Origin of the sequence: Serratia aquatilis, assembly GCF_044865145.1 — a bacterium.
Taxonomy (GTDB): domain Bacteria; phylum Pseudomonadota; class Gammaproteobacteria; order Enterobacterales; family Enterobacteriaceae; genus Chania; species Chania aquatilis.
In genome coordinates this window covers 576,713-634,383 of record NZ_CP173186.1, presented here as the reverse complement: position 1 = coordinate 634,383, position 57,671 = coordinate 576,713, and the positions used below count along the sequence as shown (strand labels likewise).

Sequence of the window (57,671 nt, the reverse complement as noted above, 5' to 3'; positions counted from 1 at the left end):
AATCGGCAGCGTGCTGACGCTGGGCCATTCAGACTGGGCGACGGGTATATTTACCGGCAACCCGCATGAATTCTGGCTGCGGCTGACCCGCAAAGGTGACAGTCTGAGATTGCAGTACTCATCGGATGGCTATCACTGGCCGCTGCTACGTTTATGCTATTTTCCAGCGGGCGCTGCAAAAATCGGTGTAATGTGCTGCACACCTGAACGTAGCGGATTATCAGTGGATTTTCTGGATATTGCGTTGACCCCGCCGGCAAATAAAGCACTGCATGACCTAAGTTGATATTAGGCACAAGGGTTCTTGGTATGCATTCATACGCCAGGCCCATCTTCCCCATGTATGAAAAAAACCAGCCGTTGACAGGAGTAATAACTAGATTATTTCGGTTACTACAGAATTAAGTACATTTGCCATATTATGGCAAATGTACCGATATATTCATCATACTTCAAATTGCCTGTGTGTTGGCTGCGCCTCTTCACCCCAGTCACATAGTTATCTATGAACCTGGGGACTCACAAACTTGCCGCCTGCATGCAACTTGAATTATTTAGAGTATGTCTTATTACATACCTAATTTTTTACTTATTTTTTCAGTTAAGAAATTCTGCAGATTCGTCACTATCTGTTGGTTATCTGCTGAAACATCTCTCCATGACTGAACCTTGTTGCCAGATGATTCAAGGAAAGCCGTAACCGTCAGCTTACTGGCTTTACCATCCTGCTTTACTGATATTGTATATTTGTAGCGAACACTATTGCCGCCTAACAGACCGAACGCCACAACCTGAGTTGGACCTGCAACATAATCCGTTGTGATACGTCCAGCATCCTTACTTTCAGTCAGGACGGTAATTCTCAAGTCATCCAGGGTATCAAGAGCTGCCTGGAACACGCGCTCCTTAGGGAAAGGAAGCTGCGCTGCAGGTTGGTATCCAGCCGAGGCTTCCGGAAGTTCATTTCCCCCAGTTTGCTGAGTCATTGAACTGGCAGCGCCTTTCATTGACTCACACCCACTCAGTAGTCCTGTCAAAAGTAAAGCAACAACTATCTTTTTCATCATAAATCCCGTTAGTATTAAATATGCATCCCGCATAAAAGACACATCATGTGTCTGTAAAGTATTCCAAGATAATTCTCATGAATTACGACATTGAAACCTTCTGAATATATCATCATTTACCATTTAGGTTCTGTGCACAAAATCCCGCTTATTGAAATTAAATTATATAAGCTTCGCTGAATAATTTAAGAATTCCTCGGTCATTATTATGGGATTATTCTCACTTTTAACGAAAGTTAGGTAGATCATTAAAAGCAAAGAAACCACTTTATGTTTATATACTCTAAATAATTCGAGTTGCATGACAAAAACGCAATGCGTTTTTGAACAGCGCTTGCGCTGGCCCGTAGGGGCGAGGCCCGACATGGGCCGAGTAACGCAGCCAACAACCAAGCAATTTGAAGTATGAAGGGTATAAAAAGCTGTTAATAACATTTTAATTTAATACAATGCGTACTCTGGCATTCACTCATTGTATTAAAGGGAATTAAACAATGCAGATTCAGGATAATATTATTTTCGGTAATAAACTATCAATCTGCAGGTGGTGACTCCAATTAGGCTGTGTCCCTTAATTGCACGTGAGCGCCGCTGGCAATTGAGCGATACAGCCTGATATCGTATTTTACGACTCCCAACCTGAATGCGGATAAAAGGTGCCGATCAGGAGCTCGTATGTCAAAGTTATCTGCCCGTAATACCGATGGCCGTATCAATCTTGAGCAACAGCGTAAACGTGCCAAGGAACTTCTGCGTCGCCTCAAAGCAGGCTCTGAGCCGGAAAAATGCGCTCTCCTGCGCCGCCTCAATCCCTCCGATTCGGTTAGTCTTGCTGATGCACAATGGCTGATCGCCAAAGAGTTGGGATTCAGTAACTGGCCCAAGCTAAAGGCGCATGTGGAATCAATCGATTTTGCCGCACGTCATCCCAATTTTGCGGCTGATGATGAAGCCAGTGCCACTCACTGGCGCTGTGGCAACGATATCGAGCACAGCCTGCGCGTTGCCGGTTTCAGGGGGAATTTTCGGGTTATGACAGATCCCTTGTGCATGGCGCCCGTTCAGGATCTGCCCTATGAAAAATACAGAACGCTCAGGAGCCGTTTCATCAGTCAGGCTTTTCAGATGGAAATGGCAGATGTGGTGCGTCGGTTTGATGAGGAATACATCCATCTGCCTACTTTAGATACCACACCCCATGCGGTACTGTGGTGCGAGGCCGATCCTTATGACCAACTTTTCCTGATCCGCTTGCTGGCCAGCATTAAAAATTTGCCACGCAAACTAGAATTGATAGAAGTCGCGCAAGTACCTGGGGTCGAACGTTTTATCGGCATTGGACAACTGTCGCCGGACGTTCTGGCATGGCTGTGGCCACAGCGCCGCCCGATTGGTGAAGACGCCCTTAAACTGGCGCAACAGGCATGGTTAGCTTTGTGCAGTGGATCGCCAGTCAACCTGGCGCAGATTGCTCACAGCCAACACGCTTCCCTCCCTTTTTTGGCACCCGCGCTACTGAGGCAACTGCAGGAACTGCCTGATATTCGCCATGGCTTGTCGCTGACAGAGCGTTTGTCATTGCAGTATATCGCCGAAGCGGGGCCGGTCACTTGTGGCAGGGTATTCGCAGAACTGACCGCGAAACGCGAACCGTTACCCCATTTAGGCGATTTGATGTTCTACGCAGCCTTGAGGCCATTAATTGATGCAGAAAATCCGCTCATCACAGAGTCAGAAACCGATCTTGAAAGACCTTATCGCTCATTAACCCTGACTCCGTTAGGCCATCAGATCCTTCATGGTCAGGCTTACTGGCTTGATTATGCTTCACAGGAGAGATGGATTGGCGGTGTAGGTGTAAAACCGCGTCAGCCTCACTGGGCAATAAGTGAAGAATGCTATCCCGTGTGGCGTGGCTGACGCTTAAACCCGGGCGCAGAGGGATACCACTGCGCCCCCATTCTACTGCGCCTTTTGCTGGATCTCTTTCCACAGTTTCAGGGCCAATAGCACCAGAGCGCCTGCACCCAATACCAGCAATAGCCAAAGCAGCCCTTTCTTCCACTGGCTCGCTTCCTCGCCGGCATCCACCGCACTCAGCCGTTCGGCACCACCTAAAGTTACCTGGGCCTGAAGCCCAACCTGAGGCAGCGCATCAGCAGACACAGACTCACGCAATGCTGGCGGGATAAGAGTATCCAGCGGGATCGCCTGAGGCTGAGCGGTTTTATTTCCCCAAGCCAGCAGGAACGGGGAACTGCCCTGCGCATTGAAAACCAGCGTTTGTCTGTCACGTTCGGCAGTCACGGCTGGCAAATGCTCGCCCCATTGTTGATTAATCCCCTGCAAACGGATGCCTTGCACCAGTACGCCATTCAGCGGGATCGCTTCCGCTGTACGCCCATTCACCGAATATACCACCTGCTTGGCCAGAGGATGCCAAGGGTCATTGGCCGCACTGCGATACTCTATCTCCAGTGGTAACACGGTATTGTACTGTGTCGGGCTGATGCTGATAGCGTTCAACGGCTGGGGGCTCGGCAAGGTATATTCCGCTTCCCCGGCAGAAATGGCTTGCTGACTGAATGACAGAGCAATCCTTTGCTGTTGCGTTTGGCTGGAAGCGGCAATCCCCTGCACGGATTGAATTTTCAGGTCTGGTACCGCTTTGGCATCGTTGAACACCAGCAACAGATAACGGGCACGGGAATAACTCCCCCCACTATCGAGTTCGAGAGTATCCAGCAGCAGCCGATCGCTACCAGAAACCAGATCCATCAGAGGCACATCATCGATACCGCTTTCCCATTGTTTCAGATCGTTGCTGTACAACACACTGACACGAGCCTGCCAGTTTTCAGGCAACCGCTCCCAGGTCAGTTTTAACTGGGTCAAACGGGGATAACGGCCCTCACTCTGAGGAACCTCCAGCAAAAAGGTTCTTCCAACCTCCTGTCCGTTATCAACCGGTAAGGTTACTTCAACCCCACCAGCCGATTTCAAGGAAATCACTCCATGTTCCTGCTTATCCACTCTTTCGCCATTCATGGGAAACAGGCGCAGGGGGAAAGTTTGGCTGTCATGTTGCGTGGTGACATTCGCCGTTAGGGCAAATGGCACCGCCTGCCCCTGATTGTTGAAGACGCGAACATCGCGCATATCCGGCCATGCGCTTTCCACATATACCGCCTCAGGCAGCTCTATGCTGAAGAACGGCAGGCTGTTTTCAGTGGTTAACGGCATGCCATAGGCAAAATCCTGCGGTTGCTCTATAGCTGCGCCCGCAGTACCAGCCAGACAAAGCGAACTCAGCAACAACCAACCTTTCAGTTTTACTTTCATACATCCCCTCGTTCGCTTTCCATATTTGGCTCCTTGCCACGTTCCGTTTTGGGAGGCAGTGGGGAAAAATAGCCCACAATCAAAACCAGTATGGCGACACCGATAAACGAGATTGCCCGTGCCAAGCCGCCACCGCGTGCACTGTCCACCAGCATCAGTTTAATAATCACGATCCCCAACAAGGCGGCACCACCAAACCAGGCTTCTCGCCGCCGCTGGCGGGTTGACCACACCATAATAATCAGCGCCACCAGCATCCAGGTTAACGCGAAGGTAGTCTGCACCAAACGGGAATCCCACAACGCATCGGCACGCCAAGGAATATCCGCATAATAGGCCAATGCACGCAGCAGTGCGCCGTTGCCCCACCAGAACAGAATGACCATGGTCAACAGCGGCAACGCCCGCTTCAGCCACGGGGAATATTGCGGATACTCTCCCCGCACAAACCGCCCCAGGGTTATTAGTGCCAACAGCGCAAAACCAGCCCCCTCTTCCAGTGGATTGATTAACGGCAAATACTGCCAACCCATGCTAATGCCATCGAGGAGATTGCCCATCAGCAGCAGAAATAGCACCAATGCCGCCAGAGGTGCCATGGCAATGGCACCATACAGTTGGCGGTGCGCGGCAAACGGCCAGTATCGCTTGCGTAGGGCGTGCTGCGTTACCAGGATAACCAGCGCGATAAATCCCATCTGCAGGCCAAGCTGCCACTCATCCATCCCCCATGGCAACCGGGTGGTGCGCCAATAGACTTCATACCCCAGAGCCAGCAGTACCATCCAGAACAGTGAAAGGTGTAACCCTTGTTCCAACCGGAGTAAGCGCAGCTGCGCCGCATCCCGCTTCAGCATCCAATACGCCACGCAGAGAACTGGCAACCAGAGCAGATCCAGCCAGCCTGCCGCCAGTAAAGTGTCAAAAGTGCTCAGTTGGAATAGCAACATAGCCAGCATGCCCGGCCACAATAACCAAATGCTATAACCTAACTCGGGCCAGGCCAGCCGCTGCGCGCCCTTGCGCCACAGCACCACGGATAGCGTCAGCAACAGCAGTGCCAGGAAGGCAGCACGATCGGCGGCAAGATCCAACCGCGAGGTGAAACCCATTAAGCAGACGAGCCAGAGAAAAATCCCTCCGGCCAGGAAAGCACGGCTCACTGTCAGCCGTAAATTTGGACTGGTTGCCAGATCGCGCCAGAGAAATGCCACGGTGAGCCAGCTTAACGCCAATATGGCAAACACCAGCGTGAACGACAGCGTGGTCATGCCCATGTCTTGGGCCACCACCGCAGAAGCCAGGGCCAGAACCAGCAGTCCGGAACCACTGAGGCTCATACGGATTTGCTGTTGTGTGCGTCCCAGCCAAAGAATACCCACACCTTCCAGCGCCCAAGCCATTGATGTCCATTGAGCAGACAGAGCCAGGGGGATCGCCAGGGTGGTAAACACACCGCCGAGCGCCAGCCCGGAAACAGACAGTGTCTTGCCCAATGCCGGATAACGCTTCAAGGCGAGCCAAGCCAGTAACAGATACGCCAAACCGAAGCCCAATGCAGAAAACGCCGGGCCGAACTCCCACTGTTGGGTGATCAGGTATTGCATGCCAAAACCGATCAACGGTGGGCCAAACAGCAGTGTGCCGTCAATAATCTTCTCACCCGGCAGACGCGCACGCAGGGTCAAAGCCAGACACAGCACACCAAAAATCACCATATTGGCAATCAGGAATAGTTGGCAACTCAGGTAGTATTCCTGCTGATAATTCTCCGCGCCCCATAGCCCGGCAACGCCAAAAGAGAAAATGAAGCCCAACAGGTTAAGGGGGCGCCATGGCTGCCAGATGCTGACCGCCAAAATACCTAATGAAAGCAACAGATAGTATGAGAACAGCGCAATATGGCTGCCACCGCCGCTGGAAAGCAGCAATGGCGAAAGGTAGCCGCCCAGGCTGGCGAGCATGGCCAAACTGAGGGCCCGTTGCAACACAGCCAGCCCCACGCTGGCGGCGCAGATCACTAACATCAGCCCGAATGCCAGCAGGTGCGGTAATAACTGATAAAGCCGGAAAGCGCCAAAAACGGTGATATAGAGTGCGCCAACGGCACCACCCTGCAAGATTAATGCATAAAGCGTCTGTTTAAGCCGCAAACGCCAGCCAAACCATAGCAAAATACCGCTTACCGCCGCCGCACCGATCAACCGGAACTCTATAGGCAACATGTCGCGTTCAACGGTGTATTTCAGCAGATAAGCCAGGCCGAAAAACAGCAACAGGATCCCCAGTTTTGCCAGCGGATTGCCTTGCATAAACCAGGTAAAAAGCCCGCTGAACAGCTCATTTTTCGCACTCTTCGGGGAATCGCTAGCGGGGGGCCAAGCTGCCGGAGTTTTTGGTTCTGTAGAGGTAAACATCTCTGGCAATACCACTACTGGGGGAGGTTCAACAGGATTATCATTGGTACTGACTGAAGGCCGCTGGATGAGGTTATCCACTCTCTCCACTGCTGCCAACGGTTGTGCCTCGGCAACCGATGCCACCTGCGGGAGCTCGGCTTTGCTCGCCATCAGGCTATCTACCTGCTGTTGCAGCTGCGTGATGGTGTGGGTGAGTTGAGTAATTTCCCGCTGATTGCGGCTACCACGCCCAAGAGATACCACAACCAAAATGGGTAACACCACCAGGCAAAGCAGTAACGCCAAGCCAGCCAGCAAAACCAATCCTTCCATGATACGGCCTTTAGCTCATATGTCGTGATCTCAGTGTGACATTAAAAGGTAACTATCGACAATGGACTGATACTATTCGGCCTCCGCGTCTTTAGCCAGATTGTGACTCATTTGGCGAAAGCGGCGGTTGTTTGCTGGGGCGCGGATATTTCCACAGCCAGCGCCCACTGACCATGCGCCAATAGAAGAAGGCTCCGCGAACCGCCCAGTCAAAGAACATACCCAGCCAGACGCCAACAACCCCCATTCCAAGCATGATCCCCAGGATGTAGCCGGCAACCACACGGCAGCCCCACATGCCCAGCATCGAAACCCACATGGTAAAACGGGCATCGCGAGCCCCTTTTAACCCCGAAGGTAATACCCAGGAGGCTGCCCAGATAGGCATAAATGCAGCGTTAAGCCAGATCAGGATTTTGACCACCTCTTTGACATCCTCTTCTTGGGTATACAGCGAGGCAATAAACCCGGCAAACGGGGCCGTTACCCAGGCAACGGCGGTTAAGCCGATTGTCGCTAGCCAAAACACATGGCGCAATTGCTGTTCCGCTTGGGCAATTTGTCCTTTCCCCAAGCGCTTGCCAACGATAATGGTTGAAGCTGAACCCAAGGCGTTACCTGGCAGGTTGATTAACGCGGCGATTGAGAAGGCTATAAAGTTACCGGCAATGACGTTGGTGCCCATCCCGGCGACAAACATTTGTGTCAGTAATTTGCCTGCGTTGAATAGCACCGATTCGATGCTGGCAGGGATACCAATCCCCAGAACATCGCGCAGGATGTTGCTGTTCAAGGGTGAGAAATAGCTTTTGAGACTAATGTGCAGTGCCGGGTTAACCCCCACCATCAACACGTAAATGATGGCAAATGCGCCAATATAACGGGAAATGGTCAGCCCCAATCCTGCTCCAATGAACCCCAAACCCGGCCAGTCGAACAGGCCATAGATCAGCACACTGCCGATCAGGATATTGAGGATATTCATGCCGCCATTGATCAACAGCGGGATCTTGGTGTTGCCTGCACCGCGCAACGCGCCACTGCCAATTAATGCAATGGCTGCCGCCGGATAACTCCATACGGTAGTTTGCAGATAGGAAAGGGCCAGCGATTTCACTTCCGGCGTGGCCTCACCGGCGATCACATCCACGATCTGCTCCCCGGCAAAGTGGATCCCCACCGCCAAGAACAGGGCGATCAGGGTCATGAGTACCAGAGACTGACGCGCCGCCGCCCGCGCACGTTTGCGATCGCGGGTGCCAAGGCTGAAGGCCACCACCACCGTGGTACCCAGATCTACTGCGGCAAAAAAAGCCATAATGACCATGTTGAAACTGTCTGCCAGCCCCACTCCCGCCATTGACTCTTTGCCCAACCAGCTCACCAGGAAAGTGCTGAACACCCCCATCAACAGCACGCAGGTGTTTTCCAGAAAAATAGGTATCGCCAGCGGGGTGATCTCGCGCCAGAAAAGCACACGATAACTTTTTCGTTTGGTATACCAACGCGTTTTGGCAACGCTCTGGCGCAACAGCGTATGTAGGTTCAAGGCTGGCCTGCAGGAAGGAAGTGAAACAACGTTTCAAATGATGCTTATGCGCACTTATTCTGCAAGGTATTGATGAGAATAGCAACAGCACGTTGAAGGGCGATACCACTTAAATATTCTGTCATCTAAAACGCTTTCCCTGAGCCATTATCCTCAGGTACTATCCCCATGGACTGTATAAAAAAACAGGTGATAAATGCCCACACTACATCTGCAATCCGCCAAAATTGAGCGCGACCGGTTCCGTGGTGAGACCATTACCAACGGCAAGTTCCTGAACTGTGATTTCTCCGGTGCCGATCTCACCGATACGCAATTTATCGGCTGTTTTTTCTATGACGAAGCAACACAGCTCGGTTGTTCTTTCAACCGTGCGGTACTCAAAGATGCCAGCTTCAAGAGTTGCGATCTTTCCATGGCCGATTTCAGAAACACCCAGGCTCTCGGCTTGGAAATCCGCGAGTCTAAGGTTCAAGGTGCCGATTTTCGTGGGGCAAATTTTATGAATATGATTTCAGCACGCACCTATTTTTGCAGCGCCTTCATCATCAAAAGCAACCTGAGCTATGCCAACTTCTCCAAGGTGGTACTGGAGAAATGCGAACTGTGGGAAAACCGCTGGAATGGTGCCAACGTGCTGGGCGCATCGTTCCTGGGTTCAGATCTCTCTGGCGGCGAGTTCAACCATTTTGACTGGCGCAGTGCCACTTTCAATCACTGCAATCTCACGGGCGCTGAACTGGGGGAACTGGATATCCGCCTGGTTGATCTGGAAGGTGTGCAGTTGGATAGCCAGCAAATCGTCGGACTGATCGACCGGCTGGGGATCATATTAGTCAACGATGCCTGAATAATGGCAGGTTAGGCGGCAGTTATTATTGCGCCTAATGCACCATTATTATTTATCATCGGCTATTGCGGTATATCAGCTTGATTTTATTCCGCTGCAGGCCAATGATTCCAAGCCCCTCATCCTCAGGAGCACCTATGAACCAATCTGCCGCAGTCCTCTATACCGATGCCAATTTTTATAGCCCTTATGCCATGTCAGTCTTTGTTACGCTAACGGAGAAAGGCATTCCTTTTACCATTAAGCCAGTGGATCTGTCACAAGGGGAAAACCAGGGTCAGGATTACGGCTCGCTCTCGTTAACTCGCAGGGTGCCAACGTTGGTCATCAATGATTTCCAGCTTTCTGAATCCTCGGCCATTGATGAATATCTGGAAGAGATCCACCCCGCTAATCCAGTCTATCCCCATGACGTTAAGCAGCGTGCCAAAGCCCGTGAAATACAAGCCTGGCTGCGTAGCGATCTGCTGGCCCTAAGAGCAGAGCGCTCAACCGAGGTGATTTTCAAGGCTGGTAAATTTGCACCATTGAGTGCTGCGGCAGAACAGGCGGCAAAGAAACTGATTGCCGCAGCGGAAAGTTTGCTCAGCCATGGTCAGGATCATTTATTTGGGACGTGGAGTATCGCCGATACTGATTTGGCTCTGATGCTCAACCGGCTGGTTATGCACGGTGACGACGTACCCGAGGCGCTTTGCCACTATGCACAAAAACAGTGGTTGCGTCCTTCGGTACAGGCATGGCTAAAACTGCCAGAAAAAATGCGCGGTTAAAAAATCGGCGGCCACGACGCCGCCGTTCTCAATATGGAGAAACAACGCTACCTATGCTGCCAGACTGCTGACAAAGCCAGATATTAGGGAAAGCGTGCCGAAGGGGTCGTAGCGGCGTAAGCCGCCGGAGCGCCCCTCGGTGCGCTAGGCCCGAGTATCTCAGACTAAAAAAGTACTTTGTCATCCGCCTGGATCACCAACCGGCAGGCAGATAACCAAACAGCGCGGCAATAGCATAGACGGCGCTGCCCAGATACAGCAGCACAATACTCACTTGCAGTACCGGATGAGTGATCCAGTTACATTGCCAGAGAGGGGTTTGATCGCCACGTTCGCGGGCCCCTCGCAGGATCAGCATTGGCATAATCGACAGGATCACCCCACTGAATACCCCTGCGAAATAGAGCGCGTTGACGAATGAAACCAACCCGCTGTAAGCCAACGCAAACGGTGGTAACACCACCAGCAGCAGTACGCCGAAACGGCGGAAGGGTTGTTCATCATTCCCCAATCTGAATTGGTCGAAAATGTTAGTGAGGAAGCTGCCGCCCAGACCCCAATAAGAGGTCAGCATGGCGCACAATGCGAAGATATTGGCAGAGAAGAACGCCCATTGCCCTAGCGCCTGTCCCCAGGAGATGGTCGCGACGTCTGAAATATTGTCCAACCCGCTAAGCGCGATCACCGACATCGGTACCACTGCCAACAGCACAAAGGTTATTACCATGCCAACGATGATGGCCTTCGGCAGTTGCTCGGGTTTATCGGAAAAACCACGGGCCATCTCTGGCACAATATATTGAGCAGAGAAACAGAACACCACCACACTGAATACCGGCACCATAAAGCGCCAGTCACCGTCCAGCAGGTTACTCATCTGTGTGGTGTCTTTCAGTAGCGTGGCGGCAACCAGCACCGCAAGCATCACCACCATGCCGATGCTGATGAACTTCTCGCCGCGGCCAATCGCTTTCAGACCAAGATACAGCACCAGCGCTGCCGGGATGAAAAACAGCAGGCTGCCTAACGCCGGGGAGATACCAAACAGGGATTGCAACAATTTGCCGCTGCCAGACATGTAGGCGGTGAGTGCTCCTACACTGTTGACACAAACCGAAGCAAACATCAGCCAGGAACCGAAGCCGCCAACATAGCGCCGAGCCAGTCCACTCAACTGGAGATGTTCACGGGTACGCAAAGTCGATTCGGCAACATACAGCATGGTGATAGTGGTCAGGCAGCCCACCAATACCAGCCAGAACATGAGAGGTAGATAGCCCGCTTTACTTGAAGCATAGGCAATGGAGAGAACTCCGGCACCGATGTTGGTGCCAACAATCATCGCCACCCCTTCGAGGAAGCTCAGTGATTTGGCGGGTGCAGGTGCCCGCTCCCCGGCGGCAACCGCCGGAGAAATAAGGGTATTTTCGGAAGACATGGTTCATCCTTTGATACCCGGCAGCATAGGCTACCGGGAAATGTTAAAGTCCAGGGGGTTAACCGCCTACATCGATACACAGGTATTTCAACTCCAGATATTCTTCTATCCCGTAGCGCGATCCTTCACGCCCGAGCCCTGATTGCTTGATGCCACCAAAGGGGGCAACTTCGTTGGAAATCAGGCCGGTATTAATGCCTACCATGCCGTACTCCAGCGCTTCTGGAACACGCCACTGGCGAGAGGCGTTCTGGGTAAACAGATAAGCCGCCAGCCCGAACTCGGTGTCATTAGCCATGGCGATGGCTTCGGCCTCATCATGGAAACGGAACAGCGGAGCTACCGGGCCAAAGGTTTCCTCCTTGGCAAAACGCATTTGCTGAGTTACGCCGGTGACAACCGTGGGCTGGAAGAAAGTGCGGCCCAGCGCATGTGGCTGGCCGCCAGTGGCGATCTGCGCCCCTTTGATCAGCGCATCATCAATATGGCTCTGCACTTTCTCTATCGCATCAGCGTCAATCAGCGGCCCTTGAGTGGTCCCTTCCTCTGAACCATCGCCTACCTTCAACTGTTCAACCGCAGCCACCAGCTTCTCCACCAGACGTTCGTAGATACCGTCTTGCACATAGATACGGTTGGCACAAACACAGGTTTGACCGCTGTTGCGGAATTTGGACGCCATAATCCCGGCAACGGCAGCATCCAGATTGGCGTCGTCGAAGACGATCACTGGTGCATTGCCGCCCAGTTCCAGAGAGAGTTTTTTTATCGTTGGCGCACATTGGGCCATCAGGATACGCCCGACTTCGGTCGAGCCGGTAAAACTCAGCTTGCGCACCACCGGGCTGTCGCACAGCACTTTGCCTACCTGTGCCGCTTCGCCAGTGACCACTTGCAGCACCCCCGCAGGGATACCAGCATCCTGTGCCAGTTTGGCCAGTGCCAACGCGGTCAACGGTGTCTGTTCTGCCGGTTTGACGATCATCGTACAACCCGCTGCCAACGCTGGGGCTGCTTTGCGGGTGATCATCGCTGCCGGGAAATTCCATGGCGTAATGGCCGCACAAACACCAATTGGCTGCTTGACCACCACCAAACGCTGGGTGGTTTGCGGTGCCTGTAATACGGCACCGTCAATACGTTTGGCCTCTTCAGCAAACCAGGTGATAAACGAAGCGGCGTAGGCAATTTCCCCGCGCGCTTCCGCCAAAGACTTACCCTGTTCGGCGGTCATCAACTGCGCCAGATCTTCCTGTGCGGCCATCACTTTATCGGCCCAGGCCAGCAACAGCACTGAGCGCTGCTTGGCCGCCAGTTTCTTCCAGCCGACTTGCGCCTGCTGCGCAGCATTGATGGCCTGCTGCGTCTCTTCCGCACTCACCAGTGGAACCGTTGCCAGTTGCTTACCGTTCGCCGGGTTGATCACCGCATGACGTTTACCGCTAATGGCATCGCACCATTCACCGTTAATCAGACACTGGCTGCGCAACAAGTCGGGATTTTGCAATTTCATGGCTATCGCTCCTTATTGGTTCAGTACGCGGGAAAGGATCGCCAACGCCTGATTAAACTGTGCATCAGGAATAGTCAGCGGATACAGGAAACGGATCACGTTACCGTTCACGCCGCAGCTGAGCAGCAGCAGCCCTTCTTGCTGTGCTTTTTGCTGTACCTGACGAGTAAACTCTGGTGATGGTTTGCCGGTCTGCGGATCGTTGAACTCCACCGCCACCATTGAACCGCGAGCACGAATATCGACAATGGCCGGGCAGTGGTTCCGCGCCTGCTGCAACACTTCAACCAGTTGCTGTCCTAAACGCTGCGAACGCTGGCACAGCTGTTCTTCTTCGATCACATCCAACACCGCCAGCGCGGCCGCAATGGCCAATGGGTTACCAGCGTAGGTGCCACCGAGCCCTCCAGGGGCGGGAGCGTCCATCACGTCAGCACGACCAGCAACCGCAGACAGCGGCATGCCACCCGCCAGGCTTTTCGCCATAGTGATCAGGTCCGGCTTCACTGCATAGTGCTCCATTGCGAACAGCTTGCCGGTACGGGCAAAACCACTCTGCACTTCGTCGGCAATCAGCAGGATACCGTGCTGATCGCACAGCGTACGCAGTGCCTGCATAAAGTCGGCAGGAGCAATATTGAAGCCACCTTCCCCCTGAATAGGCTCCAAAATAATCGCCGCGACCTGTTTCGGATCGATATCGGCTTTAAAGATACGCTCCAGGCTGTTGATGGCATCTTCAGTGCTCACGCCATACAGCGCGTTGGGATATTGGCCGTGGAACACCGAGCCAGGGAACGGCCCAAAGCCCAGTTTGTACGGAGCAACCTTACCGGTCAGCGCCATAGTCATGTAGGTACGGCCATGGAAGGCACCGCCAAAAGTAATCAAGCCCGGGCGACCGGTGTATGCGCGGGCAATTTTCACCGCGTTCTCTACCGCTTCAGCGCCCGTTGTGAAGAAGGCGGTCTTACAGGCTCCCTCAATCGGCGCACGCTGGTTAAGGCGCTCGGCCAGCGAGATATAGCTTTCGTAGGGGACAATCTGGTAAGCCGTGTGGGTGAAAGCCTGAAGTTGTTTTTCAATGGCGGCGATCACTTTCGGGTGACGATGCCCGGTATTGAGCACCGCAATGCCCGAAGCAAAATCGATGACTTCATTACCTTCCACATCCCACAGGGTGGCATTTTCTGCGCGTTCTGCGTAAAAACCACACATCACGCCAATCCCACGCGGGGTGGCAGCCAAACGACGTTGATTCAATTCTGCATTTTTCATTTTGTTCTCTCCGGACAGTGTCAGCCGTCAATTTCGTTCACAAGTTTGAAACAATAACGTTTATTTACACAGGATGTGGCCCTATAATCTAGTGCCAGTTACGATTAATTGAGGGATCCAATTGCGCTCACTAAGTGGTGACCTATTGCTACAACGCCTCGGTGAACAGACCGATGACAAGCTGCATAAGCGGTTATATAACGCTATTCGTACCAGTATTCTGGATGGCAGCCTGCCTCCTTCCAGCCGTTTACTGGCGTCGCGCGATCTGGCACAGGAGCTTGGTCTGTCACGTAACACGGTTTTAACCGTTTACGAACAATTGCTGGCGGAAGGATATGTCCATTCCCGGCAGGGAAGTGGTACCTTCGTCGCAGAAACGGTACCCGATAGTTGTTTATCCACCACCAACCACCCGATTAGCGGTTATGGTGAACAGCGGCGCATTGAGCTCTCCCGGCGGGGAGCGACACTGTTGCATCACGCCAGTGCCAGCCCGAAGCAGTGGGGGCCGTTTATTCCCGGCGTGCCGGACGTGAACGCTTTCCCGCATCATATTTTCAGTAAGATACAGGCACGCATCAGCCGCCGCCCCACGTCGCAGCGCTTAACCTATAGCAATCAAGGGGGTAGCCCGGAGCTGCGGCTCGCATTAGTGGACTATCTGCGGGTATCACGTTCGGTACGCTGTGCACCGGAACAGATCCTGATCACCGAAGGGATCCATCAGGCGCTCGATCTGGTAACCCGCATGCTGTGCGATCCGGGTGATGAGGCCTGGATCGAGGAGCCTGGCTACTGGGGGATCCGCAATATCTTGCGGATGAACGATGTAAATATTTGCCCTTTGGCGGTGGATGAAGCCGGTATGGTCCCGCCTGAACAACCCACAAGGTTGCCTCGGTTGATTTTCGTTACCCCTTCACACCAATATCCTCTGGGCTCGGTGATGAGTCTGGCGCGGCGGCAACGGCTGCTGGCATTGGCCCGTGCTGCCGGTGGCTGGATCGTGGAAGATGATTATGACAGCGAGTTTCGTTTTTCAGGCCAGCCGATCCCGGCCTTGCAGGGGCTGGAAACGGATCCACCGGTGATCTACATCGGTACTTTCAGTAAAACTCTCTACCCGGCACTGCGACTGGGCTATGTGGTGCTGCCCAAACCGTTAGCCAATGAGTTGAAAACAGCCCATGCCGAACTTTATCGCGGTGGTCACCTGATCATTCAGGCCGCCTTGGCTCAGTTTATCCAGGAAGGCCACTATGCGGCCCATATCCGCCGTATGCGCCTGCTGTATGCCAAACGACGCATTTTTCTTACCGGATTGATTGAACAGCATCTGGGAAAACAGGCGATTAGCGAATTCAACAGCAATGCAGGGTTACACCTGGTACTCAACTTGCCAGATGATGCCGACGATGTTGCTATTGCCACCGCAGCCAACGAAAAAGGGGTGCTGGTACGTGCGCTATCTCGTTATTACATGTTGCCCAACGTCCGGCGCGGTCTGCTGATGGGTTTTGCCTGCGTTCCCGAAGAGCAGATGGCAGCGGCATTCAACATACTGCTCAGTTGTATTGATGGGCAGAAAGGCTGAAAAACAAAAGGCACCCCGACAGGGATGCCGAGGTTGATGACAAAATTGCCTGCTAGCACGAGATACACGGGCCTAGCGCACCGAGGGGCGCTCCGACGGCTTACGCCGTTACGACCCCATCGGCACGCTCTCCCTAATAACAGGCTTTGTCAGCGGTCTGAGCATCCCGACTGGGATGCCTTGATAGAACCTTCAGTAAAACTTAGTCCAACAGATGGGCAATATCGTCATGGGTGACTGAGGGAGGATCCTGACGCAACCCCTTGGTCAGCCATAGCAGATAGATAAAGCCTGCCAAGAGCCAGGTAAGGCCCACCTTGAGCGCTTCTGGATCCAGATTGACCCACAGCCACACCGACATGCAGAACCCCACCAGCGGCAGCAAACCGTATTTGAACATGGCGTTGAGCCCACGGCGTTTTTCGTTTATCAGAAAATGTTTAATCACGCTCAGGTTAACGAAAGTGAACGCCCCCAAAGCACCAAAACTGATCATCGACACCACCATGCCGAGATCCATCCACAGTGCCAATAGGGAAACAATGGCCACAAATACGATAGCTCGCCAAGGGGTACGAAAACGCGCGTGAAGATGGAAGAACACCTTGCGCGGCAATACCCCTTCACGCCCCATGGCGTAGAAAATACGCGAAACGCCGGTTTGCGCCGTCATGCAGGAGGCATATACCCCGGTCAGGTAGGTGGCCATAAAGAAGTTGTACATCCACTTACCGCCTACGTGCTCGGAGATAATCAGGCTGGAGGTATCTTGATAGGGGATCAGTGACTGCCAATCTGGATACGCAAGATGCGCAGCATAAGACACCGCAATAAAAATGGCGCCGGCACTGATAACAGTAATCAGGATCGCACGCGGTATCGTGCGTTTAGCGTCATTGGCCTCTTCCGCCATGGTAGCAATGGCATCAAAACCCAGAAATGCCAGGCACAACACCGCAGCACCAGCAATCAGGCCAGAGAAGTCACCAGCATCAACCAACAACGGCTTCATCAACGCCTCAGGGCTAAGATCGGCTTGGCTGAACGACAGCACGATAAACAGCACGATAAAAACCATCTGCAGGGCGATCAGCGTGAAGTTGACCGAGTTCAACAGGCGAACACCGAGAATATTCAGTGCGCTCACGCTACCGATGGCGGTAAGAATAAACACGTAAGCAGGGATCGACGGGAATGCCTCGTGCAAGAAGATACCTAAAACCAGATAGTTAAGCATGGGCAGGAACAGATAATCGAGGATCTGCGCCCACCCCACCAGGAAACCGATTTTACCGCCAAAGCTGCGCTGTACGTAAGAAAAAGCCGACCCTGCCAACGGCATGGCGTTGGTCATTCGGCAATAGCTTAACGCGGTAAACAGAATGGTAACGATGGTAACCAGATAAGCGACGGGCAAATGGCCCTGACTTAAAACGGTAACCTGACCGTAGGTGGTAAATACGCCCAGCGGCACCATGTAGGCGAGACCAAACGCGACCAGGGCGGGGGTTTTAAGAACTCGTTGCAACTGAATATTTTGCGGCATTGCCGTATCATCTCCTGGCGCAGCTCAGCTCCATTTAGGGCCAATCCCAATAGGCTATTTTTTGCTGCGGAAAATAACAAGGCACGAATTCTGGCACAAGAAAGGCTGCCGGGATAGCTAACAATCGGCGTTAGCCCGAACAAACGTCTATAGGTAACGAGAGGGTTCCCAACTCGTTGATTTATTGTTTCATTAACGATGAAAGCGGTAAATGAGTTACCGCTTTCGTTCAAGTTTCAGATAACCATTAAGCCTGATAAATAATCTGACCACCCACCAATGTCCGCTCGATGCGGGTTTGGTAGATCTTCTCCGCTGGCTGCTCGAACAGATTATGGTGCAGCACGATCGCATCAGCAAATTTGCCCACTTCCAGCGAACCAATGTACTGCTCTTTGGCAATCATGTAAGCCGCGTCAATGGTGGCGGCTCGCAACGTTTCAATCAGCGTCAAATTGCGGTCATTATCCAGACGTGGTCCGGTTGGGTTCCCTTCACTGTCCCAGGCTCGGCGGGTCATACCCACCTGCAGGTTATACCACTCATCCAAGCGGTCAATCGGCCAGTCACTGCCATAAGCCAAGCGCGCACCAGCATCCAGGAAGCGAGCCGCAGGCTCCAGATGTGGGAAGCGTGCCTCCCCCAGCATTTCACGTTCTTCATCAATCAGCACGCCCGGTAAACCCGCCCACTGGAATGAAAGCACCGCTGTAGCCCCCAGAGAAGCGAAACGGGCATACTGATGAGCTGCGACCAGTTCGTTGTGTGCCAGACCAGGGCGGATATCTTTGCCTGGGCAAGCCGCACGCATCAGTTCAACCGCATCCAGCACCTGCTCTATCGCCCCATCCCCTACCGTATGGGTATGCGGATGCAAACCGGCACGGCCACACTCAACGATCAGCGCATTCAACACCGGGGTGGTGAAGTAGAGATCGCCATAGCGTTCACCCTCTGCGGCACCGTGGTGTTCGCGGTAAGGCTCCAGCAGGGCGGCCGTCATGGTTGGTGGCTGCAAAACGCCATCGACAAACAGCTTGAGGTGATCAACCGCAATGCCTGCCTGTGGTGTCCAGGTTGTATCGCTCCACTGCTCAGCGAAGGCCACCACTTCCTGCACCGCTCGGGCAGCATCTTCCGGCCCTTGCACACTGTCTGGCGTCACTTCCTTGGCACCAAGGACACGCAATGTCAGTTGACCACGTTCACGCAGCGCGGAGAAAGCCTCAAGCTGCTCGGCAAATACGCGGGTGTCCATAACCGTAGTGACGCCCTGCGAGTGCAGTACCTGTTGCACATGGGCCGCTACCTGTACGTTCTGTTCTGCGGTACCTGAAGGGATGCTGTCAAAAGCACGCATTGCCGGTGCATCTTCCAAAATGCCGGTCAGCTTGCCGTTGGCATCACGGGCAATCTTGCCATCGGGCGGTACCGGCGTATCTTCATCGATACCCAGCATTTCCAATGCACGGCTATTGGCCGCCAATGTGTGGCAATCGTTAGAAAACAGCGCTACCGGGCGGCGGGTATTTAGGGTGTCCAGTAACTCACGGCTCATATCCGCACCCACTGGGATCATCGCCTGACGCTGCCAGGCGCGAACCGTCAGCCATTCGTTATCATCAAGAGCCGGGTATTTATCCAGATGTTCCTGAATACGCTGTAATGTCTGCTCCGCCGTCAGCGCGGCATAATGCAAACTGCAGCCCTTGAGCTGCTTGCCGCCCCAAAACGGGTGCATATGGCTGTCGATCAGGCCCGGCATCATCATTTTGCCTTGCAGATCGACACGCTCAGTTTCCGCTGTTGCCAGTGCAAGCACTTGCTCATCACTGCCAACGGCAAGAACGTATCCCTGCCCTATCGCTAACGCACTACAAACGCTGTTTGCCGCATCTGCCGTGTAGATAGTGCCGTTGTAATAAATTACCTCGGCAACTTTAGCCACTGGTGTCATATCAAATGTCTCAAAATCACTCAAAATGGCCTTAAGTATAGATCTGACCGAGGTTAAAACAGAAATCCTTCGCCTTGCGTACATGGCAAACCTCGGCAAAGAACCATGAGGTCTATCACATTCAGCGCATCCTCAGTTCCCAACCACGCCGACAACGACTAGATTGATCTCATCCGACCACTTGATGGCCGTCTATAACTAACAGCTTTTTATACCCTGGGATTTCAAGTCGCAGCCAGAAAGACCACGGGTATCCCTTTTGGAGACTGCAATGAGCTTATACCCCCACCTGCTGGCACCGCTGGATCTTGGCTTCACAACGCTGAAAAACCGGGTGTTGATGGGATCGATGCATACCGGTCTGGAAGAACTCCCCAATGGCCCTGAGCGCCTGGCGGCATTCTATGCTGAACGCGCCGCGGCTGGCGTCGCACTGATCGTCACCGGCGGCATCGCACCGAATGAAAAGGGCGTGGTTTATCGTGGTGCCGCAACGTTAACTCAGCAACAGCAGGTGGCACACCACCGGATCGTCACCGATGCAGTCCACCAGGCAGGGGGAAAGATTGCCCTACAAATTCTGCACGCTGGACGCTATAGCTATCAGCCGGAACCCGTTGCCCCTTCTGCACTGCAGGCCCCAATCAACCCTTTCAGCCCAACGGCGCTGACTAGCGAAGAGGTTGAACAGACCATTGCCGATTTCGCCCACTGTGCAGCGTTGGCTCAGCAGGCGGGTTACGACGGAGTGGAAGTCATGGGTTCTGAAGGGTATCTGATTAATCAGTTTCTGGTGGCCCGGACCAACCAGCGCAGCGATCGGTGGGGCGGCAGTTTCAGCAACCGCATGCGTTTCGCCGTTGAGATTGTCCGCGCGGTGCGTCAGGCAACCGGGCCCGAATTTATTCTTATCTACCGCCTTTCGATGCTCGATCTGGTGGAAGAGGGATCCAGTTGGCCAGAGATCGAACAACTCGCCGTGGCGATTGAACAGGCAGGAGCAACGCTGATTAATACCGGCATCGGCTGGCATGAAGCACGCATCCCGACCATCGCCACCATGGTACCTCGGGCCGGGTTTAGCTGGGTTACGCGTAAGTTGATGGGGAAAGTGAACATTCCCTTGATCACCACCAACCGCATCAACGACCCGGCGGTGGCCGAGCAAGTGTTGGCGGAAGGCTGTGCCGATATGGTTTCCATGGCTCGCCCATTTCTGGCCGACGCGGCATTGGTACAAAAAGCCGCTGAAGGACGTGCAGACGAAATCAACACCTGTATCGGCTGCAATCAGGCCTGTCTGGACCAGATTTTTGAAGGCAAACTCACTTCCTGCCTGGTAAATCCCCGCGCCTGCCGCGAAACCGAGATGCCGCTGGTAGCCGCAGCCGAACCAAAACGCCTCGCCGTTGTGGGCGCTGGCCCTGCTGGCCTGGCTTTCGCCACTACCGCCGCCAGCCGTGGGCATCAGGTCACCCTGTTCGACGCTGCCGACCAGATCGGTGGCCAGTTCAATATCGCCAAGCAAATCCCCGGTAAGGAGGAATTCCACCAGACCCTGCGCTATTTCCGCCGCCAGTTAGAACTCAATGAGGTGGAGTTGAAGTTAGGGCAACAGGTTCAGGCACAGGATCTGGCTGATTTTGATGAGGTGATCCTCGCCTGCGGTATCGTGCCACGCATGCCGGCTATTCCCGGTATCGAACACGCCAACGTAATGAGTTACCTCGACGTTTTGCGTGATAAAAAACCGGTTGGGCAACGGGTTGCCATTATAGGTGCCGGTGGGATCGGCTTCGATACTGCTGAATATCTCAGCCAGCACGGTATTTCCACCAGCCTGGATCAGCAAGCGTTCAACCGTGAATGGGGCATAGATCCGCAGCTTGAACGGCGCGGAGGTCTGAATACTGAGGGGCCAGTGGCGTCTGCAATACCGCGTCAGATATTCCTATTGCAACGCAAAACCAGCAAAGTGGGCGAAGGATTGGGCAAAACGACCGGTTGGATCCACCGTACCAGCCTGGCGGCGCGTGGCGTCAAGATGCTCAACAGTGTGAGCTATCAACGTATTGATGACGAAGGGTTACATATTCTTCGTGCCGAGCAGGAAAGTTGCTTACCGGTCGATACGGTGGTGATCTGCGCCGGGCAGGAACCCCGCCGTGAACTGCAACAACCGCTGCTGGCTATGGGGAAAACGGTTCATCTGATCGGCGGTGCCGACGTAGCTGCCGAGCTGGATGCTCGCCGCGCTATCGATCAGGGAACGCGGCTCGCTATGGCACTGTAACTCGCAGGGCGCAGCAAATATGCGCTGCGCCCAATATCATTAACGCCTTGCGCCGGACTTGACCGCTTTGAGGATCACAAACTTCTGATTCGACGCCACGGTGGTGCAATTGCCGAACAGGCGCTTCAGCTTTTGGTAGTAATCCAGATGGCGGTTACCCACGATGCGCAGTTCGCCACCGACCTGCAGACAACGCTTGGCATCACAGAACATCTGCCACGCAGTATGATCGGTGATTGCATGCTGCTGGTGGAATGGCGGGTTGCATAACACAGCCTGTACGCTTTCACGCTCTATACCAGCCAGTGAGTTGTTCACCTCAAACTGGCAGCGATCCAATTCCTGCGGCAGGTTGTGGGACACGTTTAACTCGCTGGAAGCCACTGCCATATAGGATTCGTCAACGAAAGTCATCTGCGCTTGCGGGTTCTGCACCAGCGCTCTCATGCCGATAATGCCGTTGCCACAGCCTAGATCGACAATATGACCGTTCAAATCATGTGGCAGATGTTCCAGGAATAAGCGGGCGCCAATATCCAGACTACCGCGCGAAAACACGTTGGCATGGTTGTGGATCAGCCAATCGGTGCCATCAAGCAGCCAGTCAGTGGTTTCTGGCGCTGCCGGTGGCACAATGTCGGCGGCCTCGCAATAAATCAGGCGAGCCTTTTTCCAGGCTAGGCTGGTGCGCGTTGGGCCCAACACCCGCTCGAAAACCTGCATGGTCGAAGTATGTACGTCACGCGCTTTGGCACCGGCCACAATCAGCGTGTCAGGTGCCACCACCTTACGCAGCGACCGCAGTTGCTGTTCCAGCAACGCTAACGCTTTTGGAATACGTATCAGCACCACCGCCGGATTGGCTGGTAGTTCTGCCAGGCTGTCCAGCAGCGTCACCTGCTGCACATCTAATTCATTGAGCTCGAGATTATGGCGCGTCGCCAGTTGGCTCATGTAGGAATCGCTGATGCTATAAGGTTGGTGCGCATGCAGAGCGCAGGCCAACGCACCAAAGTTGTCGTTGAAAATCAGCACTGGCCGTTCGCCAATGGCAACATTTTCAAGCTGTTGCAACAGGTATTCGTCCGCCGCTTCCCACGCCTGTAGCTGGGTGGACTCTTCTTGTTGGGGATAACGCTCCAGCTCAAGTTGCTGTGTTCCCAGATCGAGTTGGCTCATTGCCCCTCCTGACTGATAAATTTGGGCTGTTTATCCACTAAAAACGCCCATCAGTAAAATGTTTTTTGGGATTAATTTCCCTTTGCAGGATTTGAGCACAAAAACGTCATACAATAACCGCCCGGTTTACCACTGGATCCTGCACGTACTCTAAATAATTCGAGTTGCAGGAAGGCGGCAACACAGCGAATCCCCAGGAGCTTACATAAGTAAGTGACTGGGGTGAGCGAGGAAAGCCAACACACCTGCAACTTGAAGTATGACGAGTACAAGATGTCTGAACTTACCTACCTGCAAGGCTACCCCGACCATCTGCAAATGCAGGTACAACAACTTATTAAGCAGCAACGTCTGGGTGAGGTACTGTTACAGCGCTATCCACAGGTTCACGACTGTGCCACCGACAAGTCGCTGTATCAGTTTACCGTCGATCTGAAAAATCAGTATCTGCGCAATGCCCAACCGCTGAGCAAAGTGGCCTATGACAACAAGATCCAGGTGATGAAGCATGCTCTCGGCACACATACTGCCATTTCCCGCGTACAGGGTGGCAAGCTGAAGGCCAAAGCCGAAATCCGCGTGGCAACGGTGTTTAAAAATGCCCCGGAACCTTTCTTGCGCATGATCGTGGTACATGAACTGGCGCATTTGAAAGAGAAAGATCACAACAAAGCGTTCTATAGCCTGTGCTGCCATATGGAGCCCAGTTACCATCAACTGGAGTTTGATACCCGACTGTATCTGACCCATCTGTCGCTATTTGGCGAACTCTATTAATAGGTAACACGGTGATTCGCCTTCTGTTTACCGCGTGATAATCTAGGCTGTGTCCCTTAACTGTACGCGAGCGCCGCTGGCGGTCAAGGGACACTGCCTTGTTCTCCGAACAACTTTCCTGTGGGAACCGGAGTGATTTATGATTCGTTTTGCTGTTGTCGGCACCAACTGGATTACAGAACGTTTTATCGATGCGGCTCACGCAAGCGGCAAAATGAAACTGACCGCCATCTATTCGCGTAAGCTCGAGCAGGCGCACGCATTTGGCGCAAATTACCCGGTTGAGCACTTTTTTGATTCGCTCACCGCGCTGGCTCAATCCGACACGATCGATGCGGTGTATATTGCCAGCCCCAACTCGTTGCATTACCCGCAAAGCCTGTTGTTTCTCAGCCATAAAAAACATGTGATCTGCGAGAAACCGTTAGCCTCCAATTTGCTCGAGGTAGAAAAACTGGTGGCCTGTGCGCGGGAAAATCAGGTGGTGCTGTTTGAAGCGTTTAAAAGCGCGCATTTGCCGAACTTTTTAGCCCTGCAACAGGCATTGCCAAATGTGGGTAAGCTGCGCAAAGCCCTGCTCAATTATTGCCAGTATTCCTCCCGTTATCCGCGCTATCTGGCCGGTGAAAAACCCAATACCTTCAATCCGCAATTTTCCAACGGTTCGATCATGGATATTGGTTACTACTGTGTCGCCAGTGCCGTGTCGCTTTTCGGAGCACCGCAGTCGGTGCAGGCCAGCGCATCGTTGCTGGATACCGGGGTGGATGCTCATGGTAGCGTTTGCCTGAACTACGGTGACTTTGACGTTAACATCACTCACTCCAAAGTCAGCAATTCAGCGATCCCGAGTGAGATCCAAGGGGAAGATGGCACCCTGGTGATTGAGAAGCTCTCCGAATGCCAGAGTGTGGTACTGATACCCCGAGGTGGCGATAGTCAGGACCTGACCCAGACGCAGCACAGCAATACCATGCTGTATGAGGCGACGGTGTTTGCCGACCTGATTAATAAGCAGCAGGTCGAACATGCCGGTCTGGATAAATCGCTGATCATCGCCAATCTGTTGACCGAGATCCGCCGTCAGACCGGCGTGGTATTTCCCGCTGACGGAGAAGTGCAATGAAACCGCTGTTGTTGATGCAAACCGGAGACGCACCGCAGGATGTTCAGCATGAGCTGGGCAATTTTGACCAGATGTTTCTGCAACAGGGGAATATCGCCGCTGAACGCGTGCAGATTGTGCATCTTCCTGCCGGTGAAACCCTGTTGCCACCGGAAAACTACTGTGGCGTGGTGATCACCGGTTCACCAGCGATGGTGACAGAGCAGTTGCCCTGGAGCGAGCAGGCTGCAGAATGGCTGCGTCAGGCAATGCGCATCAGGTTGCCCATCTTTGGCGTGTGTTATGGCCACCAGCTTCTCGCCCATGCACTGGGTGGCACCGTGGGTTATCGCCCGCAAGGTATGGAGGTTGGCACACTTGAGATAGAGCTATTGCCCCCCGCTGGCAGCGATAAACGGCTAGCAATACTGCCGCCGCGTTTCAAGGCCAACCTAATCCATTCACAAAGCGTACTCATGCCGCCGCCCGGCGCGGAAGTACTGGCTCGCTCCCAGCAAGATGCCTACCAAATATTGCGTTACGGGGACAGTGCGCTGACCACACAGTTCCATCCCGAATTCGATGGCAAAGCTATGCAGCATTACTTCAGTTGGCTCAGCCAGAAGGATCCAGCCAACCGGGAGGCCTATCTGCTCAAACAACAGCAGGTTAGCGATACACCGTTCAGCCAGATGTTGCTGCAAGGTTTCGTCGTCAGTCTTGGTGCACAGCGTATAATAACTAGCAACAGATATTGACCTTTATCACATTTTGAACTAATTTTTGCCTTGCAAAGGGGAGTAACTTCATAGTCGGCCAATCGTCATTACGATGCGTAAGCATCCGGTTACCGGGCAACCTGATGTTTAAGGTGATATCACCTTCATCAACGTTGTAAGTGAGACCTTGCCGGAAGGCGAGGTTTGCTTGCAGCGTTCACAGAGCGGCTGGCGTCTTCCGACGTTGGCCGTTTTATTTTTATAAGGATATCCCTTAATGATGAATACCGTTGGCACCCCCTGGCTGTGGGGGAGTTTTGCCGCCATTATAATTGTGATGCTCACCATCGATCTGCTGTTGCAAGGGCGTAGAGGCGAACAGACCATGACATTCAAGCAGGCAGCCTGCTGGTCACTGGTTTGGGTAAGTTTGGCATTGCTGTTCAACACCGGTTTTTGGTACTACCTGAACGAAACTGCCGGGCGCGCGGTAGCGGATACCCAGGCTCTGGCATTCCTCACCGGCTACCTGATCGAAAAAGCATTGGCGGTTGATAACGTCTTTGTCTGGCTGATGCTCTTCAGCTATTTCGCGGTGCCTGCCAATTTACAGCGCAGGGTGCTGATTTACGGTGTGCTGGGCGCTATCGTTCTGCGTACCATCATGATCTTCGCGGGTAGTTGGCTGATCTCCCAGTTCGCCTGGCTATTGTATGTGTTCGGCGCATTTCTGCTATTTACCGGTATCAAGATGGCTCTCGCGAAAGAAGACGGGGCGGCTATTGGCGACAAACCGGTTGTCAAATGGCTGCGCAGCCATCTGCGTATGACCGATAACCTGGAAGGTGAACGTTTCTTCGTTCGCCGTAATGGGCTGCTTTATACCACCCCACTGCTATTAGTTCTGATACTGGTCGAACTGAGTGACGTTATTTTTGCCGTCGACAGTATCCCGGCTATTTTTGCCGTCACAACCGACCCATTTATCGTACTGACTTCCAACCTGTTCGCTATCCTGGGCCTGCGAGCCATGTACTTCCTGCTGGCTAACGTGGCAGAGCGCTTTACTATGCTGAAATACGGCCTGTCGGTGATCCTGGTGTTTATTGGTATCAAGATGCTGATTGTCGATTTTTACCACATCCCAATCGCGGTTTCCCTCGGTGTAGTAGCAGGGATACTGGTATTGACGTTGCTGATCAACGCCTGGGTTAACCACCGTAAAAGCATTACGCCATAATCTGTTATTTGGGGCGCTAGCCGCCCCATGAATGTTTGGCAATTAGCCTGAATCGCCAAATGTTATCGCGATCACACAAATGTAACCAGAATGTTATCAATGCTTGATCCGTCCACGTAATTTTATCTTCCCCTCTTTTCAAGGGGCAACGTTTGCTGAATACTGGTCAAACAAACACACTCCGTTACAGATATGACGATAAATTATCCGGCGACGTTCCTGCCAGGGTATATACCCATCGTCCTTCAAGCCGCATGCGTGTTGGTTGCCTTCTCTCACTCCAGTCACTTACTTGAGTAAGCTCCTGGGGCTTCGTTTAGTGGCCGCCTACATGCAACTTGAAGTCACTTGGGTATAGCGATCTGTACGCCACATTTCAGGGAGCGGAAACGCAATAGCATCATGAATAAACTATTAGTAAGAATTACTCAGGGTAGCCTAGTTAAGCAAATATTGGTTGGTCTGGTGGCTGGTATCGCTGTCGCTATGGTTTCACCCGCTGCGGCCACTGCCGTCGGTCTGCTAGGCGCGCTTTTCGTTGGCGCTCTGAAAGCCGTTGCACCGCTTCTGGTATTGATGCTGGTCATGGCCTCAATTGCCAACCATAAGCAAGGCCAGAAAACTAATATCCGCCCCATTTTGTTCCTCTATCTGTTGGGAACATTTGCCGCAGCGCTGACCGCTGTTCTGATTAGCTTTATTTTCCCTTCAACGTTGGCACTGGCGGTGGGCAATACCGATATCAACCCTCCGGGTGGGATTGTTGAAGTGCTTAAAGGCCTGCTGATGAGCGTGGTGGCAAACCCATTCAACGCCCTGATCAATGCCAACTATATCGGTATCTTGGCCTGGGCTGTCGGCCTTGGGTTGGCATTGCGCCAGGCCTCTGAAACTACCAAAACCTTGATCAGCGATGTGTCGCATGCCGTGACCATGGTGGTACGTGCGGTGATCCGCTGCGCACCGTTGGGTATCTTCGGCCTGGTTGCTTCTACCTTGGCCGACACTGGCTTTGGTGCACTGTGGGGATACGCACAGCTGTTAGTGGTATTGATCGGCTGTATGCTGTTGGTGGCACTGGTGCTCAACCCGCTGATTGTCTACTGGAAAATCCGCCGCAATCCTTACCCACTGGTGTTTACCTGCCTGCGTGAAAGTGGCGTTACGGCCTTCTTTACCCGTAGTTCCGCAGCCAACATCCCGGTGAATATGGAACTGAGCAGAAAACTGAATCTGAACGAAGATACCTACTCGGTTTCTATCCCTCTGGGTGCCACCATCAACATGGCTGGGGCGGCGATCACGATCACCGTGCTTACGCTGGCGGCAGTTCATACCCTGGGTATTCCGGTTGATTTACCCACTGCGCTGTTGCTGAGTGTGGTAGCGGCTATCTGTGCCTGCGGTGCTTCCGGCGTGGCAGGCGGTTCACTGCTGTTAATTCCGCTGGCCTGTAATATGTTCGGCATTCCCAATGACATTGCAATGCAGGTTGTCGCTGTCGGCTTTATCATTGGTGTGTTGCAGGATTCGGCAGAGACCGCGTTGAACTCGTCCACCGACGTACTGTTTACCGCAGCGGCCTGTCAGGCTGAAGACCAGCGTTTAGCTGATAAAGACACGTTGAGCACGCGTTAAGAAATACAGGCTGTATCCCGCACTTTTGTGGGATACAGCCTAGCTTTTACAGCGTCACTCCGCTTTTAAAAATGGCTAACTCACGGAAGTCATTTGTTTCATTTCGGGCTGATTTGCCGTTGGCAATCTCCACAATCAGATCGACAAACTGCGTCAGCATCTCTGCCATCGGCAAGCCGTGAATCAAGCGCCCGGCATCAAAATCAATCCAATGTGGCTTTTTAGCTGCCAGCTCGGAGTTAGTGGCCAGTTTCACCGTTGGCACAAAACCGCCGTAAGGTGTTCCTCGCCCAGTACTGAATAACACCATATGACAGCCTGCTCCGGCCAATGCGCTGGTGGCAACAGCATCATTACCTGGCGCACTCAACAGGTTCAACCCCGGCAAGCGCAGACGTTCACCGTATTTCAACACATCCACCACCTGACTCTGCCCAGCCTTTTGGGTACAACCGAGAGATTTCTCCTCCAGCGTAGTGATCCCACCCGCCTTATTACCCGGCGATGGATTCTCGTAAATCGGTTGATCGTGAGCGATAAAATACTGTTTGAAATCGTTAACCATGCTGACAGTTTTTTCAAAGATACTTTCATCCCGGCAGCGACTCATCAGGATCCGTTCGGCACCAAACATTTCAGGTACTTCAGTCAATACCGTCGTGCCGCCATTGGCGATCACATAGTCCGAGAAACACCCCAACAGTGGATTGGCAGTAATACCCGATAAACCGTCCGAACCACCGCATTCCAAACCGAATTTCAGTTCGCCAAGCTTGCCTGGCTGGCGACGATCGCCACTCATCACCTGATACAGTGCGTGCAGATGCTCCAGCCCGGCTTCGACTTCATCGTCCTGCTGTTGGCAGACCATAAAACGCACACGCTGTTCATCAAACTCCCCCAACGTGCTGCGGAACTCATCCACCTGATTGTTCTCACACCCAAGACCAATGACCAATACCGCACCCGCATTCGGGTGACGCACCATATTCTGCAGCATGGTACGGGTATTCTGATGATCCTGACCGAGCTGCGAGCAACCAAAGGGGTGAGTAAATAAATGAACGCCATCAATCCCTTGCGCCTCTGAGGTTTCCTTCAGAAAGCGCTGCTGGATCTGACGCGCAACGGCGTTTACACAACCCACAGTAGGAATGATCCACAATTCATTGCGGATCCCGACCTCACCATTGCTACGCCGGTAGATCTGCACCTCGCGATCTGCCGCCTGCGTTGGTAAGGTCTGGAACTCAGGCTGATAGCGGTAATTATCGAGGTCACTCAGGTTGGTTTTTGCATTTTGTGAATGAATATGTTCCCCAGAAGCAATAGCCACCAGCGCATGACCAATCGGTAAGCCGTACTTGACGATCATCTCGCCAGCGGCGATAGGTTCAAGGGCAAACTTGTGCCCGCGAACCACATCCTGAGCCAGCGTTATGGCCTGACCACCCCATTCTATTGCCTCACCCGCAGCCAAATCGCGCAACGCGACCGCCACATTATCTTTTGTATGGATTTTTATAATGCTTTGCATAAATCAACCCTGAGCAATGATTACGCTAATTCGATAGCAAAATAGTTTTTGGCATTGTCGAAGCTGATGTTTTTAACCATATCGCCCAGTAGATCTATATCTGCTGGCGCTTCGCCATCTTCCACCCAGCGGCCAATCATCTGGCAAAGTATCCGGCGGAAATATTCGTGCCGCGTGTACGAAAGGAAACTACGGCTATCCGTCAGCATGCCGACAAAACGGCTAAGCAAACCAAGCTGGGCCAACTGTGTCATCTGGCGCTGCATGCCATCTTTCTGATCGTTAAACCACCAGCCCGATCCAAATTGCATCTTGCCCGGCGTGCCTTCCCCCTGGAAGTTGCCCACCATGGTGCCAATCACTTCGTTATCACGCGGATTCAAGCAGTAAAGAATGGTTTTCGGCAGTTTGCCCTGCTTGGCCTGAGCATCAAGCAAGCGTGAAAGCGGTTCAGCCAAGGGTTGGTCGTTAATGGAGTCGAAGCCAATATCTGGGCCAATGCTATTGAACATCCGACTATTGTTGTTGCGCAATGCGCCAATATGATATTGCTGCACCCATTCGCGGCGTTGATACTCCGCAGCCAGGAATAGCAGCACTGCGGTTTTGAATTGTGCACTTTGCTGTGGCGTAGGGATGTGGCCACTGAGCCGCTGCGCCAGGATGGTATCTAGCGTGGCTTCGTCCGCCTCGCCATAAACCACCACGTCCAGAGCATGATCGGAGACCTTGCAGCCATGCGCGGCAAAGTGGTCCATCCGCTTTTTCAGCGCGTCACGCAGATCGCTGAAGCGATGGATCGAGGTGTCTGCAGCCGCCTCTAACTTTTGCAGGTAGTCATTGAACCCGGGCGCTTCAATATTGAACGCTTTGTCCGGCCGCCAGCTTGGCAACACTTTAATGTCAAAGCTAGCGTCAGCGGCGATAGCTTTGTGATGGAGCAGATCGTCGATAGGATCATCGGTGGTGCCAACCATTTTTACTTTCATCTGCTGCATGATGCCACGCGCTGTAAAGGCATCCTGCGCCAGTAATTGATTACCACGTTGCCAGATTTCATCTGCCGTTGCCGGAGAAAGCAGCTTGCCTGTAATACCAAATGGGCGGCGTAATTCCAGATGAGTCCAATGATAGAGCGGGTTACCAATGGTATGCGGCACCGTTGCCGCCCAGGCATCAAATTTTTCACGATCCGAGGCATCCCCTGTGCACAAACGCTCGGCCACGCCATTGGTACGCATTGCACGCCATTTGTAATGATCGCCCTTCAACCAAATATCGTACATATTCTGAAAACGATAATTCTCCGCAATCTGCTGCGGTGGCAGATGGCAGTGATAATCGAAAATAGGCTGATCCGCAGCGTAGTCGTGATAAAGACGGCGAGCAAATTCGCTGTCCAACAGAAAATCATCGTTCAAAAACGTGGCCATATTGGGTTCCTCACATAGTTTCCTGGCAAGTCTGCTGTTAACTGAAAAAAGTTATCACACCAATTCCCCGCAACGTCCAGCAATATATCACCGTCAAAGCCACTTAACCCTACCTTAAAGCTGTTTATAACCCATTTAAAAAGCTGAAATCACAGAACTGGTGCTAATTGGTATGAATCATTATTCATTAATTGAATGAAAGCTTTTGTGATATCACTCAACTTTTGAACCTGTATGACAAGTTATCGTCTCGGCACCTTGCCACTTATTTTCACCTTTATTTATGGCAATGCGCGGGTGCCTGTCAGTAAGGAAATACTGACTAAATGATGAAAGGGGATCACGACATAGAACGCCGCAGGCTAGCCGGTGGCATATATTCAAAGACTCGGAGAGATGTTGGATGCGTAAAATTAAAGGGTTACGCTGGTATATGATCGGCCTGGTAACCGTGGGTACCGTGCTTGGTTATCTGACTCGCAATGCCATGTCCGTTGCGGCACCGACGCTGGAAGGCTCGCTAGGCATTACCACTCAACAATATTCCTATATTGTTGCCGCCTATTCGGCCTGTTACACCGTGATGCAGCCTGTCGCAGGTTATATACTGGATGTCCTCGGTACCAAAGTCGGTTATGCCATGTTTGCCATCCTATGGGCCCTGTTCTGTATGGGCACTGCGTTGGCTAACAGTTGGGGTGGGCTGGCGCTGGCTCGCGGTGCGGTGGGTATGGCTGAAGCGGCCATGATCCCCGCCGGTTTAAAAGCCAGTAGTGAATGGTTTCCGGCAAAAGAGCGTTCGATAGCAGTTGGGTACTTCAATGTCGGTTCATCTATCGGCGGTATGCTTGCCCCTCCCTTGGTTGTCTGGGCCATCGTGGCGCACAGTTGGGAAATGGCATTTATCATCACCGGTATCCTGAGTATGATCTGGGCCATCTGCTGGTTAATCTTCTATAAGCATCCGAAAGATCAGAAAAAACTCAGCTCAGAAGAACGCAGCTACATTCTTGATGGGCAAGAAGCCCAACATCAGACCAGCGACGCCAAAAAAATGTCCGCCTGGCAGATCGTACGTAACCGCCAATTCTGGGGAATTGCGCTACCGCGTTTTCTGGCTGAGCCTGCCTGGGGTACTTTCAACGCCTGGATCCCGCTATTCATGTTCAAGGCTTACGGGTTCAACCTGAAAGAGATTGCCATGTTTGCCTGGATGCCGATGCTGTTTGCCGACCTCGGCTGCATTGTCGGCGGCTATCTGCCCCCCTTTTTCCAGAAACACTTTAAAGTCAACCTGATTGTCTCACGCAAACTGGTCGTTACTATGGGGGCTTTACTCATGATTGGCCCTGGTATGATCGGTCTGTTTACCAGCCCATATGCCGCCATTGCCCTGCTGTGCGTGGGAGGATTCGCCCACCAGGCACTGTCTGGCGCATTGATTACGCTGTCATCAGACGTGTTTGGCCGTAACGAAGTGGCAACCGCCAACGGCCTGACCGGCATGGCGGCATGGATGGCAAGCACCATGTTTGCACTGGTGGTTGGTGCATTGGCCGATACATTAGGGTTCAGCCCACTGTTTGCCGCCTTGTCGGTATTCGACATTCTGGGCGCGATTGTCATCTGGACCGTACTGCAGAATCGCCCGGTTTCGCAGCCGGCACCCGCACCATTACAAACGGCTGATGTACACGGTTAACTCCCTGCCTGACCTGGCCCTGCGCCGGGTCAGGTACACTTGACTCACTGGCAGCTACGGCGAATAAGTGGTATAACAGGTACATTGGCATTACGCCTCCTACCACAGAGTATTCACTATGGCACTCACGGAAACCAGACGCCTTTATCAACAGTTGGCCGCCGAGCTTAAACGGCGCATTGAGGGTGGAGTTTATCCGGTTGGGGATAAACTCCCCGCCGAGCGTTATATTGCTGAAGAGATGAATGTCAGCCGCACCGTGGTGCGGGAGGCGATCATCATGCTTGAGGTTGAAGGTTATGTGGAAGTGCGCAAGGGTTCCGGTATCCATGTGATTTCGAATCAGCAGAAAAACCTGGTGATACCGGGTGACAGCCTCGAATTTGCCACTGCCGGTCCTTTTGAACTCCTACAAGCGCGTCAGCTGATTGAAAGTAATATCGCCGAGTTCGCAGCAACTCAGGTGACCAAGCAGGATATCGTCCTGTTGATGGAGATCCAGGAGCAGGCCCGCAAAGAAGATCGCTTCCGCGATTCACAGTGGGATCTCAAATTCCACGTTCAGGTGGCGCTGGCAACCCAAAACAGCGCCATGGCAACCATAGTGGAAAAAATGTGGGCCCAACGTGTCAGCAACCCCTACTGGATCAAACTGCACGAGCATATTGACGAGCGCTCCATTGCCAGTTGGTGTGACGATCATGATGAGATCCTCAAAGCTCTGATACGTAAAGATCCTCACGGGGCCAAACTGGCCATGTGGCAGCACCTGGAAAACACCAAGCAGATGTTATTCAACGCCACCACCGACGATTTCGAGTACAACGCCGATCGCTATCTGTTTGCAGAAAATCCGGTAGTTCACCTGGAGAACTCTGCAAATGTCGCTAAATAAGGCGTTGCCGTCATAAATCGTCATCGCAGCCTGAATGTCAGGTATTGTAAAAATACCTGACTCAATGCCAAAACAGCCTTATCTGGTGTCATATTTCGTCCGAAGCAGCGCAGATTTCCCTGTTGCCAATGATGCTATTTTGGTAGAGTTAGGCCACTTTTTATCTACTGGCTTTGGGGACGGAACGCAAATACATGCGCTGGTTGTTTGCCATGCTTATTGCTCTTTGTTGCTGGACCGGTTCGGTCTCCGGCGAAAAGATCTATGTAGCGCAAACTTCAGGCGTGCCTACCGCGTTAGATGCTCAAACTTCCCCTCACGATCAGATTTACCGCCCAGTCAGTGAACTCCGTCAAAAGTACCCCGGCAAGTTGTCGTTATTGTTGTCTCGGATGCCTTCCTATCCCGGCTCGTTGCTTGCGCCAAACATGCTGGTTCCGGCATATACTTTAACGACGGACCTTGGTTACCGTCCGCGGCTTCAACGCCAGACAGATACTCCGGTTCTCAACCGACTTGCGCAAGTCAACTGGACATTAAATGCCCAGCAGCAGCAAAGCAGGATCGGGGGCTGGAAAGAAAGCAACATACTCTATCGTGGTTCACTGACTTATTACTCATGACACGGTGTCGTACCCATGAGAACAATTGAATAATAAAACAACGCCGTTTCATCATTTTCAGCAATCTGGCACCACTCAAGGTAATACTGTGCCCTAGCGCTGAATGGAAACAAACATTGACGTTTTTAGGAACACCGGATGGATATCATTAAGCAACTGCTGGATGCCTTGTGGCACCAAGACTTCGAAACGCTGGCGAACCCTTCGCTGGTCTGGACGCTGTATGCCCTGCTGTTTATGATCTTATTTCTGGAAAATGGCCTGTTGCCCGCCGCATTCCTGCCAGGCGATAGCCTGCTGATCCTGGTTGGTGCACTGGTAGCCAAAGGTGCCATGAACTTTCCACTCACTATCCTGATCCTGACTACTGCGGCCAGCCTGGGTTGTTGGCTCAGTTATATACAAGGCCGATGGCTTGGCAATACGCCAACGGTCCAAAGCTGGTTATCGCATTTGCCCCCTCACTACCATCAGCGTGCCCATAACCTGTTTCATCGCCACGGCTTGTCGGCACTGTTGGTCGGGCGCTTCCTGGCTTTCGTGCGGACCCTGTTACCGACCATTGCCGGTTTGTCCGGTTTAAATAATGCTCGCTTCCAGTTTTTCAACTGGGTCAGCGGATTGCTGTGGGTATTGATACTGGTGTCGGTCGGGTTTGCCCTCGGCCAAACCCCGTTATTCCGCAAGTATGAAGACCAGGTGATGTTCGGCCTGATGATGCTGCCGGTTGCTTTGTTGGTCATCGGCCTGTTAGGTTCACTGGTAGTTTTGTGGCGTAAGAAACGCTCAGGCAATCAAGGGAAAGATGCATGATAGCCAAGCCTCTACGCTGGCGATACGTATTGATCTTCGCACTGGCACTGTTGGCATTCACGACGGTGTTGGTGCCTTTGATGATACAGACGGAAAGTGAACTGCGTATTCATGTTAAACAGCAAGGGCTATTGTTGCCTGATGGCTTTTACGTTTACCAACGGTTGGACGAACGCGGTATTCACATCAAAAGTATTACGCCGGAGGGCGATGGCTTGGTGATCCGTCTGGATTCGCCAAGGCAACAACTGTTAGCCCGCGATGCACTGCAAACTATCCTGCCAACCGGTTATACCATCGCATTAAGCGAATCCCAGGCGCCCAGTCTGTGGGTACCTGAGTTTGCTCGCACACCACTTAATTTCGGGTAATTCTCCCATATATACTCTGAATAATTCGAGTTGCATGACATAAACGCAATGCGTTTTTGAACAGCGCTGGCGCTGGCCCGTAGGGTGAGTCTCATTAATGAGACTAATAATCCCCAGGAGCTTACTCCGGTAAGTGACTGGGGTGAAAGACAAATCTGCCTGGAGCAGATTTGAACGCTGTTTACAGCGGCCCCGAAGGGCCGAGTAACCAAGCCAACGCACATGCAACTTGAAGTATGTCGAGTATAAGGGTGAGTTTACCCGGCTGAGCAATAAACCAATCAGCAATCCTCCGCCGATTACCATTGAATTTTTAAAATTTACCGCAATTAATAGCTTATCTGATCCTAGCGCCAGTCAGTTATGCCCCACTCTCCTGTTTCACTGATGTTGGGCTACTGGAAATCTGGATCACCGTTCTCACCAGAAATAAGGAATGGAACCATGAGATTTCACCATTTTTTGTTATTAACACTCTCTTTGTGCACTTTCTCCGCATTTTCTGCGACCGCTGATGGTTGCGCCAAGAAAGCGCAAGAAATTCAGCAACAAATCGATTATGCCACTCAGCATGGCAATTCTCATCGCGTGCAAGGTCTGAAAAAAGCATTGAACAAAGTACAAAGTGATTGCACAGAGGCAGGACTAAAAGCTGAACATCAGAAGAAGATCACAGAAAAACAAAACAAGGTTGCCGAGCGTGAACAAGAATTGAAAGAGGCTCGGCAAATCGGAAAGCAGGATAAAATTTCCAACAAGCAGCAAAAACTGGCAGAAGCCCAAAAAGAGCTGAAAGCTGCACAGTGAGAATGATTTTACGTCAGCGGATTTATCGCTGAGAGGCACGTCGTGCGGGATTTTAGCTGCCAATAATAATGTGGGTCAGTGATATCAACCGATATAAGACCTTTGCGCTAACGCATAAATCCGCTATGGTTGAAAGTCTGTCGACGTTAATGTTAAGGAGTTATCGAAATGGCACAAGATTCAAATGCAGAAAAATTACGCGCTGAACTGAAGTCCCTGGCCGATACGCTGGAGGAAGTGCTGAACTCTTCCACCGATAAACCTAAAGCTGAACTGGACAAACTTCGTTCCAAGGCAGAAGAAACTCTGAAAGAGACTCGCGCTCGCCTTACCGACGCTGGCGATAAACTGGCCCATCAAACCAAGCAGATTGCCTGCCAGGCAGATGGATACGTGCGTGAAAATCCGTGGACCGGTATTGGTATCGGTGCAGCGGTTGGCGTGGTGTTAGGCGTTCTGCTCGCGCGCCGCTGATCATGGCAGAGCTACCGCAAACTCGTGCGCAGGGCCCCGCTAAAGGGGTCCTGGATATCGCACAACGAATCATGACCATTCTGGTCAGCATGGTGGAAACACGTGTGCGGCTGGCAGTTATCGAACTGGAAGAGGAGAAAGAAAACCTTGTTCAGTTGTTGATTATGGCTGGTCTCACTTTGCTGTTCACCGCATTTGGCCTGATGAGCCTATTGCTACTCATTTTCTGGGCCGTTGACCCTGCCTATCGTTTGATCGCACTGGGTGCCACAACCGCCGTTTTGCTGCTCCTGGCAATTATCGGGGCCATTACGACATTGGCCAGGGCACGCCGCTCAACGCTATTAGGCGCAACGCGTAAGCAACTGGAACTTGATCGTTCTGCACTGGAGGGGAGCGATGAATCACCGCCAGTACCGTGAATGGAAGAAAGAGCAACTGATCCGGCAGATCCAGCAGCAACGTCTGGAACTAACCGCCAATAAAGTCTTGTGGCTGGAAAAGACTGAGCGTATCGATCACAGTTGGCAAACCCTCTTTGCCTTACGTAAATATATCGCTGTCGGCTCCAGTATCATTGCTCTTTATGGCATTCGCCACCCCAGCAAATTGATCCGCTGGTCGCGCAGAGCATTGAGCATTTTGGGAACTGCCCGGCTGATTCAGAAAACCTTTTTTCAACGATAATCTTCATTCCATTCTTTCAATTATCCCGCTGAAATAAATTATTTTTTTGCATTTCCTTCCCATCAGTGTATTCGAAAACTTGGCAACGTCATGATTTATTGAATTTTATGATTAAGCTAAAAATTCAATTTTTTTGAAAAAAAAAGACAATTTTACTTGCTAACAATCGACAACATTCCTGTCTAACATTCACTCCATCAACCGGCTAAGGGACATAAACCCCCTGTCGGAACAGATGCCAAGGTTGGCAAGGAAAATCACTTTTTGGAGTTAATGATGAAAAAATTAGAAGATGCAGGCTTATTGGTTGCGCGTATCCTTTTACCAATCCTGTTTATCGTCGCGGGCTACGGCAAGACGGGCGGTGCTTATGCTGGCACTCAGCAATATATGGAATCGATGGGGGTACCTGGTTTCTTGTTACCGCTGACTATCCTGCTGGAATTAGGTGGTGGTCTGGCCATTCTGTTTGGCTTCTTGACACGCACCGTAGCAATAATTACAGCCGTTTTCACCATTCTCACTGCACTGTTGTTCCACATCAACTTTGCTGAAGGTGCGAACCAGTTGATGTTCATGAAAAACCTGTCTATCGCCGGTGGCTTTATCGTTCTGGCTGTTTCAGGCCCAGGAGCTTTCAGTATCGACCGCATTTTGAACAAAAAGTGGTAAAATCATAACATCGCTAAAAGGTCCGGTTTATCGGGCCTTTTAGTTTGCGCTTGTAAACATGAAGGAAACCATTATGGGACAACTTGTTGATGGCGTTTGGCAAGACACTTGGTATGACACAAAATCTACGGGGGGCCGCTTCCAGCGTTCAACCGCTAAATTCCGTAATTGGGTCACGGCGGATGGTAAAGCCGGAGAACACGGTATAGCGGGCTTCAAAGCAGAACACGATCGTTATCATCTGTATGTTTCCCTCGCCTGCCCTTGGGCCCACCGTACTTTACTGATGCGCAAGCTGAAGGGACTGGAACAGATTATCCCAGTTTCTGTCGTGCACCCGTTGATGCACGAAAACGGCTGGACATTTGGCACAGATTTTCCTGCAACCACCAGCGATACGCTGTATCACTATGATTTTCTCTATCAACTCTATCTGCGTGCCGACCCTAACTACAGCGGAAGAGTCACTGTTCCCGTCCTCTGGGATAAGCAGCAGCAAACTATCGTCAGCAACGAATCTGCCGACATCATTCGCATGTTCAACCATGCCTTTGACGCCTTAGGTGCCCGAACTGGTGACTATTATCCGCTAGAACTGCGTGAGAAAATCGATACGTTGAATAGCTGGATTTACGACACGGTGAATAACGGGGTGTATAAAGCCGGTTTCGCTACCAGCCAGGAAGCCTATGACGAAGCCGTGAGCGGTGTCTTTACCTCGCTTGAACGACTCGAACAGATCTTGGAACAGCAGCGTTATCTGACAGGAGAGCAACTGACCGAAGCTGATTTACGCCTTTGGACCACATTGATTCGCTTCGATCCGGTTTATGTCACCCATTTCAAATGCGACAAAAAGCGGATCAGCGATTATCCCAATCTGTACGGCTTCCTGCGTGATATCTACCAAATGCCGGGCATTGCCGAGACAGTCAACATGGCACACATAAGAAATCACTATTATCGTAGCCACGCCACAATCAACCCGCAAGCGATCATTTCTATCGGTCCCGTACTGGATCTTGAGGAACCACACGGGCGCGATACACGTTTCAACTGATAGGTTGGCCCCGCTGCACCAGGCGGGGTTAATGATTTTCCTGCTTGGCAAACAGGCGAGGGAGTTCGCGGAGGAACCAGGATTTAGCTTCCCCCATGCTGTCGCGTCGCCAGGCCATAATTATGTCCACTTCGTTGCTATACTCTGGCCCTATCACTTTCAAGCGCCCTTCCTCAATGTCTTTTTCCACCATCGGGTACGGCATGGTGGCCACACCAAGCCCTGCAAGCAAGGCGCGATGCTTGTCTTCAATGCTGCTCAATGTCAGGCGCTGCTGTTTATCTAACAACTGTACAGTCAAGACTGGCCGCTCGCGTGCAGTATCCGCTACCGCAATGCCACGGTATTTAACGCGGGTAAGTTCTGACAGCGGCTCCGGTTCCTGGTGGATCGGGTGGCCCGGCGCGGCAACATAAACGCTCATCACCTTGTATAATTTGCGGGTATTGATTTCGGAAGAGGCGCGGAAATGTACATCAGGCGCAATGACGATATCCGCTCGCCCTTGTTCCAGACGTTCCCATGCCCCTGCCAGCACTTCGGTAAAAATCGAGACTTGGGTATTAGCCTTCAGCGCCAGTTTGTCGATCAGAGGGAACAATTTAGCGGCGGGTGACAACGCTTCACTAACAATGGTCAAGTGAGTCTCCCACCCCCTTGCCAACGCTTCAGCATCAGTAGTCAACTTGTCCGCTGCCTCAAGCAATACGCGTCCCCGTTCAAGCAACATTCTTCCAACGTTGGTGAATTTGGTTCGATGACCTGAGCGATCAAACAACATAACGTCCAGTTCTTCTTCCAATTTTTGCATGGTGTAACTGAGCGCTGAAGGCACTCTTCCCAGCTCATCAGCGGCTGCAGCAAAACTACCTCGGCGGTCAATTGCATCCATTACTCTAAGTGCTTCAAGGGTTAACGCCCGCTCTCTAGCCATGAAATCTCTCTTTCAGGAAATTTGAACATGCCAACCAGATTAACTGGCTAGCAATCCCGCGTCCAGATGCTTACCATTTGAATCACTATTTTAGGAGCCAATTGCCATGATTACATGCAGAACAGCAAAACAGTGCGGGCAAGCTGACTTCGGTTGGCTGCAGGCTCGTTATACCTTTTCTTTTGGTCACTATTTTGATCCCAAATTGATGGGTTATGCCTCATTACGCGTGCTTAATCAGGAAGTATTAGCACCTGGAGCTTCATTCCAACCGCGTACCTACCCTAATGTTGATATTCTGAACCTGATTTTGCAGGGTGAGGCGGAATACCGCGACAGCGACGGGAATACCCTACGCGCAACGACAGGAGATGTTTTGCTACTAGCGACTCAGTCTGGGCTAAGTTATAGCGAACAAAATATCAGCAACGTGACACCATTAACCAGAATGCAGTTGTGGCTCGAAGCCTGTCCAGAACGTGGCAATGATCGAGTGCAACGGCTGAACCTGTCCTCACACCCTCATTCACTGCTAGCCTCGCCGGATGGTGCACAGGGCAGCTTGCAATTGCGGCAAGAAATCTGGATCCATCATCTGGACTTAGCTGCGGGTGAGCAGCAGACCCTGATATTGAATGGAGAGCGTGCTTACCTCCAGTCAATCCATGGCACTGCCAAGGTGAATGGCGAGCAACACAGTAGCCAGAATCTAACCTGTGGAGACGGCGCGTTCATCTGTGACGAAAAACACCTTACGATCCAGGCGGAAACGCCGCTACGCGCACTGTTGATTGATTTATAGCCGAAGACGGTCAGTCTGTGTGGCAAAAGGCTGAAAAGAAAAACCCCGCATGATATTCATCACGCGGGGTTTTCTATTAAAGAGGAGTGGAGTTGACCGTTAAGCCGGGTTCTGTCGTGGACAGTCATTCCTCTAGGCCAGCAATCGCTCACTGGCTCAAGCAGCCTACCCGGGTTCAGTACGGGCCGTACCTTGTGAACCCCTATTTGGCCTTGCTCCGGGTGGAGTTTACCGTGCCACGAACTGTTGCCAGCCGCGCGGTGCGCTCTTACCGCACCCTTTCACCCTTACCTGATCCCGCTTACGCGGGCCATCGGCGGTTTGCTCTCTGTTGCACTAGTCGTAGGCTTGCGCCTCCCAGGCGTTACCTGGCACCCTGCCCTATGGAGCCCGGACTTTCCTCCCCCCCATCTGTCTCCCCCGAAGAGGACGGCAATGAAGCGGCGACTGTCTGGTCAACTCCGGCGCGGATAGTAGCGTTGTGACCACGGTAGGTCAACCGTTTTAGGCAAGTCATCACAAGCGGACAATTCAGTCACTGCCTAATCTTGTTGCTGCTCCAGGGCATACTTGTACAACGCATTTTTCTTCACGCCGTGGATCTCTGCCGTTAACGCCGCCGCTTTCTTCAGCGGTAGCTCTTTCTGCAACAAGGCCAGAGTGCGCAGCGCTTCTGGCGGCAAATCATCATCCTGCGCCTTATGGCCTTCGACAATCAGAACCATTTCACCGCGGCGACGCATCTCATCTTCCAGTACCCATTCCAGCAGTTCTCCTACCGGTGCCCCATGAATTGACTCCCAGGTTTTGGTCAACTCACGCGCCAGTACCACATAACGTTGCGGCCCCCAAACGGTCACCATGTCTTGTAAGCTTTCCAGTAAACGGTGGGTGGATTCATAGAAAATCAACGTACGTGGTTCCTCTGCAAGCGCCAGCAGGGTATCCTTACGGCCTTTGGTTTTGGCTGGCAGAAACCCTTCGTAGCAAAAACGATCGGAGGCCACTCCGGCGGCGCAAAGTGCCGTGGTTGCAGCGCAGGCACCTGGCAGGGGAACAACGCGGATCCCCGCTTCACGGCAGCGACGTACCAAGTGGTAGCCCGGATCGTTAATCAGCGGGGTGCCCGCGTCGGAAACCAGTGCTATGCTCTGGCCTTCCTGAAGTTTTGCCAGCAGTTGGTCCGCCTTCTGCTGTTCGTTATGGTCGTGTAGCGCAAACAACCGCGCGCTAATAGCAAAGTGTTGCAACAGCAACCCGGTATGGCGCGTATCTTCCGCCGCAATCAGATCCACGCTTTTCAGTACTTCTAGTGCCCGATGCGTTATATCACCCAGGTTACCTATGGGAGTGGGCACCACGTACAGCGTTGATGCAGAAATGACTGATTGTTGGTGTTGATTCATTGTTTCATCCGGATTGCCGATTTAATATTGAGCATCTTGAAAAAAACATCACTGGATACAGTATGCTTTCCTCAACATTCGTTCGTACCAAAGCAGTGCGCTTGGTACCTGTTATATTGGCAGCCCTTCTCTTGGCCGGCTGCCCTAGTCATGCACCGCAGACTACGCCTTCAAACATACAGGACGAAGCAAGTGCGAACTCCGATTACTACCTGCAACAGTTGCAGCAAAGCAGCGATGATAACAAGGCTGACTGGCAATTACTTGCTATTCGCGCATTGACGCGCGAAGGTAAGCTGCCACAGGCCGCTGAGCAGTTGAGTACTCTGCCGCAAGGCATGACTGGCACACAATTGCAGGAACAGCAGTTGCTGAATGCTGAGTTACAGGTTGCCGACAAAAACTTTGCGGCCGCGCGTGACTCTCTGAATCAAATTGACAGTAGTGCCCTGTCACCGAATCAATTGGTCCGTCTGTATCAGGCGCAGATCGCTGCGTATCAGGGTCAAGCATCGTTGCCACTAATTAGAGCTTATATCGCCCAAGAACCTTTGCTGAGTGCCAAGGCGCATCAGCAAAACCTGGATGACACCTGGCAGACATTGCTAAGTCTCCAGCCCGCAGACATGAATAGCATGGTGATTAATGCCAATGAAAACGTGCTGCAAGGCTGGCTGGACCTGTTACGCGTCTATCAGGATAACAAGCAGGACCCCGAGCTACTGAAAGCCGGGATCAAAGACTGGCAGAATCGTTATCCGTTGAACCCTGCAGCTAAAAGCCTGCCAAGCCAACTGAATCAGGTACTGAGTTTCTCTCAAGCCTCAACCTCCAACATCGCTCTGCTATTGCCGTTAAATGGCCAGGCCAAGGTGTTTGCCGATGCTATTCAGCAAGGTTTTGCAGCTGCTCAAAGTGGCGTGACGCTGGCGACTCAAGTTCAGTCACCGCAGCCAGGTATTAGTCCCGATCCGAGTACACCAGCGGTTTCTGATAGTACCAACGGAGCAGTAAGTACTTCAGCACCTGCCGCAGATAGCCCTGCGGTAGCCGCAGAACAACCTGTAATCCCGGCACCGATCACTCCGCCGCCTGCTGTCACGGGTTCGGTGAAAGTCTACGATACCTCAAGTCAACCTTTGCCTGCGCTGTTGGCCCAAGCACAGCAAGAGGGAGCTACCCTGGTGGTAGGCCCATTGCTGAAAGCCGATGTTGATCAACTCGCCACGACTCAAACGGCACTCAACGTGCTGGCGCTCAACCAGCCTGAACAGCCCAAAGACAGCCCGAATATCTGTTTCTTTGCGCTTTCTCCAGAAGATGAAGCCCGGGATGCTGCCCGCCATATCTGGGATCAGCAGAAACGTCAGCCGTTACTGCTGATCCCTCGCGGCACCTTTGGCGATCGTATTGCTAAAGCCTTTGGCGAAGAGTGGCAAAAACTGGGTGGGCAGACCGTGCTGCAACAGGGTATTGGCTCTACCGGTGAACTCCGCCAGATGGTCAACAGCGGCGGTCTGCGCCTGACCGGTACGCCAGTCACTGTTCAGGCACCGCAGCCGGTGACCATTGCAGGTTTGACCATACCTTCCCCATCAAGCGATGTTCCGGTTTCCAGCGGAGGGGGTATTGATGCGGTCTACATCGTAGCTGCGCAGGATCAGTTAACGCTGATCAAGCCGTTGATCGACATGACGACCAGTTCGCGCAGTAAGCCCGCCCTGTTTGCCAGCTCACGCAGCTACCAGGCCGGTGCAGGCCCAGACTTCCGTCTTGAAATGGAAGGGTTGCAGTTCAGTGACATCCCACTGCTTTCAGGTGCTAACCCACAACTGCAGCAGCAAGTCAGCCGCCAGTTCCGCAACGACTATTCGCTGGTACGTCTCTATGCCATGGGAATGGATGCCTGGACATTGGCCAACCACTTTGCTGAAATGCGTCAGTTGCCAGGATTCCAGGTATCAGGCGTTACCGGTGTGCTGACGGCCTCACCTAATTGTGTCATCAACAGGAAACTGACTTGGCTGCAATACCGCCAGGGCATGGTCGTTCCGGTCTCCTGAGCCAACGAGCCAAAGGGGCGGGCTATGAAATCAGGGCCCGCCATTACCTTGAGCACGCAGGGCTAACTTTCATCGCCGCCAATGTGGCGGTCCGTGGTGGTGAGCTTGATCTCATCATGCGTGATGGTCAGACTTGGGTATTCGTCGAGGTCCGTTACCGTCGCAGTGCGGCCTTCGGCGATGCGGCTTCCAGCGTGACTTACCGCAAGCAGCAACGGTTGTTGCATACAGCCGCAGTATGGCTGGCAGGTCGCGGAGCCAGTTTTGACACATCATCTTGCCGTTTTGATGTTTTAGCCATTACCGGTAACCAGTTAGAATGGATACCAAATGCCTTCAATGCGGATTAATCATTGTTTACCGGTACAGACCGGCCCTTTGACTGAGTGGATTAAAACAACGTGCTGGATAGAATCAAAGCCTGTTTTACTGAAAGTATCCAAACCCAGATTGCAGCAGCGGAGGCACTACCCGATGCCATATCCTGTGCCGCGATGACTCTGGTTCAATCATTATTGAACGGTAACAAAATCCTGTGCTGTGGCAACGGAACCTCTGCGGCCAACGCTCAGCATTTTGCTGCCAGTATGATCAACCGCTTTGAGACTGAGCGCCCCAGCCTGCCAGCCATTGCGTTAAATGCAGATAATGTGGTACTGACAGCAATCGGCAATGATCGCCTGCATGATGAAGTGTATGCCAAGCAGGTTCGGGCACTCGGCCATGCAGGCGACGTACTGTTGGCTATTTCCACTCGTGGCAATAGCCGTGATATTGTGAAAGCGGTCGAAGCTGCGGTAACTCGCGATATGACCATTGTTGCGCTTACAGGTTACGATGGTGGAGAACTGGCCGGTTTACTCGGCCAGTTGGATGTGGAAATACGTATCCCTTCTCACCGCAGTGCACGCATTCAGGAAATGCATATGCTTACCATAAATTGCCTATGCGACCTGATTGATAACACATTGTTCCCTCACCAGGACGATTAAAGGAACTGAAATGAAGCTAAAAGCCACATTTGCAGTGCTGTTCAGCGCCCTGCTATTACAAGGTTGTGTCGGCGCAGTTGTGGTCGGCAGTGCAGCCGTTGCTACCAAAACGGCGACAGATCCACGCTCGGTTGGCACACAGGTCGATGACGGCACGTTAGAGGCCCGGGTTGAAAACGCCATCAGCAAAGATCAGCAACTGAAAAAAGAAGCACGCATCGTGGCGACCGCCTATGAAGGTAAGGTGCTATTGACCGGTCAGGCACCCAATACTGAACTCGCCAACCGCGCGAAGCAGATCGCACTCGGTGTTGATGGTGCGGTTGAGGTGTATAACGAAATCCGTCAGGGCACCCCGGTTAGCCTTGGTACTGCCTCTTCTGATACCTGGATCACCACCAAGGTCCGCTCACAAATCTTGACCAGTGACAGCGTCAAATCCTCGAACGTGAAGGTGACAACTGAAAACGGTGAAGTGTTCCTACTCGGCCTGGTGACACAGAAAGAAGGGCAATCTGCGGCACAGATCGCCAGCCAGGTTAGCGGCGTAAAACACGTCACGACCGCATTCACCTACGTGAAATAAGCCAGTTCACCGGGGTGATACGCTCATCCCGGTCTTTCCCTGCAGGCTCAACCCAGTCCTCGACTAATCCAGTTCATTCGCCTTAACAAATCCTTCGCCACCCAACTGGCGCATTTGACGCAAAATCCATTGCTGCCGTTGGATCACATATCCAGAAGGTGCATTGACCTTATAGCGGTGTGGATTTGGGAGCACGGCTGCCAGCAACGCGGCTTCAGAGGCGGTCAGTCGTTTTGCCGGTTTGTTGAAAAAGCGCTGGGACGCTTTCTCTACGCCAAAGACACCATCACCAAACTCTGCAATATTCAGGTACACGGTCAGAATACGGCGTTTGGTCCAAACCAGCTCAATACCCGCCGTCAATCCGGCCTCCAGCCCTTTTCGCAACCAACTGCGCCCATCCCACAAAAAAAGATTTTTTGCCGTTTGCTGGGAAATCGTTGAGGCACCGCGAATACGCGTGGGGCGTTTTTCATTATGGCTAAGCGCTTTTTCAATCGCTGCGACATCGAATCCCCAGTGATCGGGAAACTTCTGATCTTCCGCCGCAACCACCGCCAGCACCATGTTGGGTGAAATATTATCCATCGAAACCCAATCGGAGTGTGCAACGTAGCTGAAGTCACCATCCAGCCATGCATTGATTTGCCGTTCCACCATTACGGCAGAAAAGGGGACGGGGAGAAAAGCAAACAAAACAATGCCAGCCAGCCACATGCCAAGCACTGCAATCAGGCCACGCTTCACCCACAAACAAATCCGGGTAAACAGAGAATTACCTGAGAATTTTATCATTCCACCAAATCCAGCACCCGTGTAACCAACTTATCAATGCCTCGTGCAGCTTCACCGATCGATTGAGCCAGCATATAAGCCGGGGTCGTAACGATTTTGTTTTCAATATCCACCACAATATCGTCAACGGGGCAAACCACTGGCTCACCGCCCATGGCATCAATCACCTCACCGAGATCGGGATCGTTTCCAATGGTAAGCCGCACCTGTTGGGGAATAATCTTCGGTAACAGGGCCGGAGCGATACACATAAAACCAATAGGTTTATGCGCCTTATGCATTTGTCGAATAAGCTCAGCTAAATTTTTATCCACCCAACATTCGGCCCCCTGAGAGGCAAAGTTGCTCAGATTCTTGGCAACCCCAAGTCCACCAGGGATAATCAGAGCATCAAGTTGCGCGGAAACAGCCTGTGAAAGGGGCTGAATATCCCCCCGTGCAATGCGCGCCGACTCGATCAGAACGTTGCGATCCTCAGACATCTTCTCGCCAGATAAATGATTAATAACATGAAGTTGTGGTTTATCCGGCGCAAAACAGACCGCTTTCACACGGGCACGATCCAATGCCAATAACGTGAGGACTGCCTCATGGATCTCCGCACCGTCATAAACGCCACAACCACTAAGCACTACACCCACCTGTTTCATCAATATTCTCCCAACCAGAACGGCCTGCCAAGACAGGCTCAGAACTGACAAACACTAAGTACATCACATATTTTAATGAATCTTCTAACAAGAGTGCTTACATTTGCTATGTTGTTCGCTGTATGATGTATACGAAATCAATAACAACCTGCCCGACCAGAACACTGAAATCCAATACGCAGGTTCACAATTTCCCTGGTGTTGGCGCAATATTCGCGCACCCCGGCCTAGGTCGGGGTCATTTTTTTTCAGCGTTCTCTACCCAAGCACGTAAGACAGCAACATCATTGCGCCATTCCTGTTTCAACTCGTCGACCCAATCCTGTACGTTGTCCCACCACGCTGGTAACGTTGAAGTCTGGATCTGCTGCGCCAATTGCTGCAGATGCTTTAACCCCACGGAGCCTGCCGCACCTTTGATTTTATGGCCTTCTTCGGTGATCCCTTTCTGGTCACGTGCTGTCATGTTGGAATCCAGAATCGCCAGATAACCCGGCATTACCTGTTCAAACATCGCCAGGCTCTGATGAATCAACTGCGGTCCTACCAGTTCCATATATTGCTCGAGCATTGCGGTATCCAATAACGACTCATTAATCTGCATCTGCTTTTGCTCCATTCTTTTTGAGGTATGTAGGGGTTGATGATCCCAGTAGTGTTTAATCATGGTGATTAGGGCCGGTACCGACAGCGGTTTGCTCAGCACATCGTCCATGCCCGCATCAAGATACTCTTTCTTGTCTTTCAATACGTTGGCTGTCAACGCTATCAACGGCGGTAATGCCCGGTCAGCGTAGCGTTTGCGTAGCGTGCGGGCGATATCCAACCCTGTCATGTCCGGCAACTGGATATCCAGCAGGGCCAGATCGAACTCGTCCGGGTCAAACATCTCCAGTGCATCATGACCATTCATGGCCACCTCTACACTGTTACCCAGTTTTTCCAGTACCGAACGGGCGACAATCACGTTCAGTTCAATATCTTCCACCAGCAGAATATGCAATGCGGGAAGCGGCAGTTCATCCAATACCTGCTCCTCATCCACCTCTTCTTCCACGGCAGGGGCTGTAATAGTCAAAGTGAAGAGAGAGCCCTGCCCCTGCATGCTGTTGACCGTAATATCTCCCCCCATGCTTTGCGCCAGCCGTTTGGAGACAGCCAAACCGATCCCAGTGCCGGTTGCCGGGCGCCCACCGTTCTGATCCTTGACCTGGTAGTACATGGCAAAGATCTTGTCCTGCTCATCCTGCGGGATCCCCATGCCTGAGTCTTCCACCTCAAACACTATCTGTTCCTGCTCTTCTCGCCGAACGCGCACCACAATCCGCCCCTTTTGGGTGAACTTCACCGCATTACCGATCAGGTTCCAAAGGATTTGGCGTAGGCGTGTACCATCAGTAACAATCTTCTGCGGCAGTGGCAGTTGCGGCTCCATAACGAACTGCAGCCCTTTCGGTTGCGCCAACAGCCCGGAGAGATTCTCAAGATCTGCCAAGAAACCAGTAAAGTCTATCGCCTGGTTATCAAGCTGTACTTTTCGCCGTTCGAGTTTATCCATCTCGATAATGTCATTAAAAATATTGCCCAGGGTGATGGCACTGACATGGATGGTCTTGAGGTAATTCAATTGTTCGTCGTTCAACTCTGTATCGAGCAGAATACGGCTCAACCCGACGATTCCATTAAGCGGCGTACGAAGCTCATGGCTGATCGTTGAGATAAAGGTAGTCTTTTCCCTACTGGCATTCTCCAACGCGTCCTGATAGCGCTTACGCTCAGTTATATCGCGACCAAACCCCATCAGTCCATGACGCTTACCGACGCGATCGTAAAATGGCACCTTACGTAACTCGAAGCAGGCTTTGCGCCCATCGGGATACACCAGCCATTGTTCATAAGTCAGCGAGACGTTGTGACGGAATACCTTTTCATCGGTTTCAATGACTTTTTCGGCCACGTCTTTGCCGTAAACATCGAAAGGCGTCAAACCAATCAGCTGTTTCTCGCTCTTGCCGGTCAGCAGTTCCATTGCCCGGTTGCAGCCAGAAAACTCTTTTTCTTCGTTGCGGTAGTAAACCAAATCGGGAGAGGCATCGAGAAAAGACCGCAACAACGCAGATTGCTGGCCCAATTCCACCTGCGCCAGCTCACGCTGTTCCATTTCTTCAGTGAGCTTATCCATCACATGCTGGCGCTCTTCCTCAGCCTTGATGCGATCGGCTATTTCCTGATTGAGCTGGGTGATGTTTTCTTTCATCTGCTGGTTCAAAGCGAGATCGCGGTGACGCATTTCCTCTAGTTTATCGACCAGCCGTGCCAGCCTCTGGCGAGACTCTTCGAGTTGCTCGACAACTACCGAAAGAAAATAGACCGCCCAGGGCGTGATCAGCAGGCCGAAGAAAATGGAACGCACCACATCGATACTTTCTACCTCACCACGCAACAGCATGGTGACTGCCATCTGAACCACTATTGCCAAAACCACCAATGCTGAAGCCAGCAACAGTGAAAAGCGCACTAGCCCCAGTTTTACCATTAAATCAACGTAGTACTGGGCTAACACCCGGATTTGCTTCATCAGTTATTCCCAACAGACATAGTCTCTTGAATCATACCGTAAAACGCTGTTGAGATAAGAAACCTTACTGGGAAGTGTGGGAAAGGTTACAAATCAGTAAAGGAGGGGCTGTTATCAGGATGATACCTTTGGCTGGTTGCCAGGGCTGAACCTTGCCCACCTTGCGACTGAAGATATCCTCCGACGGCCTGCATACCATTCCAGCGATTCTCGCACCACAATGGAGCCAACAAGGTTGGCCGCCGGGCACTGGCCGAAATACGGTGATAGATAATATCTTTAGGCGTATGGCGGATCATTTCACCGGCGCTGACCGCATAATCGTCTAACGCCAGTTCTGGCAAACGGCCCGCCTGCCAGGCACGCGCCATGATGCTGCCGCTAACAATATGCAGCGGATGCAACTTGATTCCATCCACACCGCAGTCAACCACCGCTTGCAGCGTTGCCAGATGCTCTTGGTGAGTTTCTCCAGGCAAACCAATGATCAGGTGGCTGCATACTTTCAAACCGCGTTCACGAGCCATGCGGACGGTATTTTGATAACAGGCGAAATTGTGACCCCGATTTATTCGCTTCAACGTTTTGTCGTGTGCAGTCTGCAGTCCCAGCTCTAACCAGACCTCAAAGCCTTGTGCACGGTAGCCAGCAAGCAAATCGAGCGCGGCCTCCGGCACGCAGTCTGGCCGGGTACCGACACAGATGCCAACGATCTGAGCCTGTGACAGTGCCTGCTGGTACATATTGGCCAGCAGTTTAACTTCTGCATAGGTGCTGGTATACGCCTGGAAATAGGCCAGGTAGCGTTTTGCCCGATTAACCTTTTGGGCCTGAATCGCCAACTGTTCAGCGATACTTTGGTGCTGCATCTGCTCATCGGTAAAAGAGGCAACGTTGCAGAAAGTGCAGCCGCCGCGTCCGAGCGTACCGTCGCGGTTCGGGCAGCTAAACCCCCCATGCAGTGTCAGTTTATGGATCTTCTCACCATAGCGGCGCTGAAGATCACTACCAAACATATTGACTAATTGCGGCAACTGCATAATCTAGGTGTTTCTCTGTATTCAAAGCTCGTGATGCTAGTAAAAAACGGCTTTTCCCGCGATGACAGAGATCAACGCTTTTCTCCAAAGGCCGGCCAACGCATAGCTATTCACTATTAGTGCAAACAAAATCATTTTGTTGACGATGAAATTTTCTAATTCTCAGCGCGTGGTAGGTATTTTTATTACAGCGGGATTAAAAATAGTTTTAAAAATCAAAAAAATATTGTTTTAAAGAATTAAACTCCAGATAAGTGGTGTTATCCAGTGCAGTTCACAGATTCAAGCGTTGCTCTACAGTGAGACAGCTCACATTTCTTTAGCTCTCCATACGACTCACGAATGTAATGAAAATGCACAAAAATAATTGTTTATCATAAAGATAGGCTCATTTTTACTGTTAGAAATCTCTGTTAAGCCCATATTTGACCTGTGTATTCTTTCTCGCTAAGTTGGAAAGCCGCTGGAAGCTTTCTGGGCGGACAAACGTCTCGTCATATTTATGCAGTAATTAAGACTCCCTCTTAAAACAAGTCATTCACCACTTGTGAAAACCTTCACGAGAGGCAACTGATGGAGGGCAGAAAAGCAGATTGGCGATATTAACCTTGCTGATTGGACTTCTGCCTGAATTTGGGAAGCCACCTCGCAGTGGGTTGTAAGAGTCACGCAGAGCCTGGGGAGGTTCACTGGTATGTTGTACGATAAATCCCAAGAGAGGGACAACTGTGGTTTCGGTCTGATCGCCCATATCGAGGGTGAACCAAGCCACAAGGTGGTGCGTACCGCTATTCACGCACTGGCGCGCATGCAACACCGTGGCGCAATACTTGCTGACGGCAAGACTGGTGATGGTTGCGGTCTGTTATTGCAAAAGCCCGATCGTTTTTTCCGCATGGTGGCGGAAGAGCGCGGCTGGCGTCTAGCCAAGAACTATGCCGTTGGCATGATGTTCCTCAGCCAAAACGAAGAGGAAGCCCACGCCAGCCGTCGCATTGTTGAAGAAGAATTACAGAATGAAACACTGTCGATTGTCGGCTGGCGTGAAGTTCCTACCAACCCGGATGTACTGGGTGAAATCGCACTCTCTTCCCTACCGCGTATTGAACAGATTTTCGTCAATGCTCCTGCTGGCTGGCGCCCTCGCGATATGGAACGACGCCTGTTCGTTGCGCGCCGCCGTATTGAGAAGCGCGTTCAGGATGACAGCTTCTATGTGTGCAGTTTCTCTAACCTGGTGACGATCTACAAAGGCTTGTGTATGCCTACCGATCTGCCACGTTTCTACCTGGATTTGGCCGATCTGCGTCTGGAGTCTGCTATCTGTCTGTTCCACCAGCGCTTCTCCACCAATACCGTGCCGCGCTGGCCGTTAGCGCAACCGTTTCGCTATCTGGCGCACAACGGAGAGATCAACACCATTACCGGTAACCGCCAGTGGGCACGCGCACGTACTTATAAATTCCAGACTCCGCTGATCCCAGACTTGCAGGCTGCTGCGCCTTTCGTCAACGAAACCGGCTCCGACTCCAGTTCACTGGACAATATGCTGGAACTGCTGCTGGCGGGCGGGATGGATCTGATCCGCGCCATGCGTTTACTGGTGCCACCGGCCTGGCAGAACAACCCAGACATGGACACCGATCTGCGTGCATTCTTTGACTTTAACTCGATGCACATGGAGCCGTGGGACGGCCCGGCAGGGATCGTAATGTCTGATGGTCGCTATGCTGCCTGTAACCTGGATCGTAACGGTCTGCGCCCCGCACGCTACGTGATTACCAAAGATAAATTGATCACCTGTGCTTCAGAAGTGGGTATTTGGGATTACCAACCTGATGAAGTGGTGGAAAAAGGCCGGGTTGGCCCAGGTGAACTGATGGTGATCGATACGCGCAGCGGCAAGATCCTGCACTCTGCCGAAACCGATAACGATCTGAAGAGCCGCCATCCATATAAAGAGTGGATGGAAAAGAACGTCAAGCGCTTAGTACCGTTCGAAGACCTGCCAGAAGATCAGGTTGGTCGCCGCGAACTGGACGACGCTACGCTGGAAACTTATCAGAAGCAGTTTGGCTACAGCAGCGAAGAGCTGGATCAGGTGATCCGTGTACTGGGTGAGATTGGCCAGGAAGCGACCGGTTCGATGGGCGATGACACACCATTTGCCGTGCTTTCCAGCCGACCACGCATTATTTATGACTACTTCCGCCAACAGTTTGCGCAGGTCACTAACCCACCCATCGATCCGTTGCGTGAAGCGCACGTAATGTCACTGGCCACCAGTATTGGCCGTGAGATGAACGTGTTCTGCGAAGCCGAAGGCCAGGCTCACCGCCTGAGCTTCAAATCTCCGATCCTGCTTTATTCAGATTTTAAACAGCTTACCACGCTGGAAGGTGAATATTATCGCGCCGATACGCTCGATATAACCTTCGATCCGACGCAGCAAGATCTGGAGCAGACCATCCGTGAGCTGTGCGACGAAGCGGAACGAAAAGTCCGTGACGGCGCGGTACTGCTGGTCCTGTCTGACCGTGCTATCGCCAATCAACGCTTGCCGGTACCGGCACCTATGGCCGTCGGCGCTATCCAGACTCGGCTGGTTGAAAAGAACCTGCGTTGTGATGCCAACATTATTGTCGAAACCGCCAGCGCCCGTGATCCGCACCACTTTGCCGTGCTGTTGGGCTTCGGTGCGACCGCAATCTACCCTTACCTCGCCTATGAGACACTGGCCAAGCTGGTAGACAGCCAGGCTATCGACAAGAAGTACCGCGACGTGATGCTGAACTACCGTAACGGCATCAATAAAGGGTTGTACAAGATCATGTCCAAAATGGGCATATCAACCATCGCCTCTTATCGCTGCTCAAAACTGTTCGAGGCGGTTGGGCTGCATCGCGATTTATGCAATCTCTGTTTCCAGGGTGTCGTCAGCCGCATCGGTGGAGCCAGCTTCAGCGACTTCCAGCAAGACCTGCAAAACCTGTCCAAGCGGGCGTGGCTGAAACGCAAACCGCTGGATCAGGGCGGGCTGCTGAAGTTTGTTCATAATGGCGAGTACCATGCTTACAACCCTGACGTGGTGAACTCGCTGCAAAAAGCGGTGCACAGCGGCGAATACAGCGATTACCAGGTTTACGCCAAATTGGTTAACGAACGTCCGATTGCCATGCTACGTGATCTGTTGGCGATCAAACCGCAGGGCAAACCAATCCCGGTCGATCAGGTTGAGCCTGCTGAATCCCTGTTTAAACGTTTCGATACCGCAGCCATGTCCATCGGGGCTTTGAGTCCAGAAGCACATGAATCCTTGGCCATTGCCATGAACAGTCTTGGAGGGTTCTCCAACTCTGGTGAAGGCGGTGAAGACCCGGCACGTTACGGTACCAATAAGGTTTCCCGCATCAAGCAGGTGGCTTCTGGCCGCTTCGGTGTTACTCCAGCTTATCTGGTTAATGCCGATGTTATTCAGATTAAGGTCGCCCAAGGGGCCAAACCGGGTGAAGGTGGCCAGTTGCCAGGGGATAAGGTCACGCCGTATATCGCCAAGCTGCGTTATTCGGTGCCGGGCGTTACCCTGATATCCCCGCCACCGCACCACGATATTTACTCGATCGAAGATTTGGCTCAGCTGATTTTCGATCTGAAGCAGGTGAATCCGAAGGCCATGATTTCGGTGAAGCTGGTTTCAGAACCCGGTGTGGGAACCATCGCTACCGGTGTGGCGAAAGCCTATGCCGATCTGATCACCATTGCCGGTTATGACGGCGGTACCGGTGCAAGCCCTCTTTCATCAGTGAAATACGCGGGTTGTCCGTGGGAACTGGGTCTGGTGGAAACGCAGCAGGCACTGGTTGCCAATGGTCTGCGCCATAAGATCCGCCTGCAGGTGGATGGCGGGCTGAAAACCGGTGTGGACATCGTTAAGGCGGCCATTCTGGGTGCAGAGAGCTTCGGCTTTGGTACAGGGCCGATGGTGGCGCTGGGCTGTAAATACCTGCGTATCTGCCACTTGAACAACTGCGCTACCGGCGTTGCAACCCAGGATGAGAAACTGCGCCGCGATCACTATCATGGCCTACCAGAACGTGTGACTAACTACTTCCAGTTTATCGCCCGGGAAACCCGCGAAATCATGGCGGAGCTGGGTGTCAGTCAACTGGTTGATCTGATTGGCCGTACCGAATTCCTGACCGCACTGGACGGGATCTCAGCCAAGCAGAACAAGCTGGATCTATCTCCGTTATTGAAAACGGCTACGCCGCATACGGGCAAAGCCCTGTACTGCACTGAAGGCAGCAACCCGCCGTTCGATCAGGGGTTACTGAACAAAGCACTGATGGCACAGGCGCAGCCACATGTTGAAGCCAAGCAAAGCAAAACCTTCTACTTTGATATTCGCAACACTGACCGCTCCGTGGGAGCAACGTTGTCAGGAGCCATTGCCACACTGCATGGTGACCAGGGCATGGCGGCCGACCCAATCAAGGTGCATTTCTCCGGGACCGCGGGCCAGAGCTTCGGTGTCTGGAACGCAGGTGGCGTTGAACTGACCCTAACGGGTGATGCTAACGACTATGTCGGCAAAGGTATGGCTGGTGGCCGTATCGTCGTGCGTCCTCCAGTGGGTTCTGCCTTCCGCAGTTTTGAGGCCAGCATCGTCGGTAATACCTGTCTGTATGGCGCTACCGGCGGAAAACTGTTTGCTGCAGGACGTGCAGGGGAGCGTTTTGCCGTGCGTAACTCAGGTGCTATTACTGTCGTTGAAGGTATTGGTGACAACGGTTGCGAATATATGACCGGTGGCATCGTTTGTGTACTGGGTAAAACAGGTATCAACTTTGGTGCGGGCATGACCGGTGGTTTCGCTTATGTGCTGGATGAAGATGGCGAATTCCGTAAGCGTGTTAATCCTGAGCTGGTGGAAGTTCTGGACGTTGATCAACTGGCGATCCACGAAGAACACCTGCGTGGTTTGATTACCGAACACGTGCAGTTGACCGGTTCATCGCGTGCAGAGGAAATTCTGGCTCACTGGCCGGAATGGGCACCGAAATTCGCTCTGGTTAAGCCAAAGTCCAGCGATGTCAAAGCATTGTTGGGTCACCGTAGTCGAAGCGCCGCCGAGCTGCGGGTTCAGGCGCAGTAGTAAGGGGTCATTGAATGAGTCAGAATGTTTATCAATTTATCGACCTGCAGCGTGTTGATCCGCCCAAAAAACCGCTGAAGATCCGCAAAATCGAGTTTGTAGAGATCTACGAGCCGTTTTCGGAAACTCAGGCGAAGGCGCAGGCCGACCGTTGTCTATCCTGTGGCAACCCTTATTGCGAATGGAAATGTCCGGTTCACAACTATATTCCGAACTGGCTGAAACTGGCGAACGAAGGCCGCATTATGGAAGCGGCAGATCTGGCTCACCAGACCAACAGCCTGCCAGAGGTCTGTGGCCGAGTCTGTCCGCAAGACCGGTTATGCGAAGGTTCCTGCACGCTGAACGACGAGTTCGGTGCGGTAACCATCGGCAATATCGAGCGCTATATCAGCGATAAAGCGATTGAGATGGGTTGGAAGCCGGATATGTCACACGTCCATCCAACCGGCAAGCGTGTCGCTATCATCGGTGCCGGCCCGGCGGGGCTGGCCTGTGCCGACGTATTAACCCGTAATGGGGTTAAATCGGTCGTTTTTGATCGCCATCCCGAGATTGGTGGCCTACTGACCTTTGGTATTCCCGCTTTCAAACTGGAAAAAGAGGTGATGATCAAACGCCGCGAAATCTTCAGTGAGATGGGGATCGAGTTCCAGCTCAATACTGAAGTCGGCAAAGATATCGCTATGGAAACCTTGCTGAGCGAATACGATGCCGTATTCCTAGGTGTGGGAACCTACCAGTCGATGCGCGGTGGATTGGAAAACGAAGACGCACCGGGGGTTTACGATGCATTACCGTTCCTGATCGCCAACACCAAGCAGTTAATGGGTTATGAAGCACAACAGCATGAACCCTATATCAGCATGGAAGCCAAGCGGGTTGTGGTTCTTGGTGGTGGCGATACGGCGATGGATTGCGTTCGTACTTCTATTCGCCAAGGGGCTACCCAAGTTACCTGTGCCTATCGCCGCGATGAAGCCAACATGCCCGGTTCCCGGCG

Annotated in this window: 47 protein-coding genes and 1 other RNA gene (2 of these 48 running past the window's edge); 29 read left to right on the top strand and 19 right to left on the bottom strand. The window is 52.4% G+C overall.

The window, feature by feature from the left end; genetic code table 11:
* Positions 1-286, top strand: the end of a protein-coding gene (locus tag SAQUA_RS02860; RefSeq protein WP_380677616.1) for a DUF1349 domain-containing protein. 287 nt of this gene lie to the left of the window's left edge; 286 of the gene's 573 nt are visible here — the last part of the coding sequence; the start codon falls outside the window, past its left edge; its stop codon occupies positions 284-286.
* Positions 287-569: 283 nt separating this feature from the next.
* On the opposite strand, the gene SAQUA_RS02855 is transcribed toward SAQUA_RS02860, so the two are convergent.
* The gene (locus SAQUA_RS02855) at positions 570-1,067 is read right to left on the bottom strand and encodes a hypothetical protein (RefSeq protein WP_380677614.1); all 498 of its coding nucleotides are present in this window, start codon (positions 1,065-1,067) and stop codon (positions 570-572) included.
* Positions 1,068-1,742: 675 nt separating this feature from the next.
* Here SAQUA_RS02855 and SAQUA_RS02850 point away from each other — a divergent pair.
* Positions 1,743-2,987, top strand: coding sequence for a DUF1835 domain-containing protein (locus SAQUA_RS02850; protein ID WP_380677612.1), 1,245 nt, complete (start codon positions 1,743-1,745; stop codon positions 2,985-2,987).
* Between the two features lie 42 nt (positions 2,988-3,029).
* On the opposite strand, the gene SAQUA_RS02845 is transcribed toward SAQUA_RS02850, so the two are convergent.
* From SAQUA_RS02845 to SAQUA_RS02835, 3 genes are all read right to left on the bottom strand, one after another.
* Positions 3,030-4,409, bottom strand: a complete 1,380-nt coding sequence (locus tag SAQUA_RS02845) for a DUF3999 family protein (RefSeq protein WP_380677610.1) — start codon at positions 4,407-4,409, stop codon at positions 3,030-3,032.
* On the bottom strand, positions 4,406-7,141 hold the full coding sequence (locus SAQUA_RS02840; RefSeq protein ID WP_380677608.1) for a DUF2339 domain-containing protein: 2,736 nt from the start codon (positions 7,139-7,141) through the stop codon (positions 4,406-4,408). The genes SAQUA_RS02845 and SAQUA_RS02840 overlap by 4 nt, the downstream gene beginning before the upstream one ends.
* A 91-nt stretch (positions 7,142-7,232) precedes the next feature.
* Positions 7,233-8,690 (bottom strand): EmmdR/YeeO family multidrug/toxin efflux MATE transporter, encoded by a 1,458-nt coding sequence (locus SAQUA_RS02835; protein WP_380677606.1) that lies wholly within the window; start codon positions 8,688-8,690, stop codon positions 7,233-7,235.
* Between the two features lie 196 nt (positions 8,691-8,886).
* Between SAQUA_RS02835 and SAQUA_RS02830 the strand changes: the two genes are divergently transcribed.
* Together SAQUA_RS02830 and yfcF are read left to right on the top strand one after the other, a co-directional pair.
* Entirely contained in the window at positions 8,887-9,540 is a 654-nt protein-coding gene (locus tag SAQUA_RS02830) for a Qnr family pentapeptide repeat protein (RefSeq protein ID WP_380677604.1), read from the top strand.
* A 137-nt stretch (positions 9,541-9,677) separates the two neighbouring features.
* Complete coding sequence (yfcF, locus tag SAQUA_RS02825; protein ID WP_380677602.1) at positions 9,678-10,313, top strand: glutathione transferase; 636 nt, start codon at positions 9,678-9,680, stop codon at positions 10,311-10,313.
* Positions 10,314-10,506: 193 nt separating this feature from the next.
* Here the strand turns inward: yfcF and SAQUA_RS02820 are convergent, their stop codons facing one another.
* Genes SAQUA_RS02820 through SAQUA_RS02810 form a run of 3 tightly spaced genes read right to left on the bottom strand, consistent with a single transcriptional unit; the run spans position 10,507 to position 14,542 of the window.
* Positions 10,507-11,751: an aromatic amino acid transport family protein gene (locus tag SAQUA_RS02820; RefSeq protein WP_380677600.1), complete on the bottom strand. Its 1,245-nt coding sequence runs from the start codon at positions 11,749-11,751 to the stop codon at positions 10,507-10,509.
* Between the two features lie 58 nt (positions 11,752-11,809).
* Complete coding sequence (locus SAQUA_RS02815; RefSeq protein WP_380677598.1) at positions 11,810-13,264, bottom strand: NAD-dependent succinate-semialdehyde dehydrogenase; 1,455 nt, start codon at positions 13,262-13,264, stop codon at positions 11,810-11,812.
* A 12-nt stretch (positions 13,265-13,276) separates the two neighbouring features.
* Complete coding sequence (locus SAQUA_RS02810) at positions 13,277-14,542, bottom strand: 4-aminobutyrate--2-oxoglutarate transaminase (protein WP_380677596.1); 1,266 nt, start codon at positions 14,540-14,542, stop codon at positions 13,277-13,279.
* Positions 14,543-14,663: 121 nt separating this feature from the next.
* Between SAQUA_RS02810 and SAQUA_RS02805 the strand changes: the two genes are divergently transcribed.
* Complete coding sequence (locus SAQUA_RS02805) at positions 14,664-16,139, top strand: PLP-dependent aminotransferase family protein (protein WP_380677594.1); 1,476 nt, start codon at positions 14,664-14,666, stop codon at positions 16,137-16,139.
* Positions 16,140-16,341: 202 nt separating this feature from the next.
* Here the strand turns inward: SAQUA_RS02805 and SAQUA_RS02800 are convergent, their stop codons facing one another.
* Complete coding sequence (locus SAQUA_RS02800; protein WP_380677592.1) at positions 16,342-17,685, bottom strand: APC family permease; 1,344 nt, start codon at positions 17,683-17,685, stop codon at positions 16,342-16,344.
* 247 nt (positions 17,686-17,932) lie between these two features.
* A complete protein-coding gene (locus SAQUA_RS02795; protein WP_380677590.1) occupies positions 17,933-19,642 on the bottom strand; it encodes an amidohydrolase in 1,710 nt (569 codons plus the stop codon).
* Positions 19,643-19,913: 271 nt separating this feature from the next.
* Between SAQUA_RS02795 and SAQUA_RS02790 the strand changes: the two genes are divergently transcribed.
* Entirely contained in the window at positions 19,914-21,935 is a 2,022-nt protein-coding gene (locus tag SAQUA_RS02790; protein ID WP_380677588.1) for an FAD-dependent oxidoreductase, read from the top strand.
* Positions 21,936-21,974: 39 nt separating this feature from the next.
* Here the strand turns inward: SAQUA_RS02790 and rlmG are convergent, their stop codons facing one another.
* Entirely contained in the window at positions 21,975-23,114 is a 1,140-nt protein-coding gene (gene rlmG, locus SAQUA_RS02785) for a 23S rRNA (guanine(1835)-N(2))-methyltransferase RlmG (RefSeq protein WP_380677586.1), read from the bottom strand.
* A 273-nt stretch (positions 23,115-23,387) separates the two neighbouring features.
* On the opposite strand from rlmG, the gene SAQUA_RS02780 reads away from it, so the two are divergent.
* The 5 genes from SAQUA_RS02780 (at position 23,388) to sstT (ending at position 28,593) form a co-directional block, all read left to right on the top strand.
* Positions 23,388-23,891 carry a M48 family metallopeptidase gene (locus SAQUA_RS02780; protein WP_380677584.1) on the top strand — a complete coding sequence of 168 codons (504 nt, stop codon included), beginning with the start codon at positions 23,388-23,390 and terminating at the stop codon, positions 23,889-23,891.
* Between the two features lie 139 nt (positions 23,892-24,030).
* Positions 24,031-25,017, top strand: coding sequence for a Gfo/Idh/MocA family protein (locus tag SAQUA_RS02775; RefSeq protein ID WP_380677582.1), 987 nt, complete (start codon positions 24,031-24,033; stop codon positions 25,015-25,017).
* On the top strand, positions 25,014-25,754 hold the full coding sequence (locus SAQUA_RS02770; protein ID WP_380677580.1) for a glutamine amidotransferase: 741 nt from the start codon (positions 25,014-25,016) through the stop codon (positions 25,752-25,754). Before SAQUA_RS02775 ends, SAQUA_RS02770 begins: the two co-directional genes overlap by 4 nt.
* A 238-nt stretch (positions 25,755-25,992) precedes the next feature.
* Positions 25,993-26,955, top strand: coding sequence for a TerC family protein (locus tag SAQUA_RS02765; RefSeq protein ID WP_380677578.1), 963 nt, complete (start codon positions 25,993-25,995; stop codon positions 26,953-26,955).
* A gap of 402 nt (positions 26,956-27,357) precedes the next feature.
* Complete coding sequence (sstT, locus tag SAQUA_RS02760; RefSeq protein ID WP_380677576.1) at positions 27,358-28,593, top strand: serine/threonine transporter SstT; 1,236 nt, start codon at positions 27,358-27,360, stop codon at positions 28,591-28,593.
* A 46-nt stretch (positions 28,594-28,639) separates the two neighbouring features.
* Here the strand turns inward: sstT and SAQUA_RS02755 are convergent, their stop codons facing one another.
* Both SAQUA_RS02755 and uxaC read right to left on the bottom strand, forming a co-directional pair.
* Entirely contained in the window at positions 28,640-30,130 is a 1,491-nt protein-coding gene (locus tag SAQUA_RS02755; RefSeq protein ID WP_380677574.1) for a UxaA family hydrolase, read from the bottom strand.
* A 20-nt stretch (positions 30,131-30,150) separates the two neighbouring features.
* Complete coding sequence (uxaC, locus tag SAQUA_RS02750; protein WP_380677572.1) at positions 30,151-31,563, bottom strand: glucuronate isomerase; 1,413 nt, start codon at positions 31,561-31,563, stop codon at positions 30,151-30,153.
* 403 nt (positions 31,564-31,966) lie between these two features.
* Here uxaC and SAQUA_RS02745 point away from each other — a divergent pair, with 403 nt between their 5' ends.
* The 11 genes from SAQUA_RS02745 (at position 31,967) to SAQUA_RS02695 (ending at position 39,667) form a co-directional block, all read left to right on the top strand.
* On the top strand, positions 31,967-33,265 hold the full coding sequence (locus SAQUA_RS02745) for an MFS transporter (protein ID WP_380677570.1): 1,299 nt from the start codon (positions 31,967-31,969) through the stop codon (positions 33,263-33,265).
* A 118-nt stretch (positions 33,266-33,383) separates the two neighbouring features.
* Complete coding sequence (gene exuR / locus SAQUA_RS02740; RefSeq protein WP_380677568.1) at positions 33,384-34,160, top strand: transcriptional regulator ExuR; 777 nt, start codon at positions 33,384-33,386, stop codon at positions 34,158-34,160.
* Positions 34,161-34,354: 194 nt separating this feature from the next.
* Positions 34,355-34,783 carry a hypothetical protein gene (locus tag SAQUA_RS02735; protein ID WP_380677566.1) on the top strand — a complete coding sequence of 143 codons (429 nt, stop codon included), beginning with the start codon at positions 34,355-34,357 and terminating at the stop codon, positions 34,781-34,783.
* A 138-nt stretch (positions 34,784-34,921) separates the two neighbouring features.
* Entirely contained in the window at positions 34,922-35,596 is a 675-nt protein-coding gene (locus SAQUA_RS02730) for a DedA family protein (protein WP_380677564.1), read from the top strand.
* Complete coding sequence (mzrA, locus tag SAQUA_RS02725) at positions 35,593-35,967, top strand: EnvZ/OmpR regulon moderator MzrA (RefSeq protein WP_380677562.1); 375 nt, start codon at positions 35,593-35,595, stop codon at positions 35,965-35,967. The genes SAQUA_RS02730 and mzrA overlap by 4 nt, the downstream gene beginning before the upstream one ends.
* A 444-nt stretch (positions 35,968-36,411) precedes the next feature.
* The gene (locus SAQUA_RS02720; protein WP_380677560.1) at positions 36,412-36,774 is read left to right on the top strand and encodes a DUF1090 domain-containing protein; all 363 of its coding nucleotides are present in this window, start codon (positions 36,412-36,414) and stop codon (positions 36,772-36,774) included.
* A 168-nt stretch (positions 36,775-36,942) separates the two neighbouring features.
* Positions 36,943-37,248 carry a YqjD family protein gene (locus SAQUA_RS02715; RefSeq protein WP_380677558.1) on the top strand — a complete coding sequence of 102 codons (306 nt, stop codon included), beginning with the start codon at positions 36,943-36,945 and terminating at the stop codon, positions 37,246-37,248.
* A 2-nt stretch (positions 37,249-37,250) separates the two neighbouring features.
* Positions 37,251-37,670: a phage holin family protein gene (locus tag SAQUA_RS02710; RefSeq protein WP_380677556.1), complete on the top strand. Its 420-nt coding sequence runs from the start codon at positions 37,251-37,253 to the stop codon at positions 37,668-37,670.
* Complete coding sequence (locus SAQUA_RS02705) at positions 37,648-37,935, top strand: YqjK-like family protein (protein ID WP_380677554.1); 288 nt, start codon at positions 37,648-37,650, stop codon at positions 37,933-37,935. Before SAQUA_RS02710 ends, SAQUA_RS02705 begins: the two co-directional genes overlap by 23 nt.
* 276 nt (positions 37,936-38,211) lie before the next feature.
* A complete protein-coding gene (locus tag SAQUA_RS02700) occupies positions 38,212-38,607 on the top strand; it encodes a DoxX family protein (protein ID WP_380678230.1) in 396 nt (131 codons plus the stop codon).
* A gap of 73 nt (positions 38,608-38,680) precedes the next feature.
* Positions 38,681-39,667, top strand: coding sequence for a glutathione S-transferase family protein (locus SAQUA_RS02695; protein WP_380677552.1), 987 nt, complete (start codon positions 38,681-38,683; stop codon positions 39,665-39,667).
* A gap of 28 nt (positions 39,668-39,695) precedes the next feature.
* Here the strand turns inward: SAQUA_RS02695 and SAQUA_RS02690 are convergent, their stop codons facing one another.
* The gene (locus SAQUA_RS02690) at positions 39,696-40,601 is read right to left on the bottom strand and encodes a LysR family transcriptional regulator (protein ID WP_380677550.1); all 906 of its coding nucleotides are present in this window, start codon (positions 40,599-40,601) and stop codon (positions 39,696-39,698) included.
* A gap of 106 nt (positions 40,602-40,707) precedes the next feature.
* Here SAQUA_RS02690 and SAQUA_RS02685 point away from each other — a divergent pair, with 106 nt between their 5' ends.
* The gene (locus SAQUA_RS02685; RefSeq protein WP_380677548.1) at positions 40,708-41,403 is read left to right on the top strand and encodes a pirin family protein; all 696 of its coding nucleotides are present in this window, start codon (positions 40,708-40,710) and stop codon (positions 41,401-41,403) included.
* A gap of 84 nt (positions 41,404-41,487) precedes the next feature.
* On the opposite strand, the gene rnpB is transcribed toward SAQUA_RS02685, so the two are convergent.
* Together rnpB and rsmI are read right to left on the bottom strand one after the other, a co-directional pair.
* Positions 41,488-41,866, bottom strand: an RNA gene (gene rnpB / locus SAQUA_RS02680) — RNase P RNA component class A.
* A 79-nt stretch (positions 41,867-41,945) separates the two neighbouring features.
* On the bottom strand, positions 41,946-42,809 hold the full coding sequence (gene rsmI / locus SAQUA_RS02675) for a 16S rRNA (cytidine(1402)-2'-O)-methyltransferase (protein ID WP_380677546.1): 864 nt from the start codon (positions 42,807-42,809) through the stop codon (positions 41,946-41,948).
* A gap of 62 nt (positions 42,810-42,871) precedes the next feature.
* Here rsmI and SAQUA_RS02670 point away from each other — a divergent pair, with 62 nt between their 5' ends.
* Genes SAQUA_RS02670 through dolP form a run of 4 tightly spaced genes read left to right on the top strand, consistent with a single transcriptional unit; the run spans position 42,872 to position 46,450 of the window.
* Positions 42,872-44,872, top strand: coding sequence for a penicillin-binding protein activator (locus SAQUA_RS02670; protein ID WP_380677544.1), 2,001 nt, complete (start codon positions 42,872-42,874; stop codon positions 44,870-44,872).
* A complete protein-coding gene (locus SAQUA_RS02665; RefSeq protein ID WP_380678228.1) occupies positions 44,869-45,222 on the top strand; it encodes a YraN family protein in 354 nt (117 codons plus the stop codon). The genes SAQUA_RS02670 and SAQUA_RS02665 overlap by 4 nt, the downstream gene beginning before the upstream one ends.
* A gap of 51 nt (positions 45,223-45,273) precedes the next feature.
* On the top strand, positions 45,274-45,864 hold the full coding sequence (gene diaA, locus SAQUA_RS02660; RefSeq protein ID WP_380677542.1) for a DnaA initiator-associating protein DiaA: 591 nt from the start codon (positions 45,274-45,276) through the stop codon (positions 45,862-45,864).
* A 10-nt stretch (positions 45,865-45,874) separates the two neighbouring features.
* Positions 45,875-46,450: a division/outer membrane stress-associated lipid-binding lipoprotein gene (gene dolP, locus SAQUA_RS02655; RefSeq protein ID WP_380677540.1), complete on the top strand. Its 576-nt coding sequence runs from the start codon at positions 45,875-45,877 to the stop codon at positions 46,448-46,450.
* A 63-nt stretch (positions 46,451-46,513) separates the two neighbouring features.
* Here dolP and mtgA read toward each other — a convergent pair whose 3' ends face one another.
* From mtgA to SAQUA_RS02635, 4 genes are all read right to left on the bottom strand, one after another.
* Positions 46,514-47,245, bottom strand: a complete 732-nt coding sequence (gene mtgA / locus SAQUA_RS02650; protein ID WP_380677538.1) for a monofunctional biosynthetic peptidoglycan transglycosylase — start codon at positions 47,243-47,245, stop codon at positions 46,514-46,516.
* Positions 47,242-47,895: an isoprenoid biosynthesis glyoxalase ElbB gene (elbB, locus tag SAQUA_RS02645; RefSeq protein ID WP_380677536.1), complete on the bottom strand. Its 654-nt coding sequence runs from the start codon at positions 47,893-47,895 to the stop codon at positions 47,242-47,244. Before elbB ends, mtgA begins: the two co-directional genes overlap by 4 nt.
* 238 nt (positions 47,896-48,133) lie before the next feature.
* Positions 48,134-50,473, bottom strand: coding sequence for an aerobic respiration two-component sensor histidine kinase ArcB (gene arcB / locus SAQUA_RS02640; protein WP_380677534.1), 2,340 nt, complete (start codon positions 50,471-50,473; stop codon positions 48,134-48,136).
* 86 nt (positions 50,474-50,559) lie between these two features.
* Positions 50,560-51,513 carry a TIGR01212 family radical SAM protein gene (locus tag SAQUA_RS02635; RefSeq protein WP_380677532.1) on the bottom strand — a complete coding sequence of 318 codons (954 nt, stop codon included), beginning with the start codon at positions 51,511-51,513 and terminating at the stop codon, positions 50,560-50,562.
* 694 nt (positions 51,514-52,207) lie between these two features.
* Here SAQUA_RS02635 and gltB point away from each other — a divergent pair.
* Entirely contained in the window at positions 52,208-56,668 is a 4,461-nt protein-coding gene (gltB, locus tag SAQUA_RS02630; protein ID WP_380677530.1) for a glutamate synthase large subunit, read from the top strand.
* Positions 56,669-56,682: 14 nt separating this feature from the next.
* A protein-coding gene (locus SAQUA_RS02625; protein WP_380677528.1) for a glutamate synthase small subunit crosses the window boundary here: on the top strand, positions 56,683-57,671 show its 5' portion. It continues 430 nt past the right edge of the window; only the first 989 of its 1,419 coding nucleotides appear in the window; it begins with the start codon at positions 56,683-56,685; its stop codon lies beyond the right edge, outside the window.

Excerpts from the sequence above, each read along its gene's own strand:
- SAQUA_RS02720 (WP_380677560.1), top strand. The coding sequence starts at position 36,412 with ATGAGATTTCACCATTTTTTGTTATTAACACTCTCTTTGTGCACTTTC.
- SAQUA_RS02800 (WP_380677592.1), bottom strand. The coding sequence starts at position 17,685 with ATGCCGCAAAATATTCAGTTGCAACGAGTTCTTAAAACCCCCGCCCTG.
- SAQUA_RS02810 (WP_380677596.1), bottom strand. The coding sequence starts at position 14,542 with ATGAAAAATGCAGAATTGAATCAACGTCGTTTGGCTGCCACCCCGCGT.
- SAQUA_RS02730 (WP_380677564.1), top strand. The coding sequence starts at position 34,922 with ATGGATATCATTAAGCAACTGCTGGATGCCTTGTGGCACCAAGACTTC.
- gltB (WP_380677530.1), top strand. The coding sequence starts at position 52,208 with ATGTTGTACGATAAATCCCAAGAGAGGGACAACTGTGGTTTCGGTCTG.
- SAQUA_RS02700 (WP_380678230.1), top strand. The coding sequence starts at position 38,212 with ATGAAAAAATTAGAAGATGCAGGCTTATTGGTTGCGCGTATCCTTTTA.
- SAQUA_RS02765 (WP_380677578.1), top strand. The coding sequence starts at position 25,993 with ATGATGAATACCGTTGGCACCCCCTGGCTGTGGGGGAGTTTTGCCGCC.
- elbB (WP_380677536.1), bottom strand. The coding sequence starts at position 47,895 with ATGAAACAGGTGGGTGTAGTGCTTAGTGGTTGTGGCGTTTATGACGGT.
- SAQUA_RS02795 (WP_380677590.1), bottom strand. The coding sequence starts at position 19,642 with ATGACACCAGTGGCTAAAGTTGCCGAGGTAATTTATTACAACGGCACT.
- SAQUA_RS02830 (WP_380677604.1), top strand. The coding sequence starts at position 8,887 with ATGCCCACACTACATCTGCAATCCGCCAAAATTGAGCGCGACCGGTTC.
- sstT (WP_380677576.1), top strand. The coding sequence starts at position 27,358 with ATGAATAAACTATTAGTAAGAATTACTCAGGGTAGCCTAGTTAAGCAA.
- SAQUA_RS02790 (WP_380677588.1), top strand. The coding sequence starts at position 19,914 with ATGAGCTTATACCCCCACCTGCTGGCACCGCTGGATCTTGGCTTCACA.
- exuR (WP_380677568.1), top strand. The coding sequence starts at position 33,384 with ATGGCACTCACGGAAACCAGACGCCTTTATCAACAGTTGGCCGCCGAG.
- SAQUA_RS02710 (WP_380677556.1), top strand. The coding sequence starts at position 37,251 with ATGGCAGAGCTACCGCAAACTCGTGCGCAGGGCCCCGCTAAAGGGGTC.
- SAQUA_RS02840 (WP_380677608.1), bottom strand. The coding sequence starts at position 7,141 with ATGGAAGGATTGGTTTTGCTGGCTGGCTTGGCGTTACTGCTTTGCCTG.
- SAQUA_RS02780 (WP_380677584.1), top strand. The coding sequence starts at position 23,388 with ATGTCTGAACTTACCTACCTGCAAGGCTACCCCGACCATCTGCAAATG.
- SAQUA_RS02850 (WP_380677612.1), top strand. The coding sequence starts at position 1,743 with ATGTCAAAGTTATCTGCCCGTAATACCGATGGCCGTATCAATCTTGAG.
- SAQUA_RS02815 (WP_380677598.1), bottom strand. The coding sequence starts at position 13,264 with ATGAAATTGCAAAATCCCGACTTGTTGCGCAGCCAGTGTCTGATTAAC.
- SAQUA_RS02635 (WP_380677532.1), bottom strand. The coding sequence starts at position 51,513 with ATGCAGTTGCCGCAATTAGTCAATATGTTTGGTAGTGATCTTCAGCGC.
- SAQUA_RS02855 (WP_380677614.1), bottom strand. The coding sequence starts at position 1,067 with ATGATGAAAAAGATAGTTGTTGCTTTACTTTTGACAGGACTACTGAGT.
- SAQUA_RS02735 (WP_380677566.1), top strand. The coding sequence starts at position 34,355 with ATGCGCTGGTTGTTTGCCATGCTTATTGCTCTTTGTTGCTGGACCGGT.
- SAQUA_RS02705 (WP_380677554.1), top strand. The coding sequence starts at position 37,648 with ATGAATCACCGCCAGTACCGTGAATGGAAGAAAGAGCAACTGATCCGG.
- SAQUA_RS02670 (WP_380677544.1), top strand. The coding sequence starts at position 42,872 with ATGCTTTCCTCAACATTCGTTCGTACCAAAGCAGTGCGCTTGGTACCT.
- mtgA (WP_380677538.1), bottom strand. The coding sequence starts at position 47,245 with ATGATAAAATTCTCAGGTAATTCTCTGTTTACCCGGATTTGTTTGTGG.
- arcB (WP_380677534.1), bottom strand. The coding sequence starts at position 50,473 with ATGAAGCAAATCCGGGTGTTAGCCCAGTACTACGTTGATTTAATGGTA.
- SAQUA_RS02695 (WP_380677552.1), top strand. The coding sequence starts at position 38,681 with ATGGGACAACTTGTTGATGGCGTTTGGCAAGACACTTGGTATGACACA.
- SAQUA_RS02775 (WP_380677582.1), top strand. The coding sequence starts at position 24,031 with ATGATTCGTTTTGCTGTTGTCGGCACCAACTGGATTACAGAACGTTTT.
- SAQUA_RS02745 (WP_380677570.1), top strand. The coding sequence starts at position 31,967 with ATGCGTAAAATTAAAGGGTTACGCTGGTATATGATCGGCCTGGTAACC.
- SAQUA_RS02770 (WP_380677580.1), top strand. The coding sequence starts at position 25,014 with ATGAAACCGCTGTTGTTGATGCAAACCGGAGACGCACCGCAGGATGTT.
- SAQUA_RS02685 (WP_380677548.1), top strand. The coding sequence starts at position 40,708 with ATGATTACATGCAGAACAGCAAAACAGTGCGGGCAAGCTGACTTCGGT.
- SAQUA_RS02755 (WP_380677574.1), bottom strand. The coding sequence starts at position 30,130 with ATGCAAAGCATTATAAAAATCCATACAAAAGATAATGTGGCGGTCGCG.
- SAQUA_RS02715 (WP_380677558.1), top strand. The coding sequence starts at position 36,943 with ATGGCACAAGATTCAAATGCAGAAAAATTACGCGCTGAACTGAAGTCC.
- rlmG (WP_380677586.1), bottom strand. The coding sequence starts at position 23,114 with ATGAGCCAACTCGATCTGGGAACACAGCAACTTGAGCTGGAGCGTTAT.
- SAQUA_RS02845 (WP_380677610.1), bottom strand. The coding sequence starts at position 4,409 with ATGAAAGTAAAACTGAAAGGTTGGTTGTTGCTGAGTTCGCTTTGTCTG.
- uxaC (WP_380677572.1), bottom strand. The coding sequence starts at position 31,563 with ATGGCCACGTTTTTGAACGATGATTTTCTGTTGGACAGCGAATTTGCT.
- mzrA (WP_380677562.1), top strand. The coding sequence starts at position 35,593 with ATGATAGCCAAGCCTCTACGCTGGCGATACGTATTGATCTTCGCACTG.
- SAQUA_RS02690 (WP_380677550.1), bottom strand. The coding sequence starts at position 40,601 with ATGGCTAGAGAGCGGGCGTTAACCCTTGAAGCACTTAGAGTAATGGAT.
- yfcF (WP_380677602.1), top strand. The coding sequence starts at position 9,678 with ATGAACCAATCTGCCGCAGTCCTCTATACCGATGCCAATTTTTATAGC.
- dolP (WP_380677540.1), top strand. The coding sequence starts at position 45,875 with ATGAAGCTAAAAGCCACATTTGCAGTGCTGTTCAGCGCCCTGCTATTA.
- rsmI (WP_380677546.1), bottom strand. The coding sequence starts at position 42,809 with ATGAATCAACACCAACAATCAGTCATTTCTGCATCAACGCTGTACGTG.
- SAQUA_RS02820 (WP_380677600.1), bottom strand. The coding sequence starts at position 11,751 with ATGTCTTCCGAAAATACCCTTATTTCTCCGGCGGTTGCCGCCGGGGAG.